The organism is Paraburkholderia sp. BR10937, assembly GCF_040965695.1.
Taxonomy (GTDB): Bacteria; Pseudomonadota; Gammaproteobacteria; order Burkholderiales; family Burkholderiaceae; genus Paraburkholderia.
In genome coordinates, this window is the sequence record NZ_JBFRCL010000001.1 from 169254 (window position 1) to 225037 (window position 55784).

55 protein-coding genes (2 of these 55 cut by a window edge) are annotated in these 55784 nt (G+C 67.2%); 27 read left to right on the forward strand and 28 right to left on the reverse strand.

Annotation, left to right across the window (positions count from 1 at the left end; genetic code table 11):
* From lipA to AB4Y44_RS00790, 3 genes are all read right to left on the reverse strand, one after another.
* Positions 1-173: the 5' portion of a lipoyl synthase gene (gene lipA, locus AB4Y44_RS00780; RefSeq protein ID WP_368698439.1), read on the reverse strand. The gene continues 829 nt to the left of window position 1, outside the view; 173 of the gene's 1002 nt are visible here — the first part of the coding sequence; it begins with the start codon at positions 171-173; the stop codon falls past the left edge of the window.
* Between the two features lie 13 nt (positions 174-186).
* Positions 187-1101 carry a lipoyl(octanoyl) transferase LipB gene (gene lipB / locus AB4Y44_RS00785; protein ID WP_368698440.1) on the reverse strand — a complete coding sequence of 305 codons (915 nt, stop codon included), beginning with the start codon at positions 1099-1101 and terminating at the stop codon, positions 187-189.
* A 110-nt stretch (positions 1102-1211) separates the two neighbouring features.
* Complete coding sequence (locus AB4Y44_RS00790; RefSeq protein ID WP_028201793.1) at positions 1212-1538, reverse strand: DUF2917 domain-containing protein; 327 nt, start codon at positions 1536-1538, stop codon at positions 1212-1214.
* A 101-nt stretch (positions 1539-1639) separates the two neighbouring features.
* Between AB4Y44_RS00790 and AB4Y44_RS00795 the strand changes: the two genes are divergently transcribed.
* On the forward strand, positions 1640-2617 hold the full coding sequence (locus AB4Y44_RS00795) for a transcriptional regulator GcvA (protein ID WP_342919500.1): 978 nt from the start codon (positions 1640-1642) through the stop codon (positions 2615-2617).
* Between the two features lie 72 nt (positions 2618-2689).
* Here AB4Y44_RS00795 and AB4Y44_RS00800 read toward each other — a convergent pair whose 3' ends face one another.
* The 10 genes from AB4Y44_RS00800 to AB4Y44_RS00845 all read right to left on the reverse strand — a co-directional run bounded on the left by AB4Y44_RS00800 (position 2690) and on the right by AB4Y44_RS00845 (position 12023).
* A complete protein-coding gene (locus AB4Y44_RS00800; protein WP_342919501.1) occupies positions 2690-2983 on the reverse strand; it encodes a DUF493 family protein in 294 nt (97 codons plus the stop codon).
* Positions 2980-3945 carry a D-amino acid aminotransferase gene (locus AB4Y44_RS00805; protein WP_342919502.1) on the reverse strand — a complete coding sequence of 322 codons (966 nt, stop codon included), beginning with the start codon at positions 3943-3945 and terminating at the stop codon, positions 2980-2982. Before AB4Y44_RS00805 ends, AB4Y44_RS00800 begins: the two co-directional genes overlap by 4 nt.
* Positions 3942-5246, reverse strand: coding sequence for a D-alanyl-D-alanine carboxypeptidase family protein (locus AB4Y44_RS00810; RefSeq protein ID WP_368698441.1), 1305 nt, complete (start codon positions 5244-5246; stop codon positions 3942-3944). The genes AB4Y44_RS00805 and AB4Y44_RS00810 overlap by 4 nt, the downstream gene beginning before the upstream one ends.
* Before the next feature lie 304 nt (positions 5247-5550).
* A complete protein-coding gene (locus AB4Y44_RS00815) occupies positions 5551-6183 on the reverse strand; it encodes an alpha/beta hydrolase (protein WP_368692520.1) in 633 nt (210 codons plus the stop codon).
* A gap of 46 nt (positions 6184-6229) precedes the next feature.
* A complete protein-coding gene (locus AB4Y44_RS00820) occupies positions 6230-6556 on the reverse strand; it encodes a ferredoxin (protein WP_069265095.1) in 327 nt (108 codons plus the stop codon).
* Between the two features lie 163 nt (positions 6557-6719).
* Entirely contained in the window at positions 6720-8084 is a 1365-nt protein-coding gene (locus AB4Y44_RS00825; protein ID WP_368698442.1) for a VanZ family protein, read from the reverse strand.
* A 69-nt stretch (positions 8085-8153) separates the two neighbouring features.
* Positions 8154-8831, reverse strand: a complete 678-nt coding sequence (locus tag AB4Y44_RS00830; RefSeq protein ID WP_342919506.1) for an ABC-type transport auxiliary lipoprotein family protein — start codon at positions 8829-8831, stop codon at positions 8154-8156.
* A gap of 87 nt (positions 8832-8918) precedes the next feature.
* Positions 8919-9884, reverse strand: a complete 966-nt coding sequence (locus AB4Y44_RS00835) for an MlaD family protein (protein WP_342919507.1) — start codon at positions 9882-9884, stop codon at positions 8919-8921.
* 73 nt (positions 9885-9957) lie between these two features.
* Positions 9958-10893 (reverse strand): ATP-binding cassette domain-containing protein, encoded by a 936-nt coding sequence (locus tag AB4Y44_RS00840; RefSeq protein WP_342919508.1) that lies wholly within the window; start codon positions 10891-10893, stop codon positions 9958-9960.
* Positions 10890-12023, reverse strand: a complete 1134-nt coding sequence (locus AB4Y44_RS00845; RefSeq protein WP_342919509.1) for an ABC transporter permease — start codon at positions 12021-12023, stop codon at positions 10890-10892. Before AB4Y44_RS00845 ends, AB4Y44_RS00840 begins: the two co-directional genes overlap by 4 nt.
* Positions 12024-12354: 331 nt before the next feature.
* Between AB4Y44_RS00845 and AB4Y44_RS00850 the strand changes: the two genes are divergently transcribed.
* From AB4Y44_RS00850 to AB4Y44_RS00860, 3 genes are all read left to right on the forward strand, one after another.
* Positions 12355-13266 (forward strand): biotin--[acetyl-CoA-carboxylase] ligase, encoded by a 912-nt coding sequence (locus AB4Y44_RS00850; RefSeq protein ID WP_342919510.1) that lies wholly within the window; start codon positions 12355-12357, stop codon positions 13264-13266.
* The gene (locus AB4Y44_RS00855) at positions 13263-14063 is read left to right on the forward strand and encodes a type III pantothenate kinase (protein ID WP_368698443.1); all 801 of its coding nucleotides are present in this window, start codon (positions 13263-13265) and stop codon (positions 14061-14063) included. Before AB4Y44_RS00850 ends, AB4Y44_RS00855 begins: the two co-directional genes overlap by 4 nt.
* Before the next feature lie 71 nt (positions 14064-14134).
* Positions 14135-14374, forward strand: coding sequence for a hypothetical protein (locus AB4Y44_RS00860; RefSeq protein ID WP_133185352.1), 240 nt, complete (start codon positions 14135-14137; stop codon positions 14372-14374).
* A 118-nt stretch (positions 14375-14492) separates the two neighbouring features.
* On the opposite strand, the gene rfaE2 is transcribed toward AB4Y44_RS00860, so the two are convergent.
* The 7 genes from rfaE2 to AB4Y44_RS00895 form a co-directional block, all read right to left on the reverse strand.
* Positions 14493-14984 carry a D-glycero-beta-D-manno-heptose 1-phosphate adenylyltransferase gene (rfaE2, locus tag AB4Y44_RS00865; protein ID WP_368698444.1) on the reverse strand — a complete coding sequence of 164 codons (492 nt, stop codon included), beginning with the start codon at positions 14982-14984 and terminating at the stop codon, positions 14493-14495.
* A gap of 180 nt (positions 14985-15164) precedes the next feature.
* Complete coding sequence (locus AB4Y44_RS00870; protein WP_254340923.1) at positions 15165-16034, reverse strand: ferritin-like domain-containing protein; 870 nt, start codon at positions 16032-16034, stop codon at positions 15165-15167.
* A 485-nt stretch (positions 16035-16519) separates the two neighbouring features.
* Entirely contained in the window at positions 16520-17725 is a 1206-nt protein-coding gene (locus AB4Y44_RS00875; protein ID WP_368698445.1) for a patatin-like phospholipase family protein, read from the reverse strand.
* Between the two features lie 108 nt (positions 17726-17833).
* Entirely contained in the window at positions 17834-18604 is a 771-nt protein-coding gene (locus AB4Y44_RS00880) for a PhaM family polyhydroxyalkanoate granule multifunctional regulatory protein (protein ID WP_368698446.1), read from the reverse strand.
* A gap of 109 nt (positions 18605-18713) precedes the next feature.
* Positions 18714-19538 carry an enoyl-CoA hydratase/isomerase family protein gene (locus AB4Y44_RS00885; RefSeq protein WP_342919515.1) on the reverse strand — a complete coding sequence of 275 codons (825 nt, stop codon included), beginning with the start codon at positions 19536-19538 and terminating at the stop codon, positions 18714-18716.
* A 59-nt stretch (positions 19539-19597) separates the two neighbouring features.
* Positions 19598-20728, reverse strand: coding sequence for an ABC transporter substrate-binding protein (locus AB4Y44_RS00890; RefSeq protein ID WP_368698549.1), 1131 nt, complete (start codon positions 20726-20728; stop codon positions 19598-19600).
* 190 nt (positions 20729-20918) lie between these two features.
* Complete coding sequence (locus AB4Y44_RS00895) at positions 20919-21911, reverse strand: fumarylacetoacetate hydrolase family protein (protein ID WP_342919516.1); 993 nt, start codon at positions 21909-21911, stop codon at positions 20919-20921.
* A 117-nt stretch (positions 21912-22028) separates the two neighbouring features.
* Between AB4Y44_RS00895 and AB4Y44_RS00900 the strand changes: the two genes are divergently transcribed.
* From AB4Y44_RS00900 to AB4Y44_RS00930, 7 genes are all read left to right on the forward strand, one after another.
* Positions 22029-22934 (forward strand): IclR family transcriptional regulator, encoded by a 906-nt coding sequence (locus tag AB4Y44_RS00900; RefSeq protein WP_342919517.1) that lies wholly within the window; start codon positions 22029-22031, stop codon positions 22932-22934.
* Positions 22935-23118: 184 nt separating this feature from the next.
* The gene (locus AB4Y44_RS00905; protein WP_368698550.1) at positions 23119-24474 is read left to right on the forward strand and encodes a DUF3108 domain-containing protein; all 1356 of its coding nucleotides are present in this window, start codon (positions 23119-23121) and stop codon (positions 24472-24474) included.
* Between the two features lie 420 nt (positions 24475-24894).
* Complete coding sequence (gene pcaD / locus AB4Y44_RS00910; RefSeq protein ID WP_342919518.1) at positions 24895-25683, forward strand: 3-oxoadipate enol-lactonase; 789 nt, start codon at positions 24895-24897, stop codon at positions 25681-25683.
* A 175-nt stretch (positions 25684-25858) separates the two neighbouring features.
* Complete coding sequence (locus tag AB4Y44_RS00915; protein ID WP_028201771.1) at positions 25859-26116, forward strand: DUF3567 domain-containing protein; 258 nt, start codon at positions 25859-25861, stop codon at positions 26114-26116.
* Between the two features lie 202 nt (positions 26117-26318).
* Positions 26319-27389 carry a homocysteine S-methyltransferase family protein gene (locus tag AB4Y44_RS00920; RefSeq protein WP_342919519.1) on the forward strand — a complete coding sequence of 357 codons (1071 nt, stop codon included), beginning with the start codon at positions 26319-26321 and terminating at the stop codon, positions 27387-27389.
* 61 nt (positions 27390-27450) lie between these two features.
* On the forward strand, positions 27451-30168 hold the full coding sequence (gene metH, locus AB4Y44_RS00925) for a methionine synthase (RefSeq protein WP_368698447.1): 2718 nt from the start codon (positions 27451-27453) through the stop codon (positions 30166-30168).
* 247 nt (positions 30169-30415) lie between these two features.
* Positions 30416-30616, forward strand: a complete 201-nt coding sequence (locus AB4Y44_RS00930; RefSeq protein WP_342919521.1) for an acid-shock protein — start codon at positions 30416-30418, stop codon at positions 30614-30616.
* Between the two features lie 153 nt (positions 30617-30769).
* Here AB4Y44_RS00930 and AB4Y44_RS00935 read toward each other — a convergent pair whose 3' ends face one another.
* Complete coding sequence (locus tag AB4Y44_RS00935; protein ID WP_342919522.1) at positions 30770-31096, reverse strand: DUF1840 domain-containing protein; 327 nt, start codon at positions 31094-31096, stop codon at positions 30770-30772.
* A 358-nt stretch (positions 31097-31454) separates the two neighbouring features.
* Between AB4Y44_RS00935 and argS the strand changes: the two genes are divergently transcribed.
* The 6 genes from argS to AB4Y44_RS00965 all read left to right on the forward strand — a co-directional run bounded on the left by argS (position 31455) and on the right by AB4Y44_RS00965 (position 38154).
* On the forward strand, positions 31455-33239 hold the full coding sequence (gene argS, locus AB4Y44_RS00940; RefSeq protein ID WP_342919523.1) for an arginine--tRNA ligase: 1785 nt from the start codon (positions 31455-31457) through the stop codon (positions 33237-33239).
* 79 nt (positions 33240-33318) lie between these two features.
* Positions 33319-34161: an SPOR domain-containing protein gene (locus AB4Y44_RS00945; RefSeq protein WP_342919524.1), complete on the forward strand. Its 843-nt coding sequence runs from the start codon at positions 33319-33321 to the stop codon at positions 34159-34161.
* A 204-nt stretch (positions 34162-34365) separates the two neighbouring features.
* A complete protein-coding gene (locus AB4Y44_RS00950; protein ID WP_254314667.1) occupies positions 34366-35019 on the forward strand; it encodes a thiol:disulfide interchange protein DsbA/DsbL in 654 nt (217 codons plus the stop codon).
* Positions 35020-35030: 11 nt separating this feature from the next.
* Entirely contained in the window at positions 35031-35807 is a 777-nt protein-coding gene (locus AB4Y44_RS00955; protein WP_342919525.1) for an SDR family oxidoreductase, read from the forward strand.
* A 171-nt stretch (positions 35808-35978) separates the two neighbouring features.
* Positions 35979-37601, forward strand: a complete 1623-nt coding sequence (locus AB4Y44_RS00960) for an ABC transporter substrate-binding protein (RefSeq protein WP_368698448.1) — start codon at positions 35979-35981, stop codon at positions 37599-37601.
* A gap of 247 nt (positions 37602-37848) precedes the next feature.
* On the forward strand, positions 37849-38154 hold the full coding sequence (locus AB4Y44_RS00965) for a hypothetical protein (protein WP_368698449.1): 306 nt from the start codon (positions 37849-37851) through the stop codon (positions 38152-38154).
* Between the two features lie 80 nt (positions 38155-38234).
* Here AB4Y44_RS00965 and AB4Y44_RS00970 read toward each other — a convergent pair whose 3' ends face one another.
* The 3 genes from AB4Y44_RS00970 to AB4Y44_RS00980 form a co-directional block, all read right to left on the reverse strand.
* Positions 38235-39245, reverse strand: coding sequence for a sulfate ABC transporter substrate-binding protein (locus tag AB4Y44_RS00970; RefSeq protein ID WP_368698450.1), 1011 nt, complete (start codon positions 39243-39245; stop codon positions 38235-38237).
* Between the two features lie 133 nt (positions 39246-39378).
* Positions 39379-40158 (reverse strand): enoyl-ACP reductase FabI, encoded by a 780-nt coding sequence (gene fabI / locus AB4Y44_RS00975; RefSeq protein WP_342919529.1) that lies wholly within the window; start codon positions 40156-40158, stop codon positions 39379-39381.
* A gap of 140 nt (positions 40159-40298) precedes the next feature.
* Positions 40299-43052: a DUF3141 domain-containing protein gene (locus AB4Y44_RS00980; protein WP_342919530.1), complete on the reverse strand. Its 2754-nt coding sequence runs from the start codon at positions 43050-43052 to the stop codon at positions 40299-40301.
* 496 nt (positions 43053-43548) lie between these two features.
* Between AB4Y44_RS00980 and AB4Y44_RS00985 the strand changes: the two genes are divergently transcribed.
* Positions 43549-44490, forward strand: coding sequence for a bifunctional enoyl-CoA hydratase/phosphate acetyltransferase (locus AB4Y44_RS00985; RefSeq protein WP_342919531.1), 942 nt, complete (start codon positions 43549-43551; stop codon positions 44488-44490).
* Positions 44487-45743: an acetate/propionate family kinase gene (locus tag AB4Y44_RS00990; protein ID WP_368698451.1), complete on the forward strand. Its 1257-nt coding sequence runs from the start codon at positions 44487-44489 to the stop codon at positions 45741-45743. The genes AB4Y44_RS00985 and AB4Y44_RS00990 overlap by 4 nt, the downstream gene beginning before the upstream one ends.
* A 61-nt stretch (positions 45744-45804) precedes the next feature.
* Here AB4Y44_RS00990 and AB4Y44_RS00995 read toward each other — a convergent pair whose 3' ends face one another.
* Entirely contained in the window at positions 45805-46416 is a 612-nt protein-coding gene (locus AB4Y44_RS00995) for an alpha/beta hydrolase (protein WP_342919533.1), read from the reverse strand.
* 270 nt (positions 46417-46686) lie between these two features.
* On the opposite strand from AB4Y44_RS00995, the gene AB4Y44_RS01000 reads away from it, so the two are divergent.
* The 6 genes from AB4Y44_RS01000 to AB4Y44_RS01025 are packed head-to-tail and all read left to right on the forward strand — an operon-like array spanning position 46687 to position 50779.
* Positions 46687-47634 carry a 2-hydroxyacid dehydrogenase gene (locus tag AB4Y44_RS01000; protein ID WP_368698452.1) on the forward strand — a complete coding sequence of 316 codons (948 nt, stop codon included), beginning with the start codon at positions 46687-46689 and terminating at the stop codon, positions 47632-47634.
* A gap of 54 nt (positions 47635-47688) precedes the next feature.
* Positions 47689-48612, forward strand: coding sequence for a hydroxymethylglutaryl-CoA lyase (locus AB4Y44_RS01005; protein ID WP_342919535.1), 924 nt, complete (start codon positions 47689-47691; stop codon positions 48610-48612).
* A gap of 40 nt (positions 48613-48652) precedes the next feature.
* Positions 48653-49159, forward strand: coding sequence for a YbaK/EbsC family protein (locus tag AB4Y44_RS01010; RefSeq protein ID WP_342919536.1), 507 nt, complete (start codon positions 48653-48655; stop codon positions 49157-49159).
* Between the two features lie 2 nt (positions 49160-49161).
* Positions 49162-49392: a DUF1289 domain-containing protein gene (locus tag AB4Y44_RS01015; RefSeq protein WP_342919537.1), complete on the forward strand. Its 231-nt coding sequence runs from the start codon at positions 49162-49164 to the stop codon at positions 49390-49392.
* Positions 49389-49850 (forward strand): MaoC family dehydratase, encoded by a 462-nt coding sequence (locus AB4Y44_RS01020; RefSeq protein ID WP_368698453.1) that lies wholly within the window; start codon positions 49389-49391, stop codon positions 49848-49850. The genes AB4Y44_RS01015 and AB4Y44_RS01020 overlap by 4 nt, the downstream gene beginning before the upstream one ends.
* Complete coding sequence (locus AB4Y44_RS01025) at positions 49847-50779, forward strand: MBL fold metallo-hydrolase (protein WP_368698454.1); 933 nt, start codon at positions 49847-49849, stop codon at positions 50777-50779. The genes AB4Y44_RS01020 and AB4Y44_RS01025 overlap by 4 nt, the downstream gene beginning before the upstream one ends.
* A gap of 233 nt (positions 50780-51012) precedes the next feature.
* Here the strand turns inward: AB4Y44_RS01025 and AB4Y44_RS01030 are convergent, their stop codons facing one another.
* Positions 51013-52317 carry a DUF445 domain-containing protein gene (locus AB4Y44_RS01030; protein WP_368698455.1) on the reverse strand — a complete coding sequence of 435 codons (1305 nt, stop codon included), beginning with the start codon at positions 52315-52317 and terminating at the stop codon, positions 51013-51015.
* 101 nt (positions 52318-52418) lie between these two features.
* Entirely contained in the window at positions 52419-53327 is a 909-nt protein-coding gene (locus AB4Y44_RS01035; protein WP_324160108.1) for a DMT family transporter, read from the reverse strand.
* Positions 53328-53486: 159 nt separating this feature from the next.
* Between AB4Y44_RS01035 and AB4Y44_RS01040 the strand changes: the two genes are divergently transcribed.
* The gene (locus AB4Y44_RS01040) at positions 53487-53960 is read left to right on the forward strand and encodes an Lrp/AsnC family transcriptional regulator (RefSeq protein WP_069265154.1); all 474 of its coding nucleotides are present in this window, start codon (positions 53487-53489) and stop codon (positions 53958-53960) included.
* 21 nt (positions 53961-53981) lie between these two features.
* On the opposite strand, the gene AB4Y44_RS01045 is transcribed toward AB4Y44_RS01040, so the two are convergent.
* On the reverse strand, positions 53982-54875 hold the full coding sequence (locus tag AB4Y44_RS01045) for an alpha/beta hydrolase (protein WP_342919542.1): 894 nt from the start codon (positions 54873-54875) through the stop codon (positions 53982-53984).
* 217 nt (positions 54876-55092) lie between these two features.
* Between AB4Y44_RS01045 and AB4Y44_RS01050 the strand changes: the two genes are divergently transcribed.
* Positions 55093-55784: the 5' portion of an NAD(P)H-dependent flavin oxidoreductase gene (locus AB4Y44_RS01050; RefSeq protein ID WP_368698456.1), read on the forward strand. 274 nt of this gene lie beyond the right edge of the window; 692 of the gene's 966 nt are visible here — the first part of the coding sequence; its start codon is at positions 55093-55095; its stop codon lies beyond the right edge, outside the window.

Below are 55784 nucleotides of genomic sequence, written 5' to 3' on the forward strand. Positions count from 1 at the left end.
GCCGCCTTCACGCGGATCCACTCGGGCTTCTTGAGCTTCTCGATGGGGATGACCTTGATCGGAATGCGCGAGGTCTTGGCCTGCGCCTTCTGTTTTGCGGTGGCGTCGTAGGCACCGGCGTCGGCGCTCGTGCCAGCGGAGTTTGCGGCGGGGTTCGCGGTTACGTCAGTCATGCTTTCGATCCAGTCAGGCCGCCGGTGCGACGTCAGCCTGCGGTTGCGGCGGTTGCCCGCCTGATATGGCCGCTTCGGCCGGGTCCATCGCGGCCGCGTAAGCGGCCGCTTCCTTTTCAGCCGCCTGTGCAGCCGGGTTCATCCCGGCCGCTTCGGCTGAAGGGTCTGTGGCAGCCGCTTCGGCTACCGTCGGAAGTATTGCTGCGTGCGCCGAGAGATTCGCGTCGAGCCGGGCCGCCAGCGTGCCGGCTACATCGCGCCAGTCCGCCTGAACGCCGAGCGTCGCCATGTCGACGGTTTCGAGACCTGCGTATCCACACGGATTGATCGCGAGAAATGGGCTCAGATCCATCGACACGTTCAGGCTCACGCCGTGATAGCTGCAGCCGTTGCGGATCTTCAGGCCGAGCGCGGCGACCTTGGCGCCCACATGCAAAGCGCTCGCGCCGCTGGCGCCTTCTGGCACGTAAATGCCCGGCGCGCCGGCCTTGCGCTCGCCCGCGAGATTATACGCCGCCAGTGTTTCGATCACGGCGTCTTCGATGAGCGTGACGAGCTCGCGCACCATCAGCTTGCGGCGCCGAAGATCGAGCAGCAGGTAGGCCACCACCTGCCCCGGCCCGTGATACGTGATCTGCCCGCCGCGATCGATCTGTACGAGCGGGATGCCGCTGTTCGCCACCAGCAGATGCTCGGGCTTACCGGCCTGGCCGAGCGTGAACACGGGAGGATGCTCGACGAGCCAGATTTCGTCAGGCGTGTGGGCGTCACGGGCGGCCGTGAACTCGCGCATGGCGTCGAAGCTTGCTTGATAAGCCTCGTTGCCGCGCCAGCGCACGACGATGGGCGAACTTGCCGTTTGGGACGCGACCGCGGCTGCGCCGGGGTCGGATGGAGTTTGCGAGGGTGAAACCGGGGTGGCGCACATGATTTCGGCAGTTTACCGAATTCGGGACAAGCGCGCCGGGCATGCTGCGGATAACGACGGCGATGGGTGGCATTCCCATCGTCGCCGCTTTTGAGCTGCCAGGCGTCAGGTCAAACCGTGCGCCAGCCGTCGCCGATATGAACACCTGCGCGCTGTGCGGCGCGCGCGGCCAGGTCGACCACGCGCTCACTCAGGCGCGCCGGCGCCGCGAATCCCACCCACGCGGGTGCACCGCCTTCCGCGCCGATCCACAGGCGCTCGCCGCGCCGCAGCCGCAGCGTGTGGCCGGGTTCGAGCCAGTAGTCGGCGGTGTCGTCGCTGCGCGTGACCCAGACGGTGCCACACTTGACGGTCAGCCGCGTGCTGCGCGTGACGCGCACCGAGGCCGTTTGGTCGGCCGCCACTTCAAACGTGATATCCGAAGAAATTTCTCTCATTTTCGACTCCGAATGACCTGCTCCGATAGCTACAATCGTAGACACCATAAGGGATCGAGCAAAACGATCAATTTTCACGCCTATGTGAGAAAAAATACGATATGGATCTGCGCCAGCTACCCGCGCTGAATGCGCTCAAGGCCTTCGAAGCCGCCGCCCGCCACGAAAGCTTCTCGCGCGCCGCCGACGAACTCTTCGTCACGCACGGCGCCGTGAGCCACCAGATCCGCGCGCTCGAAGCGGAGCTGGGCGTGGCGCTCTTCGCCCGCGACGGCAAACGCGTGCGCGTGACCGACACCGGCCGCCGCTATGCCGGCCAGGTGCGCGACGCGCTCAGCCAGCTCGCGCACGCCACCCAGGAAATCCGCGCCGGCGACCGCGACCGGCGGCTCGTCGTTTCGATGCTGTCGTCGTTCGCGGCGCGCTGGGTCACGCCGCGCATCGGCCGCTTCATCGAGGCGCATCCGCAGTGGGACGTCGAGCTGCAATCGACGAATTCGCTCACCGACTTCGCGCGCGACGACGTCGATGTCGCCATCCGCTTCGGCTACGGGCACTATCCGGGGCTGCACGCCGAGCTGCTGCTCGACGAGATCTTCTTTCCCGCCTGCTCGCCCGATTTCAACGGCGGCAACCTGCCCACCGACCCGCGCGAACTAGCGAAGCTGCCGCTGCTGCGCTCGGACGACGAACTCTGGCGGCCGTGGTTCGACGCTGCGGGCCTGCAGGACCTGCCCGAACCGAAGCGCGGCGTGCTCTACCAGGATTCGTCGAACCTTTTGCAGGCGGCCATGGACGGCCAGGGCATCGCGCTCGTGCGCCGCTCGCTCGCCATGCACGAGATCACGCTCGGGCGCCTCGTGCGCCTTTTCAAGGACATCGACGGCCCGAGCCCGTGGCGCTACTACTTCATCTGCCCGCCGCAACGCATGCAGACCGAGCGCGTGCAGGCGTTCCGCGACTGGGTGTTCGACGAGGTCGCGCGCTTTCGGCGGCTCTACGAGGACGCGTGCGAAGCCGGCCCGCTGATGACGGCCGCCGCCGCGGCGCAACGCGCGCGCGTGGGCGACATGCCTTGATGATCCACTGGGCGCCGGATGCAAAAAGGGCCGCAGATTGCGGCCCTTTTCGTTCGAACGTCTTCTGCCCGCTTAGAGCACGATCTTCACCATCGGATGCCCGGTGAGGGCGCGATAGATGTCGTCGAGATGCGCCTGGCTCGTGGCGCGCACCGTCACGGTGAGGCCCGTGTAGTTGCCGCCGCTCGACGGACGAGTCTCGATGGTCGTGGCGTCGAAGCCGCCGTCGAATTCGCGCAGCACCGTCACGATGGTGTCCTGGAATTCCGGATGCGTCTTGCCCATCACCTTGATCGGGAAGTCGCAGGGGAAATCGATCAGCGATTCTTTCGCTGCGGGGTGGTTTGCCTGTTGTGTCACGTTCATTTCTCCACTTCCTGTAGCTCGGCGGCCGCTGCGCGCCACGTCTGCGCCTCGCGCTGCTTCGCGCGCTGGTACGCCGCGTGAAGCGCCGCGTAGACCGGGCCCGGCTTGCCGCCGCCTACCGGCTTGCCGTCGAGCGCGACGACCGCCAGCACTTCCTTGGTTGCCGAGGTCACGAGTATCTCGTCCGCCTCGCGCAGCTCGGCTTCGGCGATCTCGCGCGCTTCGAAGCGCACGCCGCATTCCCCGGCCAGCTCCTCGATCAGGCCGTAGCGAATGCCTTCGAGAATGCGGTTGCTGCGCGGCGGCGCAAAGAGCGCGCCGCCCTTCACGACCCACACGTTCGACGACGACGCTTCGGTGAGCCAGCCGTCGCGCAGCTGGATCGTTTCGAACGCGTCGTTTTCCGCCGCGTGCTGCGCCATCAGCACGTTGCCGAGCAGCGAGGTCGACTTGATGTCGCAATTCAGCCAGCGCTTGTCTTCGGCGGTCACACAGCGCACGCCGTGCTCGCGCTGTGCAGCGCCCGGCAGCTTGAGCGGATTGACCATTGCGAACACGGTGGGCGTGGCCGCCGCCGGGAAGGCGTGGCCGCGCGGCGCCACGCCGCGCGTCACCTGCACGTAGAAGTTGGCGTGCGCATCGCGCGCGAGCGCGCCCGCCGCTTCGTTCGCCTCGATCAGACGCGCGACGAGTGCGCGCCAGCCCGCTTCGTCGAACGGGTTCGCAATGCCGACCTTCTCGAGCGAGCGCTTCAGACGCGCCAGATGCTGCGCGATGCGAAACGGCACGCGCACCGTGCCTTCATCATCGGCGAGCGCATAGACGGGCACGACTTCGTAGATGCCGTCGCCGAAGATAAAGCCGCGATCGAGCACGGGAATGCGTGCTTCGGCAAGCGGCGTGATCTCGCCGTTGAGCCAGACGAGCGGCTCGCTCGCCTGGGTCGCTGAAGCAGACGTCATGACTTCTTCTTGTTGACCATGAGCATGAGCGAATCCCACACGCGGCCGACGACACCGGCCTGCGGCACGGCTTCGAGCGCGACGAGCGGAACCTGCGCGAGCACCTTGCCGTCCGCGCCCACGAACCTCGCGGAGCCGACCTGCTGGCCGACCGCGAGCGGCGCGATCAGCGGGCCGCTGAGTTCGACCTGCGGCTTGGCCTTGTCGGCGGCGCCCTTGGGCAGCGTGACGAACTGATCCTTCTGCACGCCGACCTTCACCGCGTCGAGCGTGCCCTTGTAGACGCGCGGCGTCGCCACGGCCTGGTTCGCCTGATAGATGCGCGTGGTGTCGTACGCGCTATAGCCGTAGTTCAGCATCTTCAGGCTGTCCTGCACGCGGTCGTGTTCCTTCGGCTCGCCCATCATCACCGAAACGAGACGACGGGAGGCGCCGCCCGCGATCGGACGCTTGGCCGATGCGATCAGGCAGTAACCCGCAGCTTCGGTGTGGCCGGTCTTCAGACCATCGACGGTCGGGTCGATCCACAGCAGGCGGTTGCGGTTCGGCTGCTTGATGTTGTTGTACTTGAATTCCTTGACCGAGAAGATTTCGTAGTACTCGGGATAGTCGCGGATCAGGCGCGCGGAGAGCCTGGCGAGGTCGCCGGCCGTCGTGTAGTGATTCGGGTCGGGCATGCCGTTCACGTCGGCGAAATGCGTGTGCGTCATGCCGAGCTTTTGCGCCTCGGCGTTCATCATGTTGGTGAAGTTCGCCTCGCTGCCGCCCACGAGTTCGGCGAGCGCGATGGCCGCGTCGTTGCCCGACTGCACGATCATGCCGTACACGAGGTCATGCACCGAGACCGGCTTGCTCGCTTCGATGAACATGCGCGACTCGTCGTTCTTCACGCGGCGCACGGCTTCGCTCGGCTCGATGATCTGGTCCATCGAGATCTTCTTCGTCTGCAGCGCCTCGAACACGAGGTACGCGGTCATGAGCTTCGTGAGCGATGCGGGCTCGACGCGCTCATCGGCGTTGCCGGAGGCGAGCACCTGGTTCGCCGTTGCATCGACGAGCACCCACGAGCGCGCGTTCACCGCGGGCGGCGGCAGGCCGCCAAGCACCTGGTCTGCGGCCGCGCCGGCAGACACCTGCGCCTGCGGCTGTGCCTGCACTTTCGCACCGGCGGGTGCGGGCGTGCGGGCAAACGCGCTCGCGCTCACGAGGAGCGTGGCGGGCAGCAGCGCGGCGAGCGTGGCATTGCGGACGACGGAGGAAGGAACGAAAGAAGACGGTTGGCCGGAGGAGAGAAAACGCATAGGTTCAGGTCGGGCTGAATTGGGACGGGATGAACGTAGCGCGCCATGCGGCGCACGGTCGGTGAAAGCCGGAATGCGGGTGCCGGGCATGCGCCGGTCGCGGCGCGGCAAGCACAAAATTGGCGAACATTATACGCGTCGCGTCGTGGCGAATTTTCGCTAAGTCACACGTTTGCGCATACCTGTCGTGCATTTTTCACGCATTTCGCCGGGCATACGCGGGGTGACGAACGGCTTGCATCGGGCCCCGAAACAGCGGAGCCGACTGCGGGGCCGACTGCGGGGCCAACCGCGGGCCGACGCTTCAGCGCCACGCTTCGACGATGATGCGCTTGAGGATATGCAATTTGCGGTGCAGGAAATGTTCTGCCCCCGGAATCACGACGATCGGCAATTCCTGCGGGCGCGCCCATTCGTACACCGAGAGAATCGGCACGGTGTCGTCGAGTTCGCCGTGGATCACGAGCGTGTCGTCGCGCACGGGCGCGACTTCCCAGCGGCTCGCGGCCGTGCCGACGAACACCATGCGCTCGATCGCGCCGCCCGCTTCGAGATAGCGCTTCGCGACGTGCGAGAGCACGAAGGTGCCGAACGAAAAGCCCGCGAGCACGAGCGGCACGTCGGCCTGGCCCGGTTGCGCGCGCATGTAGGCAATGAGTGCGAGCAGGTCGTCCTGTTCGCCGATGCCGTTGTCGTGCGTGCCCGCCGTTTCACCCACGCCGCGAAAGTTCGAGCGGTAGGTCGTGTAGCCGAGCTGCACCAGCGTGCGCGCGAGCGTTTGCGCAACCTTGTTGTCCATCGTGCCGCCAAAGAGCGGATGCGGATGCGCGACGAGCGCAATGCCGCGCGGCGTCGTGCCGGCGTCGGGCACGTCGAGCGCGCATTCGATCTTGCCGACGGGACCGTCGATCTGGAATTTTTGTGTCTGGGCGTTCATCGTGCGGCAGTCCTTACGGGTACTGTTGGGCCGTGCATTGGGGCAATCAGCGATCGATCTTCAGGCGCTCGACCACCTGGCCGTTCTGCAGATGCGAAACGACGATTTCGTCGATGTCGCTCTCGTCGATATACGTGTACCACGTGCCTTCCGGATACACGACGACGGCCGGGCCCTCCTCGCAGCGGTCGAGACAGCCCGCCTTGTTGATGCGCACCTGGCCCGGGCCCGCGAGGCCCAGCTGCTTCACGCGCTTCTTCGCGTATTCCTGCATGGCCTGTGCGTTGCAATTCGCGCAGCTCGGACGGTCCGCGCCGGGGTCGCGCTGGTTCAGGCAGAAAAAGACGTGGTACTTGTAGAACGAATCGGTCATGGCGTGAGGCACCGGTGAGTGTCGTGCAAGGAGCGCAGGCTTGCCGAAAGCGTGTGGCCCGCCTTGGCGGCAATAGATTGCGTGGCGCGCGAGCGTCGCTGCGCGGCGATCCGGTCGATTATAACGAGCGCGGCGTGAACGCTCAGGCCAGCGCCGCGCGCCCTCACCGGTCCTGGCGAGCGCGCTTCGCGGCGCGGCGCGCGCGCCGCACGAGCCACGCGCGTTCGAGCGAGAACGCCGTCCACGCGAGCGCGGCCCAGGGCCACGTCCAGGCGAGCCAGCGCGCGAGGCCGTTGAAGTGCAGGTAGCGGCCCTGCCGCCAGTCCGCGAGCACGACGTCGAAGTACGGGTTCACGGGCAGCACGTTCACGAACACGAGGGCCACCGCGAGCGCGAGCGTCGCCGCCGCGGCGCGCACGGCGCGCGGCAGGCGCAAGGCGAGCAACGCGAGCAGCGTGCCCCACACGAGGCCGGCGAGCGCCCCCGGCGTCGCCCAGTCGAAGATCAGCCCGCTTTGCGACTGCAGAAAGGTCGCGCCTACCTTGACGACGAGCGTCACCACGATCAGCGCGATGACGAGCCGCGCGCGCGGCGCCCGCGAGCGCATGGGGAGCGTCGCGAACGCCGCCGCGCCGAACAGGTTCAGCGTCGTGACGATCGCCTCCCAGCCGCTATCGGGCAGGCGCGCGGCGAGCATGTCGGGCAGCGAGCGCAGATGCCAGGCGGCGGGCGTCCAGGCGAGCACCGCGTCCTGCATCGAGCCGTCGAGACGCTGCCAGAGCGCGCGCGCCCACTCGCCGAGGCCGAAGAGGCGCGGCGTGGGGTACATCGTCGCGAACGGCCAAAGCCCCGCGAGCACCATCAGCACGGCCGCGTCGCGCTCGAACCAGCGAAAGCGCAGGCGGCGCAGGAAGCCGCGCTCGAGCAGCGCGCCGGTGGCGGGCGCCGCCACGAGCGCGCCGAGCAAGGCACCGAGCGCATTCGAGGCGAGATCGAGGTTGGACGCGACGCGCGTAGGCAGCCAGGTCTGCACGGCTTCCATGACGCCCGAGAGCAGCGTGCCCGCGATGGCGGCGAGCAGCACCGCGAGCCAGCCGCGCCAGCGCGGCCACGCGGCGAGCACGACGAGCGCGCCGAACGGCATGTAGCCGAGCACGTTGGTGACGATGTCGAACACCGTCCAGTAGCGCGGCCACGGATCGCCGAGATAGGCGAAGGGACTGAGGCCGAGCGAGCGCCAGCCGGTGAACGGATACCACGAGCCGTAGACGATCAGCGCCGTGTAGAGCGCGAGCGCCTGGCGCGAGAGCGTCGAGGCCTGGCGCGGCAGCGACTCGCGCGCAGCGGCTGGCGCTGACGATGACGCTGATGACGCGGGCGCGGGCGTGTCGCTGCTGGCGATCGCACCGCGTTCGTCGCCAGCGCCCTGGCCACTGCTTTGGCCACCGCTTTGACCACCCTCGTCGCCGTCCATCCCGCGCCGCCCGCCGTGCGGGGCGCGCAGCCGGAGCCGTCCCGCTTCGATCATGCCGCTATCCCGCCCTTGCCCCCAATGTCACGCCGCGCATTGTGATTGCGCGACGCCTCTGCATACCCCTCAAGGCGTGCCCGCGAACGACTGCGTGCTCAGCCACGCGCCCAGCTGATTGGCGAAATCGTCGCTGGCCGCCTGCAGCGCACGCACGCCGCCCGCGGCGTCCGGTGTCGGCGCCGGCGCGCGCGTGGCGAACGAGCGCTGCGCCAGCACCCTGCCGCCCTGCATGAGCGTTGCGCGCGCAGCCAGCACGCCCGCGCTTTGCGTCGGGCTCTCGAACACCTGTTCGAACTCATAGAGTTCGACCTTGAGCATCGGCGCCTGCACGGCGTCGCCACCCGCGAGCACCGTCGCGTGCGCGCCGAGCGACGTGCGCAGGCGTTCCGTGAGCAGCCGCGCGGGCGACATCGTCCAGCGGCTGTTCGCGTAACGCGCCGTGCGCTGCGAGTCGAAATTCATCCGGTAGAGGATGCCGTCGTTATCGAGCGGCGGCGGCGCGCTCACAGCCAGCACCTTCAGGAGCGGCCGGGCACCCGGCGCGCCAGGCGCCGCGAGGGTGGCCGGCGCGCCTGGCGCTTCCTGCGACGACTGCAGGCCGAGGTCGTAGCGCGCCTCGTTGATCGAAGACGGACTGCCCGCGCAGGCGGCGAGCAGCGCACCGAGCGCGAGCGCCGCCAGCCAGGCCGAGCCGGCGGTTGCGGCGCGTTGCATCGATCGTGGCAAGCGTGATGTGCGTGACATTGCGTTTCCTTCTTTGGCGCGCGGCGCATACGCCGCGCGAAACTGCATCGAATGATGTCGCGTAAGGCCGTCAGGCAGCGGCGCGGCCTACTTCGTCCCTGCAGCCGACGGCCACGCGAAGCCCGGCTCGCCGGGCCCGGGCGCCGGCTGCGGCGCGCCGCCGAACAGCACGCTGCGCGGGCTCGTGCTGAAGGTGCCCGCCGCGCGGTCCACCGCGCGCATGGCCGAGCGCACGTCGTCGGTGAGCGAGTCGACGCGCGGCAGCGTGTCGTAGCCCACGCGCGCCGACAGGTCCTGGATCGAGACGTCGATCGAGGTGAGCGCCGCGCCCGCCTGGGCCGCCGCCGTGCCGGCCTTGTTGAGGTTGGTCTGGAACGGGCCGTCCGGGCGGTTCATGCTCGTGATGAGCGTATTGGTCGACTGCAGCGTGTGCTGGAGCTCCGTCACCGCGCCCGGCAGCTGCTTCGTGGCGGGCTGGAGCTGTTCGGCGAGCACGTTCACGCTGCTCGCGGCCTGCTGCAGGCTGTTCACGGCCTGCATCACCTGCTTGCGGTTGTCCTCGGAGAGCATTTCGTCGATGTCGCCGGCAATGTTGTCGAGCTTGCGCAGGAGCGCGTCGCCGCGGCGCTGGAGCTGGTCGAGCAAGCCAGGACGCAGCGGCAGCTCGGCCACGTGCGCATCCGACGAATGGAGCGGCGAGAGGTCCACGCCGTTGTCGTCGAGCTGCACGAACGCGATGCCCGTCACGCCCTGCAGCGCGAGCGAGCCGAAGGTGGAGCGCGTCATCGGCGCCTTCTGGTCGACGAGAATGCGAATGCGGATCTGGCCCGGATGCTGGGCATCGAACTTGATCGACTGCACCTTGCCCACGTCGATCCCGCGAAAACGCACCGCCGCATCCGGATAGAGGCCCGTCACGCTCGAGCGCGAAATGAGGTCGTACGGCACGCGCACGGCCCGATCGGCGCTGAAGAAGATGACGACGAGCGCGATCACGATCAGCAGCCCTATCGTGAACATGCCCGCCCAGAACGCATGCGGTTTGTTTTCCATCGTCAGATTCCTTCTTTGGCGGCCGCGGCGCGCCGGTTGAGCCGGTCAGGCCGGATAGAGGCGTGCGCAGGCCCTACCACGGCTTGTACCCCACGGCTGCGGGAGCGAGCGCCGCCGGCGGCAGCTTCGCGCGCCGCTCGGGCGGCAGCGCCTGGAGCGCGCGGCGACCGCGCATGCCCAGAAAGTACTCGCGGATGAACGGATGATCGACGCTCGCCGCCTCCTCCACGGGCGCCGCGACGAGCACCCGGCGCTCGGCCAGCACGGCCACGCGCGTGGAGAGCGCGACCATGGCGTCGAGGTCGTGCGTGACGAGCACGACGGTGAGCCCCAACGCCCGGTGCAGCGTGCTGATGAGCTCCACCACTTCATCGGAGGAGCGCGGGTCGAGCCCGGCCGTGGGCTCGTCGAGAAAGAGCAGCTCCGGCTCCAGCACGATCGCGCGCGCGAGACCCACGCGCTTGATCATGCCGCCCGACAGCGCGGCCGGCATTTTCGAGGCGTGCTTGCACGGCAGCCCGACCATTTCGAGCTTGAGCATCACGATGTCGCGCAGCAGGGCGGCCGGCACCTTGCCGAGTTCGCGCACCGGCTGGGCGATGTTATCGAACACCGTGAGCGACGAGAACAGCGCGCCTTGCTGGAACAGCATGCCGGTGCGCGTGCGCATGAGGCGGGCGCGCTCGGCGTCGATGGTCGTGATGTTCTCGCCGAACATCTTGATGGTGCCCGAGGTCGGCTTCTCGAGCCCGAGTATCTGGCGCACGAGGGTGGTCTTGCCCGAGCCCGAGCCGCCCACCAGCGTGACGATCTCGCCACGGCGAATTTCGAGGTTCAGATGCTGATGGACGATGTTGCGCCCATAGCGCTTCGAGAGATTGTGGACCTCGATCACCGGCTCGCCGATGGCCGGCAGCGGCAGATCCTGCGCGACCTCCTTGAGCGGCGTGGTGATCGTGCCGGTCGTTTTCGTCTCGATCGTCGTAACCGTCGTGCCAGTCGTGCTCATGAAAGCCCCACGTTCTGGAACAGGATCGCGAACACGGCGTCGGCGAGGATCACGATCGTGATCGACGTGACGACCGACGTGGTCGTGCCCTCGCCCAGGCTCTGCGAATTCGCCTTGATGCGAAAGCCGAAGTGACAGCCCACGATCGCCACCAGCATGCCGAACGCCACTCCTTTGCCGAGGCCGATCCACAGATTGGCGATCGGCACGACGCTGGGCATCGAGCGCATGAACCACGAAATGTCGATGCCCAGCACGATCTTCGCCGCGATCGCGCCGCCTAGCAACGCAATGATGTCGGTCCAGATCACGAGCAGCGGCATCGCAATGCCGAGCGCCACCACGCGCGGCAGGATCAGACGCAGGCCGTGCGAGATGCCCATCACGCGCATGGCGTCGAGTTCCTCGGTCACGCGCATCACGCCGATCTGCGCCGTGATGGCCGAGCCCGAGCGCCCCGCCACGAGAATCGCCGAGAGCACGGGCCCGAGTTCGCGGATCACCGCGAGGCCGAGGATATTGACGATGAACTGGTTCGCGCCGAACAGGCGCAATTGCTGCGCCGAGAGGTACGACAGCACGATGCCGATCAGAAACGCGACGAGTGCCGTGATCGGCAGCGCGCGCGCGCCGGCGTTGTAGATGTTCGCCGAAATCTCGATCCACGGCGTGACCTTGGGCTTGCGCAACACGAGCAGCAGATCGAGGATCACGCGCCCGAACATCGCGATGCCGCCATACAGGTGGTCGAAGAACGAGAAGATCGCGAGGCCGAGCTGCGTGACCGGATCGATGCGCACGATGCGCTCCGCCGGTTCGCGCACGGAGTCGAGCAGCGCGATGCGCTCGAAGATGTCGCGCTGCGTCTGCGTGAGGTCGACGAGGTCGGTGGGCAGCTTGTGGCCCCAGACGCGCCAGAGCGCCTGGCCGCCTACGTGGTCCATGCGCTCCACGCCCGAGAGGTCCCATTCGCCGATGCGCTCTTCGGCGAGCGCACGCAGACGGCGCGCGGCGCCGCCCTGATCGCGGTCGCGCGCGAGCGCGAGCGCTGTCCACTGGCCAGACAGGCGCACGGTCTTTCCGTGGGTGCCGGCCGAGACTTCAAGGCCGGGCGGCGTGTCTTGATTCAAGGGTAAGCACTCGACGGACGGGGTGAGCAAACATTGTAGCGAACGCGCCCCGTTTCGTCGGTCCGAAAGCGCACGGTTGGCTTTCAGACACGAGGCGAACTGTGGGCAACTCTCTGGATAACTTGTGGACCGCCTGTGGGCGGCCTGTGAATTGCCCAAAGATTAGGCAAATTGCAGGGGAACCGGCGGGGCGATTACCACCTTCGACCCTGTGGACGATTCCGTGGATAACCTGTGGGCTGCCTGTGGGTGGCATGTGGATTGCCCACATTTCGGGTCGAAACCAGCGTTGCGGGCTGCTACCCGCGCCCCAGCCACTACAATATGAGACATGAACGCGACGCCCCCCACCCCCGAGACTCCGAGCGCCGGCGACTGGCGCATCGACCGCAACCGCGCGATCACGTTGTTCGGCCCGGCCGCACACGACTGGCCCATCGAGATCGTCGAGGAAACCGGCTCGACCAACGCCGACCTCATGGCGCGCCTGAAGGCGCTGCCGCAACAGCGCGACGCGCTCGCACGCCCGATCGTGCGCGTGGCCTATCTGCAGACGGCCGGCCGCGGCCGGCGCGGCCGCACCTGGGTCGCGCAGCCCGGCGACGCGCTGCTGTTCTCGATCGGCTGCGTGCTGCCGCGCCCGATCGAAGGGCTCGCGGGCTTGAGCCTCGCAGTCGGCTCGGCGCTGGTGGACGGCCTGCGCACGCTGCCCGTGACCGCGCCCGGACAAATCGCGCTCAAGTGGCCCAATGACGTGCTGCTCGAAGGCGACAAGCTGGTGGGCATCCTCGTGGAAACCGCCTGGGCCACCGCCGACGCCACGGCGGTCGTGATCGGCATCGGTACGAACGTGCGCGGCGAAGATGCGCTCGCCGCCAGCGTCGAGGCGCTCAACGCCGCCGGCGGCAGCGCGGCGGTCGTGCCCGGCACGACGCCCACGGCGCTGTCGCGCGCGTGGCCGAACGCCAACCTCACCGACACGCTCGCCGCCGAACTCAACGCGCTCGAAGCCGCGCTGCAACGCTTCGGCACGGCGGGCTTTGCGCCCTTCCAGGCGCGCTGGAACGCGTGCCACGCGTATGCAGGCCGCGAGGTCGCCATCTACGAGCAAGGCAAGGAGCTGCTGCGCGGCACGGCGGCCGGCGTGGACGAGCGCGGCCAGTTGCTCCTCGATACGCCGAACGGGCGCGAGACCGTCACGGCCGGCGACGTGTCGCTGCGGCTCGCGGACAGCGGTGCATGAGCCGCGGCCCCTTCCTCCTGATCGACGCAGGCAACAGCCGGATCAAATGGGCGCTCGTCGCGCCAGACGGGTCGCGCCTGCACGCGGGAACGATGGATCACGTGCGCGACGACGATGCGCAATCCACCAAGGCCGCACGCCAAACCGGAAGCGAAGACTGGGCGACGCTGCCCCGGCCCAGCGGCGCGTGGATCTCGAACGTCGCGGGCGCGGCGGTCGGCGAACGCCTCGACGCGCTGGTGGAGGCGCACTGGCCCGGTCTCTCGCGCATCGTGGTGCGGGCCTGCGCGCAGCAGTGCGGCGTGACGAACAGCTATGCCACGCCCGACGCGCTCGGCAGCGACCGCTGGGCCGGCATGATCGGCGCGCACGCCGCGTATCCGGACGAGCCGCTCCTGATCGCGACATTCGGCACGGCCACCACGCTTGAAGCGCTGCGCGCCGACGGCACGTTCGTCGGCGGCATGATCGCGCCGGGTTTCACGCTCATGATGCGCTCGCTCGGCGAGCACACCGCGCAACTGCCCGTGGTCGCCGGCGGCATGGCGAATGCTGCTCACCCCGGCATCGCCTTCGCCACCGACACGCGAAGCTCGATCTCGGCGGGCTGTGCGCTCGCGCAGGCCGCGCTCATCGAGCGCGCCTGGGCCGATCTGCAGGATGCGTGGAGAATGCCGGTGCGGCTCGTGGTGAGCGGCGGCGCGGCGGCCGAAGTGACAGCGGCGCTCAAGGTGCCGCATACTCGCCACGATGCACTGGTGCTGTCGGGCCTCGCGCTCATCGCGGCACACTCCTGAGACGCGCGCCCCACGCGCCGCCCACATCTGGCCCTGAAACTGAACGAACGATTTCGAAGGAGCTTCACACGATGCTGCGCTGGCTGATCGCCATTCTGATTCTCGCCAACGGGCTGGCCTTTGCGGCCATTGGCGGCGTGTTCGGCCCGACGCCCTCGTCGGGTACGCGCGAAACCCAGCACCTGAATCGGCAGATCCACCCCGAGCGGCTGGTGGTGAAGGCGATCCGGCCGTCCGAATCGGCCGATGTGCCGACCGTCGGCGGCCCGGTGGCGGATCCGTCGGTGCAGGCGTCGACCCTCACGCAGTAAGCGGCGCTGCAAAAACGCAACCGGCCGGAGGCCGGGCACGCCCAAGCCTTGCGTTGGGCGGCCCGGCCTGCGGCCGGTTTTGCATCGTCCGCCGCACGGTGCGGACGGACGCCAGTACTTACTTCGATCCTTCCTGCGCGCGCACTTTCTGCAGCAGCTTCGTCGTGGAGCGGTCGTGCTCGAAGGCGATCGCGAGCGCCCGCCCGCCCCAGCCGCGCACCAACGCCGACTCCGGCAGCGCGTCCATGTCGTAGTCGCCGCCCTTCACGAGAATATCGGGGCGCAAGGCCCCGATCAGCTCGACGGGCGTCTGCTCGCCGAACTGCACGACCCAGTCCACGCTCTCCAGCGCCGCCAGCAGCACCATGCGGTCGTTCTCGTTGTTGATGGGGCGGTCGTCGCCCTTGCCGAGCATCTTCACCGAAGCGTCGCTATTCACGCCGACGATCAGCGTGGCGCCCAGCGCCTTCGCATCGGCGAGATAGGTGACGTGTCCGCGGTGCAGGATGTCGAAGACGCCATTGGTGAACACCACAGGGCCGGGCAGCGAGGCGCGCAGTTGCGCGAGCGCCTCGCGGGTCATGATCTTGCGTTCGAAGGTAGCGGGCATGGAATGAGGCTCGGATAAAAAATAGGCGCGGATCGCATCGGGCAAGCCGCATGGGTCAAACCGCATGGGGCAAGCCGTTCAGACGCGCGCCAATGAAAACGGCCCGTCACGCGAGAAGCGCTTCGGGCCGTCCCGGTCGCGGCGCGCCACCAAGGCACGCACGCGAGATGTCCCGGCGCGTCAGGCCGGCTGTTGCGTGCCTTGCTCGGCCTGCAGGCGCTGCACCACTTCCTTGCGATAGCGGTTCAGCTCCTGTGCCGTGGTGAACGTGCGCTCGAACAGGATCGACAGGTTGTGCAGAATGCGCTCGATCACCTTCTTTTCCCAGCCGTCGTCGAAGCGGATTTGCTCGTCGAGCCAGCGCTCGAGCCATTCCGGGTCGGGCAGGCGCGACTGCACGGTGTCGCGCGGGAACAGCGCCTGGTTCACGTGCAGGTTCGTGGGGTGCAGCGGCTTTTCGGTGCGGCGCGCCGAAGCCATCAGCACGCCGATCTTCGCGAACGCCGCGCGCGCGACGTCGCCGAAATTGTTGAGCGCCTTCTTCATGTAACGCAGATAAGCGCCGCCGTGGCGCGCTTCGTCGCGCGAAATCGTTTCGTAGATGGCCTTGATGACCGGCTCCGTGTGCCATTCGGCAGCACGGCGATACCAGTGGTTCAGGCGGATTTCGCCGCAGAAGTGCAGCATGAGCGTTTCGAGCGGCGGCGCCGGATCGAACTCGAAGCGCACGGCGTGCAGTTCTTCTTCGGACGGCACCATTTCCGGCTTGAAGCGGCGCAGGTATTCCATGAGCACGAGCGAATGCTTTTGCTCCTCGAAGAACCACACGCTCATGAACGCCGAAAAGTCGCTGTCGTGATGGTTGTCGCGCAGAAACATTTCCGTGGCCGGCAGCGCCGACCATTCGGTGATCGCGTTCATCTTGATGGTCGCGGCCTGCTCATCGGTAAGGAGCGACGCATCGAACTTGTCCCAGGGAATGTCCTTTTCCATGTCCCATCGGACCGATTCGAGCGATTTGTAAAGTTCCGGATAAAGCATCGTGTTCATAGTCCCGCCCCTGATCTGCGCAAAACGCGCGCATGACGAATTCGTAGCGTGCCGCGTGCCCGCATACAACGCGGCCGCGCAGGCAAAAAGCATTTAATTTTACGCGGTATCCGGCCCTCTGGACGCAATCGCAGACCGGCGAACGCAACACGCGTTGCCCCACGACAATCCAGCCAACCGGAATGAAGGCGCCGTCGTGGATTCTGGGTAGCTGCTCCGTTCCTCGAACCCGGCCGCCTGATACCGCTGATCACCACCGATACCCGCGAGGCGTGCAAGCCATCGCCGCGGGCCTATGCGACACAATGCCGCACTCTAGCACCCCACGTCGACGTCCTTTTGACACGCCTCGCTGGCTGATTTTTCAATGGGCAAACATCCCGCCCGTCAAGGCCGTGGAACCTGCGCGGCGAAGCGCCGCAACGCCGCCCGCAACTCCCACAAATAACCAGAAAAACCTTACACAATAATAGCATGCCGGTGTTTCAGTTCCGCCGCGCCCCAAAATCGTTGCTCGCGCCGTCTGTCGGAGCTTTGAGCCAAGTCAAAAGAACATCGCTTTGCGCGAGCGTGTCGCGGTAACCCAGCTCGATCAACTCACGCGTGAATTCACGCTCGAACAGCAGATAGCTCGCGAATGCCGCGCCCGAAGCGCGGTTGCCGCCCATCGCGCCCAGCAGCATGCGCACCGAGCGCGGCAACTGCTGCAAATGGCGCGCGGCGATCAGCTCGATGCGCTCGCTCGGCGCGATCGCGAGCACCTCGACATGGCGCCAGCCGCTTTCCGGCTCCACCGTGTGCGGCAGTTGCAGCACCATGCGATTCACGTGCTCGATGCGCTCGATATCGGCGCCAAGCGAGTCGAGGAACACGCTCGCGAGCACCTGCTGGCCGATCTGCGCGAGTGTCGGATAGCGGTCGATGTCGGGGCGCGCCGCGGGCACTTCCGGCGTGGGCGCCGCGGCGCCCAGCACGACGATGCGCTGCGCGCCGAAGTGGATGGCCGGCGAGAGCGGCGCGATCTGCCGCACCGAGCCGTCGCCGAAATATTCGTGACGGCCGTCGAGCTCGAGACGCACGGCCGGGAACACGAACGGAATCGCCGCCGAAGCGAGCAGATGCGCGGGCGTGAGTGCGACCATGCGCGCGGTGCGTTGCGCGCGCCGCCACGCGCTGATCGGCTCGCACGCCTGGTAGAACGTGACGTGCCGCCCCGACGAATAGCTGAGCGCCGTGACGGCGAGGGCGTAGAGCAGCCGCTCGTCGAGCATTTGCTCGATGCGATGGAAATTGAGCGCGTGCGGGAGCATCCGCGCGAGCGGCGTGCTGTCGAACAAGGTGCGCGGCGCGGCGTGCGCGCCCACGCTCGATGCAGCCCAGCCGAACGCGAGCGCGGCGAGCCAGCGCGCGCCCGCGGCCGCGACGCCGGGCCAGTCGGTGCGATAGATCTGGCTGGCGCGCATGTCCGACCAGACGTCGACGAGGCGCGCGGCGCCGTGCGCGAACTGGTCGGCGTGGCTCGCGATCGAGGTGGCATTGATCGCGCCCGCCGAGGTGCCGCAGATCACCGTGAAGGGCATGGCGCGGCGCGCCGGCTCGGTCTGGCTGGCCAGCTCCGCAAGCGCGCGCAAGGCGCCGGCCTGGTAGGCCGCGCGCGCGCCACCGCCCATCATCACGAGCGCAAGCCGCATGATGCCGACGCTCCCCGTTGTTGTTCAGCTTTTGTCCCGCGGTTGGCCTTCTGTTGCCTTGCTGTTGCGTCCCGCGGGACGGTTCTTCGTGACGTGACGCGGCGCGCCTTATTCCGGCTGCGCCGGCGCCTTCTTCGCGCCGCGCGGCGCGCTGCGGCCCGCGCCGCCGCCGCTGTTGCCATTGCCATTGCCATTGCCGTTGCTCGCGTTGCCGGTGTTGCTGCTCCGCTTGGCGGTGCTGCTGCGTTTGGCCGTGGCGGCTTCGGTCTTCGCCTGCGCCTCGTTCACCGCTTCGGCGGCCGCTTGCGCGGCCTGCGCCGCGGCCGCGGGCTGCGCCATCGCGAATTGCGCGAGCTGGTTGAACTGCGCCTGCACGAGATTCCACCACGAACCGGCGTCAAAACCCGGCGGCGCGGCAGCCGCACCCTCGGACGCAGCGCCTGCGTTCGCGGCCTCCGGCTCGGCGGCCCGCTCGCGTGCGGCGCCCGCTCTCGGCGCTTCGGATTCGGCGTGCGTCGGGGTCATCTGCGCCTGCGCGAACGCGCCGAACGCACGCAGCGTGGTGAGCGTGGCGCGCTGTACCTCGAGCGCCTGGATGGCGGACTGCAACATGCCGAGATTGAGCTTGAGCCACTGCTCGACGGCGCGCAGATCGGTAATGCGCTTGTCGAGCTCCTCGATGCTGGTGAGCGGCGTCATCATGTCTGTCATCATCGAAAGCGGCGGGCCAAAGGCTTGCGCCACGCCCGGTTCGCCGCCCGGAAACGCGCCGCCGAACGGCGTGAGGCGCATCATCCCCCACATCTGGTCGAGCATTTCGGCGGGCGGAAAGCCTGGAAAACCCGGGAAAGGCGGCATGGTGCCTGCTGAGTCGGTCATGCGGTACTCCCTCGCATAGATAGGTGGTCAAATGCGCGCGCGTGGGCGGCACGAAACGATCTCTTCGATGATAGCGCGCGTAAAAGCAGAAATCGGCACAAAGCGCGCGTCAGAATGGATCGCCGCCCGGAAACTCCGGCGCGCGCCGCTCGCGCAGCGACTGCACGCCTTCGCGCACGTCGGGCCCCGCGAAGCCCATGAATTCGAGCGCGAGCGACGTGTCGAAGTTCGGCCCCGCCATGCGCAGCCAGTTGTTGAGCGCGTACTTGGTCCAGCGCAACGCGGTTTGCGAACCGTTGGCGAGGCGCTTGGCCACTTCGAACGCCTTCGGCAGCAAGTCGTTCTCGTCCACGGCGAGCGAGACGAGGCCGATGCGCTCCGCCTCCTCGCCGCTCACCGGCTCGCACAGCAGCAGGTAGTACTTCGCCTTCGCCATGCCGCACAACAGCGGCCACACGATCGCCGCGTGGTCCCCCGCCGCGACGCCCAGGCGCGTATGGCCATCGATGATGCGTGCCGTTTTGGTGGCAATGGAAATGTCGGCCAGCAGTCCCGCGACGAGCCCCGCGCCCACCGCCGGACCGTGCATGGCCGAGACGATCGGCTTGCCGCAGTTGATCACGTTGTAGACGAGGTCGCGCGCCTCGCGCCACACGCGTGCGCGCACGTCGAAATGCGTGGCCATGTCCTCGACGAGCTGCAGGTCGCCGCCCGCCGAAAAGCCCTTGCCCTCGCCGCGAATTACCGCGACGCGCGCGTCGGGATCGCGGTCCACGTCGCGCCAGATCTCGGCGAGTTCGCGGTGCATGTTGGCGTCGGCGGTCGCGAGACTGCTCTTGTTCGTGCCCTCGCCGCTCATCACGATCTCGACGATGCCGTGCTCGTGCCGCCGCACGCGCAGCGCGTGATAGCGGGCGTAAAAAGGATCGTTCATGGGCGGACCTCCTTTGCTTCGGATTGCTGATTACGTAAATACGCTGGCAGTGCGGCTCGTCAATGCGGCTGGTATGCCCACTTGCCATCGCGGATCTCGACCATCACGCGTGCTCGCGCGTCGAGGCCGAGGTGATCGGTGGCGCTCATGTTGACGACGCCATTGGTGTCATGCTGGCCGTGCGTCGCTTCGAGTGCGTCGCGCAGCGCGTGGCGAAACGCGGGCGTGCCGGGCGCAGCCGACTTGAGCGCAACGGGTATCGCGTTCTGCAGCAGGAGTCCCGCGTCCCATGTATATGCGCCGAACGCCGACACGGTACCCGCGCCGTTGCGTGCTTCATAACGCGAAATATAGTCGAGCGCGTGGCGCCGGCCAGGCTGGTCCTCGGGCAGTTGCGCGGCCACGAGCACCGGGCTTGCGGGCAGGAAGGTGCCGTTGCAGTCGGCGCCGCACACGCGCAGGAAGTCGCGGTTGCCCACGCCGTGGTTGTGATAGACGACGCCCTTGTAGCCGCGCTCCCTGAGCGCCTTGGGCGGCAGCGCGGCGGGCGTGCCGGCCGCGCCCACCACGACGGCATCGGGGTGCGCCGCGACGATCTTGAGCACCTGCCCCGTCACGCCCGGATCGGTGCGATTGAAGCGCTCGTTCGCGACGAGCTTGATGTCGTGTTGCTGCGCGACCTTCGCGATCTCGGCATAGAAGGTCTCGCCGAGCGCGTCGGCCTGGCCGATATAGGCAAGCGTCTTCACGTTGTGCGCGGCTGCGTGATCCATGATCGCGCCGGCCATCATCGCGTCGGTTTGCGGCGTCTTGAACATCCAGTGGCGCTTGTCGTCGACGGGCTCGATGATCTTCGCCGACGATGCGAGCGAGATCGTGGGCGTCTCGCCTTGCGCGATCACGTCGAGCATCGCGAGCGAATTGGGTGTGATCGACGAGCCGATGATCGCGTCGACATGCTGCTCGTCGATGAGCTTCTTGGTGTCCTGCACGGCCTGGGTCGTGTCGGAGGCGTCGTCGAGCACGATGTACTGAACTTTCTGGCCCGCGATCTCGGTGGGGAACATCGCGGCGGTGTCGCGCGCGGGAATGCCGAGCGAGGCGGCTGGGCCCGTGAGCGAAAGCACGAGGCCGATCTTGACCTGCGCGAGCGCGAGCGTGGGCGCACAGACAGAAAGAAGCAGGGCGATGCGTACAGCAAGACGGCTGGGGCGAGAAGCGTTCACGGTGTCTCCTTTTCGTTTTGCGTTCGGATGCTGCGTGCTTCTACGGCTCGTACGTTGACTGGTCTGCCCGATGCGCTCGAAGAAAAAGGGCGTTCGCCAGTGTAGCCGCACGCGTGGCGCGCGGCATCCGGCGAAACCCTTCAGCGTTTGCGTGTCAATGCTCGCCGTGCAGCGACGCCACAGCCTGATCGATCGCGCCGAAAATCGACTTGCCCGCTTCGTCGAGCATCTCGATCTTCACGCTGTCGCCGAACTTCATGAACTCGGTGCTCGCCTGTCCGCTTTCGATCATTTCGAGGCAGCGCTTCTCGGCAATGCAGCAGTAGCCGCGCCTGGCGTCCTTGTTCGAGACCGTGCCCGAACCCACGATGGCGCCCGCGCGCAGATTGCGTGTTTTCGCGGCGTGCGCGATCAGCTGGCCGAAGTGGAACACCATGTCCGTGCCGGCATCGGGCTGGCCGACCTTCCTGCCGTTCCAGTGCACGATGAGCGGCAGGTGCACGCGCCCTTCGCGCCAGTGCTCGCCGAGCTCGTCAGGCGTGACCATCACTGGCGCGAATGCGCTGGCCGGCTTGCTCTGGAAAAAGCCGAAGCCCTTCGCGAGTTCCGCGGGAATGAGATTGCGCAGCGAGACGTCGTTGACGAGCGTGACAAGGCGCACGGCCCGCAGCGCTTCGTCGGGGCTCGCGCCCATCGGCACGTCGCCGGTCACGACGGCCACTTCGGCCTCGAAGTCGATGCCGAACGCCTCGGACGCGCACACGATGTCGTCGCACGGCCCGATGAAGTCGTCGCTGCCGCCCTGGTACATGAGCGGGTCGGTCCAGAATTCGGCGGGCATCTCGGCGCCGCGCGCGCGCCGCACGAGTTCGACGTGATTCACGTACGACGAGCCATCCGCCCATTGGTACGCACGCGGCAGCGGCGCCATGCAGTCGCGCGCGTCGAAGCTGAACGCGTTGCGCGCGCGCCCGTAGTTGAGCGCGTCGTACAGCTCGGCGAGCTGCGGCGCGTAGAAGCGCCAGTCGTCGAGCACGCGCTGCAGCGTGGGTGCGATCGCGTCGGCGATGGCGGCGCTGCGCAGGTCGCGGGAAACGACGATCAGCTGGCCGTCGCGGGTGCCGTCCTTCAGCGTGGCAAGTTTCATGGAATCAGACGTGAGTGACGATAAGGGAAATGTATTCTACGATGGTGAATCGGCGGGCCCCAAGCGGGCGCGCCACATGCCCTCAGTCGCCGTACGTTTGAACACCACAACGCAGCCATGCCGCCAACCGTCCGATCCGCTTCGCCGCGCGCGAGCGCCCCTGACGCCACAAACGCCGACGATCTCGCCGACACCCTCGACACCGCCGAAGCCGTGGAAGGCGCCGAAGCCGGCGAAGAAAAACTGCGCTCGGGCATCCAGTCGATCGAAGTGGGTTTTCGCCTGCTCGAAGTGCTCACCAGCGAGCCGCGCGCGATGATGCTGCGCGACCTCGCGCAGCGCGCGGGCATGAGCCCGGCGAAGGCGCACCGCTATCTCGTGAGCTTCATGCGCCTCGGCGTGGTCGCGCAGGACCCGCTCTCGGGGCGCTACGAACTGGGCGGCTTCGCGTTGCAGCTCGGACTCGCGCGCCTCGCGCGCGTGGACGGCGTCAAGCTCGCGCGCCTCGCGCTCACCGAATTGCGCGACGCGCTCGACATCACCGTGGGCATCGCCGTATGGGGCAACCAGGGGCCGACCGTCGTGCACTGGCTCGAGTCGAGCCACCCCGCGAAAGCGTCGCTCAAGCTCGGCGACGTCATGCCGATGCTCAGTTCCGCCACGGGCCTGCTGTTCGCCGCCTACCTGCCGCGCAGCAAGACCGCCCCGATGATCGAGCGCGAACTCGCGGGCGCGCAGCACTACTCGTATGGCTCGACGCCGCGTACGGCCGAGGCGCTCGAACTGGCGCTCGCAGAAGTTCGCGAGCATGGTGCAGCCCGCGTGGAGGGCATGTTGCTGCCGACCATCCACGCGTTCTGCACGCCTGTCTTCGACGCGAGCGGCGAACTCGCGCTCGGGCTCATCGCGCTCGGTCACGAAGGCGCGTTCGATATCGCCTGGAACGGCGCCGTGGACACCGCGCTGCGCGCATGCGCCGAAAAACTGTCGTACGAATTAGGGTACAGTCCAACGCCGCGCTGAGGGCTGTATGTCTGGGCCGGCACACATGTGACCCCGCTCGCGCGCGTCTGCGTTTCTGCAGGCACCCGGCGGGTTGTGTCACATTAACGTACGAGCGATACCGACCCACGAACCGCCGATGTCCACTCCCGCCGCCCCGCGCGAGGCACGCCGCCTCGACACCGACTCACGCACGCCGCAGCGCATGCGCGCGTGGCGCTGGGTCGGCGTGTTCGTCGCGGTCACGGCGCTGCATTGGCTCGCGGCTGAATGGTTCGAGCGGCATCACGGCGCGCCGCCGCCTGTCGTGCACGTGCGCGTGCCGGTGCAAGTGGCGCTGCTCAAACCCGAGCGCATCGAGCGCGAGGCCAAGCCCGCGGGCCCCGCGGCGGCGCCCGCGCATACCGCGCCCAAACCGGCGCCCAAGCCCGCCGAGCCGCATACGCTGCACGCGGTGACGCCGCCCAAACCGCACCCCAAAGCGCCGGCCTCGCCGCCGGATACGCAGGCGGCGTCCGCGCCCGCAGCCGCATCGCCAGCCAGCGTGAGCGCCGCCGGCACCAGCGGGACAGCAAGCACTGCGCCGGGCAACGGCAAGCAGCCTGCGGCACCCGCCACGCAGGCCTCGCATGGGCTGAAGTTTTCGGTGCCGCCATCGGGCGAACTGCAGTACGACACCTTCTATAACGGCGTGCGCAATCAGCCCGGCACGATCCACTGGTCGAGCGACGGGCAACGCTACGAGATGGTCGTGCGTGTGCCCCTGCCCTTCGTCGGCGAGTTCAGCTGGACGAGCAAGGGCCGCGTGGACGCCTTCGGCCTCGCGCCCGATCAGTACATCGAAAAGCGCGGCCATCGTCCTTCGGACGTGACGGTTTTCAACCGCACCGACAAGCAGATCGTCTTCACGCGCACGCCCAATTCGCTTGCGCTGCCCGATGGCTCGCAGGACCGCTTCAGCATGGTGATGCAGCTCTCGAGCCTCGTGCGCGGCGACCCCGATGCGTACAAGCCCGGCGTCACGCGCGAGTTCTATGTCGCGGACAACGACAGCGGCGAGACCTGGCCCATCACCACGATCGGCGACGAAACCGTGAGCACGGATCATGGCTATGTCACGGCGCGCCACTTCATGCGTCTGCCGCGCCGCGAGGGCGACAAGCGGCGCATCGACGTGTGGCTCGCGCAGTCGCTCGGCTGGTTGCCCGTGCGCCTCGTGCAAACCGAACCGAATGGCAACCAGTTCGAACTGGTGTGGCGTGGCGCGCTCACGGTGCCGGACGCATCGAACGCGCCCGCGCCGGCGCCCGACTCCGCAGCGGCCGCGACCGCCACGACGCCCGGCGCCGCATCCGACACAACCTCGGCACAATCCGCAACGCCGGAAGCGGCGCCGGCTTCTGCGCCCGTTACGTCGCAACCGGAACCGCAACCGTCGGCGCAGCCGGCGCCTCCCGCCAATATGCAGACAGAAACGCCAGCCGAAGCACCGCCGCCACCGTCCACCGGCGACGCACAACCCTCGCCCGCTTCGCCGGGCCCGGCGCCCGAGCATCCCTGAGCGCGCGAGCGCACGCAGCGCGCGATCCGGACAGCCCGCTTCGCAACACAAATTCGCGGAATAGCGCATACTGGACTCGAGCCATGCGTCAAGGATCGCAAGGCATCGCGCGCAACACGAAGGGCCAAAGAACAAGCAGACGAAACACGGCAGCACGACACGGCGCGCAGACAACGGACCAGCGAACGGACCAACAAACGGACCAGCACGAACAAACCGATTCAACGCTGCACAAGACGGACAAGATCGGCACGACACAATAAACAGCGCAGCAAACAGGGACGCGACACACAAGCTAACGAACATCGCATCGCGCATCGTCTGCGCGCTCCAGGCGCGCGGATTGCTCTACCAGCATCGCGTGCATGCAGTACCTCGCAATCGGCTTGACTCCCAGCCTGGAAGGCGAAGGAGGAACCCATGCAAGTGACTGTCAACGGCATCGATACGCACTATGTCTTCGACGACAGGAGCGGCGGGCCCGCGCTGGCGTTCATTCACCAACTGGGCGGCGACCTTGGCGTGTGGGACACGCTCGCCGGACATTTCCGCCATCGCCACAGCGTGCTGCGCTATGACGTGCGCGGCCACGGCGCGAGCGCCGTCGCGAGCGAGCCCTTCGGCTTCGCAGATCTCGCCGCCGACCTCGATGCGCTTTTCGACGCCACTGGCATCGAGCATGCGCATCTCGTCGGTATGTCGATGGGCGGCATGATCGCGCAGCAGTTCGCGCTCGATTATCCGGAACGCGTGACGACGCTCACGCTTTGCGACACGGCGAGCCATACGCCGCCACAAGCACGCGAAACATGGAACGATCGCGCCGCCACAGTACGCAGCGAGGGTCTCGGGGCGCTCGTCGACGCGACGATGGCACGCTGGTTCACCGCCGACTTCCGGCACGCGCATGCGCCGACTGTCGAGCGCATTTGTGACGTTTTATTACGGACCCCTTCAGAAGGCTATGCGATGGCCTGCGAGGCGCTACGCGATTTCGACGTGCACAAGAGGCTCGCGCAACTGCGCGTGCCGACGCTCGCAGTCGCGGGCCGCCACGACAGCGGCACGCCGATGGCCATGACGCAGGCCCTTGCAAGAGCGATAGAAGGGTCGCATTTCGTGGTGCTCGATGCCGCACATCTGGCCCCGGTAGAGGAGTCGCACCGTTTCACCGCTTTGCTAGAAACGTTTCTCAAGCAGTTGGTCTAAGTAGTTCGAAGTAAAAGCATCATGGCAGTGGCAGCAGACGCAGTTGAGAAGTGAAGTAAAAAAGGGAGAGCAGTCCACATAAGAGGTGATGCGGGACCCACCCCTTGAATTCCAGAACGAACGCTCCATGTATTGACCGAGAAGGTCAGGGAGCACAGGAAAAAGGAGTGTCGCCATGCAAATGATCTACAACAGTCCCAACTATTGCGTCGTCGAGTTCCCACCGCAGGACGGCCACAGTGCCATGCGCGCAGGCGGCTACGAGATCGTCGACAAAAACGCACGCCGCGAGATCTTCATCGACGGCGTGATGGCGGCACGTTTTCGCGAAGACGTGCAAAAGCTGATGGACGAAGACCAGTCGCTCGACGAAGTCGACGAATTCCTCGGACAGTTCGACAGCCTCATGCAGCAACCCGTCGTGCTTCACTGACGCTAGCGCACCCCGCGGCACTCAACGCGCAGCGTCCTTCACACGAAACCCCGTTCGGCTTGCCGGGCGGGGTTTTCTTTTGGCCGTCCGGCGCGCGCCGCAGCGGTTGCCGGCACGCGACGCCGCCCGCAGCGGCGGGTTGCCGCAGCGGCTACAATGTGGGGTTTCCCAGTTCAACCGGCACCACGCCCGCCCGCGATCCATGAACCAGCCCGCAGCCCTTGCCTCGCGCCCCGCCGGGGACGCCAAATACACGCGCGGCGCAGCGCTTCCCGCGCTGCTCGCCTCGCGCATCGTGATCCTCGACGGCGCGATGGGCACGATGATCCAGCGCTACAAGCTCGACGAAGCCGCCTACCGCGGCGAACGCTTCAAGGACTACCCGCGCGATATCAAGGGCAACAACGAACTGCTCTCGCTCACGCAGCCGCAGATCATCAGCGAGATTCACGAGCAGTATCTCGCGGCGGGCGCGGACATCATCGAGACCAACACGTTCGGCGCGACCACGGTGGCCCAGGACGACTACGGCATGGGCGATCTCGCCATCGAGATGAACGTCGAGTCGGCAAAGCTCGCGCGCGCCGCATGCGAAAGGTATTCCACGCCGGACAAGCCGCGCTTCGCCGCGGGCGCGATCGGGCCGACGCCGAAAACGGCGAGCATCTCGCCCGACGTGAACGATCCGGGCGCGCGCAACGTGACGTTCGAAGAGCTGCGCCATGCGTACTACGAGCAGGCGAAGGCGCTCATGGACGGCGGCTGCGACCTCTTCCTGGTCGAGACGATCTTCGACACGCTCAACGCCAAGGCCGCGCTGTTCGCGCTCGACCAACTCTTCGAAGACACGGGCGAGAATCTGCCGATCATGATCTCGGGCACCGTCACCGACGCCTCGGGCCGCATTCTCTCGGGCCAGACCGTCGAAGCGTTCTGGAACTCGCTGCGCCACGCGAAGCCGCTCACGTTCGGCCTGAACTGCGCGCTGGGCGCGGCGCTCATGCGCCCGTACATCGCCGAGCTCGCGAAGCTCTGCGACACCTACGTCTCGTGCTACCCGAACGCGGGCCTGCCCAACCCGATGAGCGACACGGGCTTCGACGAAACGCCCGCCGACACCTCGGCACTGCTCAAGGAATTCGCGAGCGCCGGCCTCGTGAACGTGGCGGGCGGCTGCTGCGGCACGACGCCCGAGCACATCGCGGCCATCGCCAAGGCACTCGCCGAGATCAAGCCGCGCCGCTGGCCCGGCCAGTATCGCGACGCCGCCTGACGCCACATTCGATCGCCGCTTCCGAGTCCCGCTCCCACACCCTACGATCCGGTCCCACGCCATGACTGACCATACCCTGCGCCTTTCCGGCCTCGAGCCCTTCAACGTGACCGAAGGCACGCTGTTCATCAACGTGGGCGAGCGCACCAACGTGACCGGCTCGAAGGCATTCGCGCGGATGATTCTCAACGGCCAGTTCGACGAGGCGCTCGCGGTGGCGCGCCAGCAGGTCGAAAACGGCGCGCAGGTCATCGACGTCAACATGGACGAAGCCATGCTCGACTCGAAGGCGGCGATGGTGCGCTTCATGAACCTCATCGCCTCCGAGCCCGACATCGCGCGCGTGCCGATCATGATCGACTCGTCGAAGTGGGACGTGATCGAGGCGGGCCTGCAGTGCGTGCAGGGCAAGGCCATCGTCAACTCGATCTCGCTCAAGGAAGGCAAGGAGCAGTTCGTGCATCACGCCAAGTTGATTCGCCGCTACGGCGCGGCGAGCGTGGTGATGGCGTTCGACGAGCAGGGCCAGGCCGATACGTTCCAGCGCAAGACAGAGATCTGCAAGCGCTCATACGACATCCTCGTGAACGAAGTGGGCTTCCCGCCCGAGGACATCATCTTCGACCCGAACATCTTCGCGGTGGCCACGGGCATCGAGGAACACAACAACTACGCGGTGGACTTCATCGAAGCCACGCGCTGGATCAAGCAGAACCTGCCCTACGCGAAGATCAGCGGCGGCGTGTCGAACGTGTCGTTCTCGTTCCGCGGCAATGACCCGGTGCGCGAGGCGATCCACACCGTGTTCCTCTACCACGCCATTCAGGCGGGCATGGACATGGGCATCGTCAACGCGGGCCAGCTCGGCGTGTACGCCGACCTCGACGCCGAGCTGCGCGAGCGCGTGGAAGACGTGGTGCTCAACCGCCGCGCCGACGGCACCGACCGTCTGCTCGAAATCGCCGACAAGTTCAAGACCGGCGCCGCGAAGAAGGAAGAGAACCTCGAGTGGCGCAACCAGGCCGTGGAAAAGCGTCTTGCGCATGCACTCGTGCACGGCATCACGAATTTCATTGTCGAGGACACCGAAGAAGCGCGCGAGAAGATCATGGGCGGCGGCGGCCGGCCGATCAACGTGATCGAAGGCCCGCTCATGGACGGCATGAACATCGTCGGCGACCTGTTCGGCCAGGGCAAGATGTTCCTGCCGCAGGTGGTGAAATCGGCGCGCGTGATGAAGCAGGCCGTGGCGCACCTGATTCCGTTCATCGAGGAAGAAAAGCGTTTGCTCGCCGAGTCGGGCGCCGATGTGCGCGCGAAGGGCAAGATCGTCATCGCGACGGTGAAGGGCGACGTGCACGATATCGGCAAGAACATCGTGTCGGTGGTGCTCCAGTGCAATAACTTCGAAGTGGTCAACATGGGCGTGATGGTCCCGTGCAACGAGATCCTCGCGAAGGCCAAGGTCGAAGGCGCGGATATCGTCGGCCTCTCAGGGCTCATTACGCCGTCGCTCGAGGAAATGGCTTACGTCGCGAGCGAAATGCAGCGCGACGACTACTTCCGCATCAAGAAGATTCCGCTCTTGATCGGCGGCGCGACCACCTCGCGTGTGCATACGGCCGTGAAGATCGCGCCGCACTACGAAGGTCCGGTCGTCTACGTGCCGGACGCGTCGCGTTCGGTTTCGGTGGCGTCGAGCCTGCTTTCCGATGAAGGCGCAGCGAAGTACCTCGACGAACTCGAGGCCGACTACGAGCGCATTCGCGACCAGCACGCCAACAAGAAGGCCACGCCGCTCGTGACGCTCGAAGAAGCGCGCGCGAACAAGACGAAGATCGACTGGGCGAACTTCCAGCCCGTGAAGCCGAAGTTCATCGGCCGCCGCGTGTTCAAGAACTTCGACTTGAACGAACTCGCGCATTACATCGACTGGGGCCCGTTCTTCCAGACGTGGGATCTCGCCGGCCCCTATCCGCAGATCCTCAACGACGAGATCGTGGGCGAGTCGGCGCGCCGCGTGTTTTCCGACGCGAAGTCGATGCTCGCGCGCGTGATTCAGGGCCGCTGGCTGCAGGCCAACGGCGTGATCGCGCTGCTGCCCGCGAACACGGTGAACGACGACGACATCGAGATCTACACCGACGATTCGCGCAGCGAAGTCGCGCTCACGTGGCGCAACCTGCGCCAGCAGTCGGTGCGTCCGGTGGTGGACGGCGTGATGCGGCCGAACCGGTCGCTCGCCGACTTCATCGCGCCGAAGGACTCGGGCGTGGCCGACTATATCGGCATGTTCGCGGTGACGGCGGGCATTGGCGTGGACGTCAAGGAAGCGCAGTTCGAGAAGGACCACGACGACTACAGCGCGATCATGCTCAAGGCGCTCGCGGACCGCTTCGCGGAAGCGTTCGCCGAAGCGCTGCACGCACGCGTGCGCCGCGACCTGTGGGGCTATGCGGCTAGCGAAGCGCTCGACAACGACGCACTGATCGCCGAAAAGTACGCCGGCATTCGCCCCGCTCCTGGCTACCCGGCCTGCCCCGATCACCTCGTGAAGCGCGACATGTTCGAGTTCCTGCAGGCGGGCGAGGTGGGCATGAGCGTGACGGAATCGCTCGCCATGCTGCCGGCCGCGAGCGTGTCGGGCTTCTATCTCGCGCACCCGGACAGCACCTATTTCTCGGTGGGCAAGATCGGCCAGGACCAGCTCGCCGACTATGCAAAGCGTATGTCGCTCTCCGACGAAGACGCCCGCCGCGCGCTCGCGCCGCAGCTCTAGGCCGCACGGCGCGCCGCCGCGGGCGGCGCGCTTTCCCTCATCGCGCTACCCCTGTTGTCGCCGCCCGACATACGCCATCCGGCAAGGTGAAGATTACGCGCGCGCGATTTTTCGGCTTTGTAAGATGGCCCGGCAAGACCCGGTATCAACTGCATGACACCCGGCCCCATGCGGCAACGCCGCGCCGGCTCGATCATCAGCAAATCCTTAAAACGCAAAATCGAAGCAACCTCGACGGAGAAATCGTATGAAGAAGCTGATGTTGATGTTGACCGCCTTCGGCGTCGCGGCGCTTGCGCAGCCGTCGTTCGCCCAGCCGGCCGCGCCGGAGCAGGCGAGCCCGGCGACGTCGTATTCGGCGCCCACCGAAAAGCACGTGAAGAAGCCGAAGAAAAAGAAGATGAAGCCGGAGGCTTCCGCTGCCGAACCGGCGGCCGCCAGCCAGTAAGGTGAGCCGACGGTGAACAAAAGCAAAGAGCCCGCGATATTGCGGGCTCTTTGCTTTTGGAACGTCGAATCGGCGGGCAGCCGGGCACGATCCCGCGCTCGCCGCCCGGTCACGTCACGCAAGGCCGTCAAACACTGGCCTCAAGCACGGACCTCAAATGCCCCACAGAACGTCGTTGTCTTCCTTCTTCGCGGCGCGCAGCATATCGAGGAACGGAAAAGCGCGTTGCGCGAGGCCGACCGGCAGTTCGTGATGCAAGTGGCCGTCCTCGCCTTCGTGATAGTGACCCTCCTGCTCGTGGCGCTCTTTCTTGTCCGTGACGATGGCCGCTTCGAGCTTGGCTATGGCGGCGTCGAGTTCGTCGTGGGTAATCACGCCGTGCGGGCCGAGCCGCTTGCCGATGATGCCGAGAAGGTATTGCGCGAGGTTCTCCAGCATCATGACATCAGGCGCCGCATGGCATTTAAAAGTAACCAGCATGTCTGTTCCCTTTATGATTTTTTGGATTTGCGCGTGACGTTCCGGCCTGCGAAGCCAGATGGGCCAAGGCGGTCCCTGTCGCGCTACCTCATTTCACATATTAGCACCTGCTAAAATCCGTCAGGACGGAATTACCCGCAGGGCGCGGCGCCCGGTCGTTCTGGCGTCAGGTACGCCGCCACGCCGCCTGCCGCAACGAGGCCCCCCGTGCATTGGCGCATGGCAGGTGGCCCGCCGCGAGGCTGGCGCCCTCACCCGTATCCGGCGGTCGGCGCCGGCAAACCAGGGGCCATGCCCCCGGTGACGCCCCCAGGCGCCGGCCCCGCATCCCATTACCCGCACAGGACTTGCAACCAGCATGCTGCCCGCACAGAAACACACCCTGGAGACCCTGCTCGCGCAAGCCGTAGCCCAGGTGGCGAAGGCCACCGAAGGCGCGAGCGAAGCCGCACTCGTCGTGCCCGCGATCACGCTCGAGCGCCCGAAGGTCGCCGCCCACGGCGACGTCGCCTGCAACGTCGCGATGCAGCTCGCCAAGCCCATGCGCGCGAATCCGCGCCAGCTCGCCCAGCAGATCGTCGACGCCGTGCTCGCCCAGCCCGAGGCCGCAGGTCTCGTCGAGGCGGCCGAAGTGGCCGGCCCCGGCTTCATCAACCTGCGTCTGACCGCCAGCGCCAAGCGTGCCGTGATCGGCGCCGTGTTCGAGCAGGGCGAGGCATTCGGCCGCTCGCAGCGCGAAGCCGGCAAACGCGTGCTCGTCGAGTTCGTCTCGGCCAACCCCACGGGCCCGCTGCACGTGGGCCACGGCCGCCAGGCCGCGCTCGGCGACGCCATCTCGAACGTGCTCGGCTCGCAGGGCTATGACGTGCACCGCGAGTTCTACTACAACGACGCGGGCGTCCAGATCGGCAACCTCGCCGTCTCCACCCAGGCGCGCGCGCGCGGCTTCAAGCCCGGCGACGCCGAATGGCCCGAGGCGGCCTACAACGGCGAATACATCGCCGACATCGCGCGCGACTACCTCGCGGGCGAAACGGTCGCGGCCAAGGACGGCGAGCCCGTCACGGGCGAGAAGGACCCCGAGAACCTCGAAGCGATCCGCCGCTTCGCCGTGGCCTATCTGCGCCACGAGCAGGATCTCGACCTGCAGGCGTTCGGCGTGAAGTTCGACCGCTACTACCTCGAGTCGTCGCTGTACACCGAAGGCCGCGTCGAGAAGACCGTCGAGGCGCTGGTCGCGTCGGGCCAGACCTACGAGCAGGAAGGCGCGCTGTGGCTCAAGACCACCGACTACGGCGACGACAAGGACCGCGTGATGCGCAAGTCCGACGGCACCTACACCTACTTCCTGCCCGACGTGGCCTACCACGTCACCAAGTGGGAGCGCGGCTTCACGAAGGTCATCAACATCCAGGGCTCCGATCACCACGGCACCATCGCGCGCGTGCGCGCGGGCCTGCAGGCGCTCGGCATCGGCATTCCGAAGGGCTATCCCGACTACGTGCTGCACAAGATGGTCACGGTGATGCGTGACGGCCAGGAGGTGAAGATCTCCAAGCGCGCGGGCAGCTACGTGACGGTGCGCGACCTGATCGAATGGTCGGGCGGCGCGAACCCGGGCAGCGAAGTCTCGCCCGACCTGCTCGACGAGGCGACCATCCGCCGCGGCCGCGACGCCGTGCGCTTTTTCCTCATCTCGCGCAAGGCCGACACCGAATTCGTGTTCGACATCGACCTCGCGCTGAAGGAAAACGACGAGAACCCGGTGTACTACGTGCAGTACGCGCATGCGCGCATCTCGTCGATTCTCGGCGACTGGCAGGGCAAATTCGGCGGCGATCCGGCCGCGCTGCCCAAGGTCGATCTCGCGCCGCTTGCGAGCGAGCGCGCGCTCGCGCTCATCGCGAAACTCGGCGAATTCCCCGACATGCTCACGCATGCGGCCAGCGAACTCGCGCCGCACGCGGTGGCGTTCTACCTGCGCGAACTCGCCGCTGAGTTTCACTCGTTCTACAATGCCGAACGCGTTCTCGTCGATGACGTCGCCGAACGCGACGCCCGCGTCGCCCTCCTCGCGGCCACGCGCCGGGTGCTCGCGAACGGCCTCGCCGTGATCGGCGTGTCCGCGCCGGAGCGCATGTAACGAGACGCGCGAGACCCGCGCGCAGCAGCTTGTTTGGGGCCGCCGCCTCGCGCGGACGGCCATTCCAGGATTCTCTTGTTTGCAGGTGATTCAGACGATGGCAAAACCGCGCCGCACTACAAAACAGCAGTCGAAGCAGTCCGGGGGAACCTTTCTCGGCATCGTGCTGGGCCTGATCGTCGGCCTTGCGATCGCGGTGGTGGTGGCGCTGTACATCACGCGCGCGCCCACGCCGTTCGTCTCGAAGGTCGCGCCGCCGGCCGCGTCCGACGTCGGCCAGAACAACGAGCAGGTCGACCCGAACCGCGCGCTGCAGGGCAAGTCGCCGGGCCAGCCGGTGCCGCAGGCCGCCCAAAGCACGCCGCCCAACACGGCGCCGGGCCAGACCACGAACCAGTCGCAGTCCTCGGGCATGCTCGAAGAGCCGCAGATCGTGGAAGTGCCGCCCTCGGGTTCGAACAGCAACGCCGCCAACAACGGCGTGGCGGTCGCGCCGCAGCCGTCGACGGGTGAAAACGTCACGAGCGGTACGGCGATCGCGAAGAAGCCGCAGTCGGCCAGCAACTCCACGAGCAACCCGGCGCAGATCCTCGCGAACAACCAGCCGCAGAAGCCCGCCAACGCGGTGCCGACGCCCCCGGGCGCCAAGCCCGGCAGCGCCGCGCCCGCCCCGGGCGACGCCAACACCGGCTATTTCCTGCAGGTGGGCGCGTACAAGACGTCGGGCGACGCCGAGCAGCAGCGTGCGCGCCTCGCGTTCCAGGGCTTCGAGTCGAAGGTGACGCAGCGCGACGCCGGCGGCGTGACGTACTACCGCGTGCGCATCGGTCCGTTCACGAAGTTCGACGATATGAACTCGACGCGTCAGCGCCTGTCCGACGCCGGTATCGATACGGCCGTCATCCGCTTCACGAAGCAGTAATCGCCGTCCGCGCCGCGCACCGCGCGCCCGCCCGCCGAAGCCGCAGCAGCGCGGCGTTCGCGTGAGGCCTGGCCGCGGCGCGCGGCGCGGCGTCCATCAACAAGCAATACCCGCGCAGCACCCGCACGCGCCTGGTTCGCGCCAACGGCGTCCTGCGGCAGACAACCGGCCGCCGCCGGTCCAAGAACAGTGGATTCCAACGCCATGAAACGACTTCTCGGTACGCTTTTTCTCTCGCTTTCGCTGATCGCCGGCGTGGCCCACGCCTCGGCCGCGGCACCCGTGGCCGGCAAGGACTACACGGTCCTGAAGGCTCCCCAGGCGCTCGACGTGCCCGCAGGCAAGATCGAAGTGATCGAGTTCTTCTGGTACGGCTGCCCGCACTGCAACGCGTTCGACCCGTATCTCGAAGCGTGGATCAAGAAGCAGGGCCCGGACGTCGTGTTCAAGCGCGTGCCGGTGGCGTTCCGCGACGATTTCATCCCGCACTCGAAGATGTACTACGCGCTCGACGCGCTCGGCCTCGCGCAGAAGCTCACGCCGGTCGTGTTCCACGAAATCCACGTAAACAAGAACTACCTGCTCACGCCGGAGGACCAGGCGAAGTTCCTCGCCACGCAAGGCGTGGACGCGAAGAAGTACATGGAAGCGTACAACTCGTTCTCGACGCAGAGCGCGCTGCAGCGCGACAAGGCCCTGCTCGATGCCTACAAGATCGACGGCGTGCCGACCATTGCGATCCAGGGCAAGTACGAGACCGGCCCGGCCATGGTCCAGGGTCCGGAAGACAAGGCACTGCCGGGCACGGCCCAGGTGATGGACTACATCATCTCGCAGATCCGCGCGAAGAAGATGTGAGGAACAGCGCCATGCAAGACGCGCCACAGAAGGTCTTCATCACCGGCGCGTCGAGCGGCATTGGCGCCGCGCTCGCAGCCGAATACGCGCGGCAGGGCGCCATCCTCGGGCTCGTCGCGCGCCGCGGCGAGGCCCTTGCCGGCTTCCGGCAGTCGCACCCCGGTCACCCCGTCTCCATCTATCCCGCCGATGTGCGCGACGCCGATGCGCTCGCCGCCGCCGCGCGCGACTTCATCGCCCAGTACGGCATGCCCGACATCGTGATCGCCAATGCGGGCGTAAGCCGCGGCGTGCTGACGGGCGAAGGCGATCTCGCCACGTTCCGCGACGTGATGGACACCAACTACTTCGGCATGGTCGCCACCTTCGAGCCGTTCGCCTCGGCCATGGCGCAGGCCAGACGCGGCACGCTCGTGGGTATCGCGAGCGTGGCCGGCGTGCGCGGGCTGCCGGGCTCGGGCGCCTACAGCGCCTCGAAGGCCGCAGCGCTCGCCTATCTCGAAGCGCTGCGCGTGGAAATGCGTCCGTTCGGCGTGCCCGTGGTCACCATCGCGCCCGGCTACATCCGCACGCCGATGACGGCGAAGAACCCCTACCGCATGCCCTTCCTGATGGACGCGGACCAGTTCGCCGCGAAGACCGCGCAAGCGATCGCGCGCGGCACGTCGTTCGCGGTATTCCCCTGGCCGATGCGCGTGGCCGCCACGATGCTGCGCGCGCTGCCGCGCTGGGTCTACGATCGCGTGTTCGAAAAGGCGCCGCGCAAGCCGCGCACGGCGAGCCACTGAGCCGCTGCGGCTCGCCGCCCCCATGCCATATGGGTATGTGGATTAAATTGTTGTCTCGGCAATTTCCCTTCGATAAGCTTGGCTCGTCCGGGCGCCCTTCTGAGCCTTCTCGCCTCTCCTGAATCGAACAAAACGGGGCGCCGCCCGCCACCGAAGAACCACGGAGATCCCATGCGCTTCACCCCGCCCTCCGCGCGCACGCTTGCGCCTGCTCTCGTGCTCGCGACCGCGCTTGGCGCCGCGTTCGCGGCCACGCCCGCGCTCGCCAAACCGCTGACGGTCTGTACAGAATCGAGCCCCGACGGTTTCGACGTCGTGCAGTTCAACTCGCTCGTCACGACCAACGCGTCCGCCGACGTCATCTTCAATTCGCTCGCGGCCTATGACGAAGCACAGAAGAAGGTCGTGCCCGCGCTCGCGGACAAGTGGGAAGTGAGCGCCGACGGCCTGACCTATACGTTCTATCTGCGGCCCGACGTGGCGTTCCAGACCACCGAATGGTTCAAGCCCACGCGTACGCTCAACGCCGACGACGTGGTCTTCACATTCGATCGCATGCTCGACGCGAACAATCCGTGGCACAAGGTGGCCGGCGCGAGCGGCTTCCCGCACGCACAGTCGATGGGCCTCGTGAAGCTCGTGAAGGCGGTCACGAAGGTCGACGCGAACACGGTGAAGTTCGAGCTCAACGAGCCGAACGCCACGTTCCTCTCGATCCTCACGATGGGCTTCGCGTCGATCTACTCCGCCGAGTACGCCGACCAGCTGCTCAAGGCCGGCAAGCAGGTCGATCTGAACGCGAAGCCGGTGGGCACGGGCCCGTTCGTGCTCAAGAGCTACACGAAGGACGCGGTGATCCGCTACGACGTGAATCCGACCTACTGGGGGCCGAAGCCGAAGGTGGACCGCCTGATCTACGCGATCACGCCCGACGCCGCCGTGCGCGCGCAGAAGGTGAAGGCCGGCGAATGCCAGATCGCGCTCTCGCCCAAGCCGCAGGACGTGGCCGCGGCGAAGGACGACAAATCGCTCAAGGTGGTGGAGACGCCCGCGTTCATGACGGCGTTCGTCGCGCTCAACACGCAGAAGAAACCGCTCGACAACCAGAAGGTGCGCCAGGCGCTGAACATGGCGTTCGACCGCACGACGTACCTGAAGGCGATTTTCGACAACACCGCCACGCCCGCGACCAACCCCTGGCCGCCCATCACCTGGGGCTACGACAAGTCGATCCAGCCGTATCCGTATGACCCGGCGAAGGCAAAGCAGCTGCTCGCCGACGCGGGCTTCCCCAACGGCTTCGCGACGACGATCTGGGTGCGTCCGAACGGCAGCGTGCTGAACCCGAACCCGCGCGCGGGTGCGCAGCTGTTGCAGGCCGATTTCGCGAAGGTCGGCGTGAAGGCCGACATCAAGGTGATCGAGTGGGGCGAGCTGATCAAGCAGGCGAAGCAAGGCCAGCACGACACGCTCTTCATGGGCTGGGCCGGCGACAACGGCGACCCCGACAACTATCTCTCGCCGCTCTTCAGCTGCAATGCGGTGCAGTCGGGCATCAACTTCGCGCGCTTTTGCGATCCACAGCTCGACAAGCTGATCGCCGAAGGCAAGGCCACCGCCGACCAGGCGAAGCGCGTGAAGCTCTACGAAGCCGCCCAGCAGATCATCCACGACCAGGCGCTGTGGATTCCGCTTGGCTACCCGACCGCCTCCGCCATCACGCGCACAACCGTGAGCGGCTATCAGGTGAGCCCGTTCGGACGCCAGAACTTCGCGAGCGTCGCGGTGCAGTAACCGCTGGAACCGCGCCGGGCTTCCGCGCCCGGCGCGCCGTTCGTTTACAGGCCTGCCCTCACGATCACGAAATGAAACAGGGTCGCCTGCGCCAAACACGCGGGAAGCCCGCCACAGGCTGGCGAGCGCCCTTTCCTCGCATTACCGCCCGTAAAATTCGCGCGCAGTTTGTTGCAGTTTGGTAACTCAAGCCGGCGAGCGCCTGGCTACATTGAAGCCATCGAATCTTCAACCGCAGGGGCTCAAAATGAAAACCAAACTCTTTGCCGCGCTGGGTGCCGGAGCGCTCGTCCTGGCCGCCTCGCAAACCGCGATGGCCGGTGTGGTGGTCGGCCTGAACGTCGGCGTGCCCGCTCCGGTTTATGTGGCACCCGCGCCGGTGTATGTCGCGCCGCAGCCTGTTTATGTCGCGCCGCGCCCGGTCTACGTCGCGCCGCCCGTGCGCGTGGCCTATGCGCCGGCTGTCGTGGTCGGCTGGCACGGCGACCGCTACTGGGACGGCCACCGCTGGTACGGCCGCAACGAATGGCATGGCCGTCGCGGCTGGTACTAAACCCATCGCCCGAAAGGCAAAGCGCCTCGCGAATCGCGAGGCGCTTTTGTTTTACGCGCTGTCCTTACATGCCGCCCGGATCACTTGCGGTCCGCGACGATCTGGTCGAACGTGCCGCCATCGGCGAAGTGCGTTGCCTGCGCGTTCTGCCAGCTGCCGAACACCTGCTCGACCGTGAAGGTCTTGATCGGCTTGAACTCGCTTGCGTGCTTCGCGAGCACCGCGGCATCGCGCGGACGCAGATGGTGTTGCGCGATGATCTCCTGCGCGGCGGGCGAATACAGATAGTCGAGATACGCCTGCGCGCTCTTGCGCGTGCCGCGCTTGTCCACGACCTTGTCGACGATCGTCACCGGCGGCTCCGCCAGCAGACTCACCGAGGGATAGACGGCTTCGAAGTCCTTCGCCCCCACGCCCGTATCGATGAGCGCCACTTCGTTTTCGAAGGTCACGAGCACGTCGCCGATGCCGCGCTGCGTGAAGGTCGTCGTGGCGCCCCGGCCACCCGCGTCCAGCACCGGCACGTTCTTCAGCAGCGCACGCTCGAAGTCGAGCGCCTGGGCGTCGCTCGCGCCCTGCTGCTTGCGGTAGCCCCATGCGGCCAGATACGCGTAGCGTCCGTTGCCCGACGTCTTCGGATTGGCAATCACGACCTGCACGCCAGGTTTGGCGAGATCGTCCCAGTCCTTGATGTGTTTAGGGTTGCCCTTGCGCACGAGGAACACCATCGTCGTCGTGTAGGGCGTGCTCGCGTCGGGCAGGCGCGTGCGCCAGTTGGCGGGCACGAGATGACCTTGCTGCGCGAGCAGGTCGATGTCGTTGGGCTGGTTCATCGTTACGACATCGGCTTGCAGGCCTTGCAGCACCGAGAGCGCCTGCGCGCTCGACGCGCCGTGCGACTGCTTGATCGACAGGGCCTCGCCGGTCTTCTTCTGGTAGTCGGCGATGAAGCTCGCGTTGATGTCCTTGTACAACTCGCGCGTCACGTCGTACGAGACGTTCAGCAGCGACGTTTCTGCATGCGCCGCCGCCGCGCTCAATGCGATGATGCCCGCGCCGAACCAGCGCGCCGTGCGTCCCAACCCTGCCATGGTGATCCCCGTCTGTCGTTGAAAGGCGTTTCGGCCTGCCTGCATGATTTTCGTAAGCAGACCGAACGCTCGATTCTAGCGAGCCGGGGCGCACGGCTTATACCAATGCGAGCTTTGCTTTGCGGCTTTTGTGCTAAGCCATGATGTGCGCGCCACCGTCGATATACACGGTGTTGCCGCTCATACGGCGGGCGTAGCGCGTGGCGAGATACGCGGTGGCATAGCCGACGTCCATGATGTCGACGAGCTCGCCGAGCGGCGCACGCTCCACGGCTTCGGCAAGCATGCGGTCGAAGTCGGGCAGCCCCGAGGCCGCGCGCGTCTTGAGCGGCCCGGGCGAGATCGCGTGCACGCGGATGCCGATCGGCCCGAGTTCGTAAGCGAGATAACGGCACGACGCTTCGAGCGCCGCTTTTACCGGGCCCATCAGGTTGTAGTTGGGCACGACGCGGTTCGCGCCGTCGTAGCTCATCGCGAAGAGCGTGCCGCCGTGCGGCATGAGCGGCACGGCACGCTTCGCCATGCGGATGAACGAGTGGCACGACACGTCCATCGCATACGCGAAGCCCTGGGCCGACGAATCGACCAGGCCGCCCTGCAGATCCTCTTTCGGCGCATAGGCGATGGAGTGCAGCACGATGTCGAGCGATCCCCACGTATCGCGCACGGCATCGAACACGGCATCGAGCTGGCCGTCTTCCTCGACGTTCAACGGCAGCAGCAACTGCGCGCCCAGTTCGTTGGCGAGCGGCTCGACGTAGGGTTTGGCCTTGTCGTTGAGATAGGTGACGGCGAGCTGCGCACCGAGATCGGAGAACGCGCGGGCGCAGCCGTAAGCGATCGAATCGGCGTTCGCCACGCCGGTAACGAGTGCGCGCATGCCGGCAAGCGGCCGTTCGGGAGGAGTATGCATGGCTGACCTCGCAGTGGAAGTGGGGCCGGTGATGGCCGCGGATGCAGTTGCCGATCGGGCTGCCGGTGTGGCTAGCTCAAAGCGACGCGCCGCATCGGTGGGGATGCGGCGCGTGCGGAGTGACACGGGAACCGGCTTCGTTACTCGCCCGCGCTGCGCGTCGCGCGGCGGCGCGTGGCCGTCGTGCCCGCGGCCCGCGTGGAGGTGGGCGTCGATGCCGCGCGCGAGCGGCGCGCCGCCGTTTTTGCGGCCGCCGGCGCCTTCTTCGCTTCGGCCGGTTCCGCACTCTTCACCTTCACGCCGGCGCGCGCCGCACGCATGGGTTTTGCGGGCGCGGCGTGCTCGGACGCAACGGCGGCCTTCGCGCGGGAGGACTTCGCGGGAGCCGCGGGGGCTTCAGCTTCGGGTTCTGCAGCCTGTGCAGCGGAAGATGCCTTGACGCCCTGTTCGGCGCTGCCGTCGCCGGCCGTGCCGCCACCAGCGCCCGAAACACCGCCGCCGTCCGACGACGACCCGCCGCCGTCGAGCGGCGGCAGTCCTGTCTTCTCGCTGCCCGGCTCGACGCCCAGCGCACGCTGTACATGGCGATAGCGCTCGCGCCGCTCGCCTTCGAGCGGCCCGGACACCGTCGCGATGCGGTACACGGCCGCAAGCAGCGCGCGGCGCGTCTTCATGTCGGGCACGATCTCGGGCAACGCGTCAATCGCGGCCTGCGGGTCGAGCTGGACGATCGCGCCCTGGCGGCGCGCCGATTCCTTGAGCTCGGCGATGCTTGGCTGACGATCGCCGAGATACTCGCGCGCGAGTTCGCGCATGCGCTGGAACGGCCGGTACTGCACGGCATGCATTTCGTCGACGATGTAAGCGGCAATGCGCATGAACGCGTCGACGAGCGAACCCTTCGCGAGATGCGCGCGCGCCGCGCGCAGGCGGTACTGCGCCAGCTCCTTGCGCAGCGCCATGAGCGGCGGCGCGATCGGCTCGAGCGGCTGGTTGGGCGCCACGCCCACACAGGCCTGCACCCACGGCGCGGTGTACACGTTGTAGAAGGTGCTCTCGACCCACGCATCGCGCGCGTCGCGATACGCATCCAGCGTTGCCTCGATGGTCGCCGAAGCCTGCTTTTCGAGCAGCGTGAACGGATTGTCGGGCGCGGCCGGCTTGCGATGCGCGCGCACCGCTTCCGCCATGGCGGGCAGCACGCCCAGCGCAGGATTTGCGTCGCTCAGCACGCTGCGCTCCACGCGCGACGGATGCGACTCGCGCAGCGCATGTGCGCTGAACGCATTGCTCGACGCACGCACGAACGGCGAGACGAACAGGTCATACAGGCGCTGGTTGTTCTCCGCGAGACGGCGCACCACCTCGAAGGGCTGCTCGTCGTCGCGGCCGTCGTCGAGCGCGAGAATATCTTCGATGGTGCGCAGCTCGAAGCGGATCTCGTAGCGCCCTTCGAGCGCTTCGAGGCGGCCTGCTTCCGGCGTCGAGTCGGTGATCTTCGCTTCGTAGAGGCCCGGCGGCAGCACGTCGATCAGGTCGAGCGCCGAGAATAGTTCGGTGTGCTCCTTATTGGCCACGCTCGCCGAAACGAAGATGCCCAGGTGACCCACCTTGTCGTGCAGGCAGTACACGATCACCTGCTCGTTGGCGACGATCTCGTCGACGCTCGCGTAGAGGTCGGGAATCCAGTTGAGTGCCTGCTGCGGCGGCGTGATGTTGTCGCCCCAGGAGGCGAGCACGATGATCGGCGTGCGGATGTTGCGCAGGTCCACCGGCGAGCGCGCGTTCTTCGCGAACACCTCGTTGCGCGTGAGGTGGTTGCCCACGAACAGGTTCTGCACGATCCAGTCGATCTCGGCGCGGTTCAGCTGGAAATGGCCGCCCCACCAGCGCTCGAATTCGAGAAAGCGCTCGCGCTCGGAATCGACCTTCGAGTAGAGGTTGTAGAGCTTGCCCCAGTACGTGTTGGCCGGATTGAGGTATTCGAAATTCTGCACCAGATACGCGCCGTCGAAGCGCCCGTCGCCCAGGTCGGCCGCGAGCGAGGACATCCACGAGCCGCCCAGCATGCCGCCCGAATAGCGCATGGGGTTCTTGCCGCGCACGCCGGCCCAGTACGACAGCGGCGAGCCCGCGAGCATGAGCGGGCCGACCAGCGCGGGCGCGGAGGCCGCGAGCAGCGCCGCGGCCCAGCCGCCCTGGCAGTTGCCGATGATGAACGGCAGGCCGTCCGCGTCGGGATGCAGCTCGCGCACGCGTTGAATGAAGACGGCTTCGGCCTGCGCGACCGACTGGATCGTCTGCGTTTCGCAGGGCAGCGGGAAGAAAGTGACGAAGTAGCACGGGTGGCCCTTGCGCAACGCGATGCCGACTTCGCTGTCCATCTTGAAGCCGGCAATGCCGGGACCGTGGCCCGCACGCGGATCGATCACGACGAAGGGGCGCATGCGCGGATCGGTCGGCACGCCCTCTTCGGGCTTGATGCGCAGGAGTGCGTAATTGCAGGGATCGTCGAGTTCGCGGCCGTCGACGATCACTTCGTAGTCGAACGCGAGCACCGGCGGCATGCCCGCCTGCTCGTGCACATAAGTCTGGTTGCCGCGCTCGCGCAGCACGTCGAGGAACAGCACGCTGCGCTGCCAGGCGTCGTAGACGTAATCGTAGAGCGGCTGCGCAACCGTGGGCGCGGCCTGCGCCGTTTCGATGACCTGGTTGACGGCCGAGGACACGGCCGAAGCCGCGTCGGTCAGCGGCGTGTGGGGCGATGACTCCTCGTCGGATGCGCCCGCGAGGGGCCAGAACGGCGCAAAGGGCCAGAAAGACGTGCCCGATGCGAGCGTGGGCAGAAATGAAAACGGCGACGAAACGAGCGGCGAGGAGGTGGGAACTGCCACGAGACGAATCTCCTTTAAGGGGAGCGCCGGCTCGCCTCGCGGCAAGCAGGCGCCAGGCCGGCGCGGGCCGTGGATGCGCGCCTTCACGACGAATGACGCGCGGGGCCTGGCCGCTGCCCCTGTTCTGCCGCCCTCAGAGCGGCGGCATGGCGGGCAACGGGGCCGGCAAAAGAGTTTCGCGGCCGCGTGCGCGTTTCGTGCGCCTCGCGACCGCGACGTGAAAAGAGCCAGATCATGTTGCACTGCGGCATCTAAAAACTTAGGCGGCGGCCCCGCGAAAGTCAAGGTTCGGGGCGGGCCCCGGTGCCTCTGCGATGATCGCAACGCCCTGTGAACGAAGCATGACAGGCGCGACTGTCGGGCCTGACCGCCGCGCGTCACGATGCCGCGCGGGCCTCGCGTGCACCTAGCCGCCTGCCACCTTCGCGCTGGTCTACACTGTTACGGCTTTGCGCGCCGCAGCATGGTCCAGATGCATGTCCTAGTGGAGACCGCCATGACTTCATCGCCTGACAAGTATTCGGTTCTGCTCGCCCGTTGCGGCGGCCTCGCGCCCGTGCCCACCGCCGTGGCGCATCCCTGCGACGTGTCCTCGCTCACCGGGGCGCTCGACGCCGCGAACCTCGGCTTGATCGTGCCAATCCTCGTCGGCCCCGAAGCGAAGATCCGCGCGGTGGCCGAGGAGGCCGACCTGCGCCTCGACGGCATCACCCTCATCGACGCGCCGCACAGCCACGCCGCCGCCGAATTCGCCGTGCGCGCCGTGCGCGAGGGCCAGGCCGAACTGCTCATGAAGGGCAGCCTGCACAGCGACGAGCTGCTCCACGAGGTCGCGCTCGGCGCGAATGGCCTGCGCACCGAGCGGCGCCTCTCGCACGTGTTCGCGATGGACGTGCCCTCGTACCACAAGCCGCTCTTCATCACCGATGCGGCCGTCAACATCTTCCCCAAGCTCGCCGACAAGGCCGACATCGTGCGCAACGCGATCGACCTCGTGCAGTCGCTGGGCGTGGGCACACCGAAGGTCGCCATCCTCGGCGCCGTGGAAACGGTGTCCGAAAAGATGCCCTCCACCATCGACGCCGCCGCGCTCTGCAAGATGGCCGACCGCGGCCAGATCACGGGCGGCCTGCTCGACGGCCCGCTCGCCTTCGACAACGCGATCAGCGCCGAAGCCGCGCGCATCAAGGGCATTACGTCGCCCGTGGCAGGCGACCCCGACATCCTGCTCGTGCCCGACCTCGAAGCGGGCAACATGCTCGCCAAGCAGCTCACCTTCCTTGCCGGCGCGGAAGCGGCCGGCATCGTCCTCGGCGCACGCGTGCCGATCATCCTCACCAGCCGCGCCGACAGCGTGCGTTCGCGCATCGGCAGTTGCGCGATCGCCGTACTGCTCGCGCATGCGCGGCGCGCGCGCAAGGCAACGGAGATCCTGTGAGCAGCGTCCAAGCCCAGCCGGCCGGGGAAGGCCATGTCGTGCTCGTCGTGAATGCGGGCTCGTCGAGCATCAAGTGTTCGGTGTTTCGCGTGATCGAAGACGACCACGTGGAAGGCGGCGCGCGCGCGCTGCATGGCGCGGGCGGGCAGATCGAGGGCATCGGCGTCGCGCCGCGCGTGGTCGCGCATATGGCCGACGGGCGCCTGATCGTCGACGAGAAGTTTCCGGTGGCCCAGGTCGCCGATCACGACGCTGCGTTTCGCCTCCTGCGCCTCGTGCTCGCCGTGGGGCTGCGCGATACGCCGCCCGCCGCGATCGGTCACCGCGTGGTGCACGGCGGCGCGCGCTACGCCGACGCGGTGCTCATCGACGACGAAGTGATCCAGGCGCTCGACGCGCTCACGCCGCTCGCACCGCTGCATCAGCCGCACAACCTCGCCGCGATTCGTGCGGTGCGTCAGGCCGCGCCCGAGCTGCCACAGGTGGCGTGCTTCGACACCGCGTTCCACGCGGGCAACGACATCATGGCGCAGCTCTTTGCGCTGCCGTACAGCTATTACGGCGAGGGCGTGCGGCGCTACGGCTTTCACGGCCTCTCGTACGAATACATCGCCAGGCACCTGCATCAGGTCGCGCCCGACATTGCGCGCGGGCGCGTCGTCGTCGCGCATCTGGGCAACGGCGCGAGCCTGTGCGCGATGAAGGACGGCAAGAGTATCGAGACCACCATGGGCCTCACCGCGCTCGACGGCCTGCCCATGGGCACGCGCTGCGGCGCGCTCGACGCGGGCGCCGTGCTCTGGATGATGGCGAAGGGCATGGACTACCACGCCATCGAGAAGGTGCTGTATCAGGAGTCGGGCCTGAAGGGCCTGTCGGGCCTGAGCAGCGACATGCGCGAACTGCTCGCGAGCGGCAGCGACCGCGCCAGGCTCGCGATCGACTTCTATACGTATCGCATCGCGCAGGACGTCGGCAAGCTCGCCGTGGTGCTGGGCGGGCTCGACGCGCTCGTGTTCACGGCGGGCATCGGCGAGCATGCCGCGCCGATTCGCGCGCAGGTGTGCGAGCGACTCGCACCGGTGTTCGGCACCGTGCTCGACGCGCAGGTCAACGAGGTGGGCAGCAGCAACGGCAACGAGCGCGTGAGCACGGGCGAAAGCCGCGTTCCCGTTTTCGCGATCCGCACCGACGAAGAAGGGATGATCGCGCTCCATACGGCGCGGTTGTTGCGGGCGGCGCTCAGGCACTGAGCGGGCGCTGGAACGCTGAGCCGCAGCACGGCGCTGCGGCTCGCCGCCGCCTCACCTCACCTCAGGCGTACGCCGGACCACTCTGGTCGAATGCCGCGTCGCGCAAGCGCCCCGGCGCGGCGCCATGAACGAGCGTATCGACGAAATACTTCGCGCGCGGCCACGGCCCAAAGCCTGCCGCCGTGTTGATGTGACCCGCATCGCCGAGATTCACGAACGTGCTGCCCAGTTGCTGCGCGAGCGCGCGGGCTCCTTCGAGCGGCATCCACGGATCGGTTTCGCTGCCGATGAGGATGGACGGCACGGGCAGTTGCCGCGCCTCGAACGGTCCGGCAAAGCGGAATTTCTCGGGACTCGCAGGCGCGACGAACAGCACGCCGGCAACGTCGGCGCCGCTTTCCCCCAGCATGCCGGTGTGCAGCGCATGCGCCACCACGAGGCAGCCGAAGCTGTGCGCGGCCAGCAGGAACGGCCCGCGCTCGCCCGCCAGCCGCCGTGCGAGCCCCGCGCCCCAGACCGCGAGATCGGGCGCGTCCCAGTCGTCCTGCTCCGCGCGCAGCGAGCGCGCGAACTGGCGTTCGAGCCAGCTCTGCCAGTGAGCGCCGTCGCTACCGTGCAGGCCCGGCACGGTGACGAGGCGGGGCGGCCAACGCATTTGCGCGCACGAAAGCATGATTTTTTCCTCGCTGGAACACGGCGTGAATCGATTGTGGCCTGCGCGCCGCGCGCGCCGAACCAATTTTTTTTGCTTAGCTTTTCGGCGCCCCCGGCCTGGTCCGGCGCGAGACAGGCCGCGGGCAGGCGCGCCGCGATTTGCCCGGCGGCCGCGGGCCTGAAAAAGTAGAATGGTGCCGGTGCACGCGGCGCTCAAAGGCCGCACGCAATGCAACAGCGCGCGTAGGTTCGAGGCGCGCAGCCGTTACCAGGGACAGGTTCACCCATCATGAAGATCATTTTCTGGTTCCCGCAGACCGACGCCTCCACGTGGCTCCACGGCCTCGCGCGCGCCCTGCCCAATGCCGAGTTGCGCGAGTGGCAGCCCGGCGACACCGACCCCGCCGACTACGCGGTCGTCTGGCACCCGCCGCGCGAACTCTTCGGCGTGCCGGGACTTCGCGCCATCTTCAATCTGGGCGCAGGCGTCGACGCGATCCTCGCCCACGAGCGCGAGCGGCCGGGCACGCTGCCCGGCACCGCCATGCTCGTGCGGCTCGAAGACTCGGGCATGGGCCGGCAAATGAGCGAGTACGTGCAACATGCCGTGCTGCGCTACCTGCGCCGCTTCGACGAATACGCGCTCGCCCAGGCGCGCCGCGAATGGCACGTGCTCGCGCCGCATCCGCACGAGACCTTCACGGTGGGTGTGCTGGGTCTCGGCGTGCTGGGCGCGCAGGTCGCGCACGCCGTCGCCTCGCTCGGCGTGCCGGTGCGCGGCTTTTCGCGCAGCATGAAGACGATCGAGGGCATCGAAACGTATTCGGGCGAATTGCACGGCGAGCAGTTCGACGCCTTCCTCGACGGCGTGAAATTGCTCGTGAACCTGCTGCCCGCCACGCCCGACACCGAAAGCGTGCTCAATGCGCGCACCTTCGGCAAGCTCTCGCGCGGCGCGTATCTCGTGAACGTGGCCCGCGGCACGCATCTGGACGAACCGGACCTGCTCGACGCGCTGGCGAACGGCACGCTCGCGGCAGCAACGCTCGACGTGTTCCGCGAAGAACCGCTGCCGCCCGATCACCTGTTCTGGCGCGAGCCGCGCATCACGATCACGCCGCACAGCTCGGCGCTCACGTTGCGCGACGAGGCGATCTCGCAGGTCGCCGACAAGATCGGCGCGCTGGCTCGCGGCGAGACCGTGAGCGGCGTGGTGCACGTCGGGCGCGGTTACTGAACATCGCGGCGGCACATCGCGAAGCCTTTTCAAAATACTGTTGGAGACACGGCAATGGCATTACCCACCGCAGTCAAGATCGTCGAAGTCGGCCCGCGCGACGGCCTGCAGAACGAGAAGGAATTCGTTCCCACCACAACCAAGATCGAACTGATCAACCGGCTCTCGGCCGCGGGCTTTCCGAACATCGAGGCCGCCTCGTTCGTCTCGCCCAAATGGGTTCCGCAGATGGCCGACGGCGCAGAAGTCATGGCCGGCATCGAGCGCCGCAGCGGCGCGATCTATTCGGTCCTCACGCCGAATCTGCGCGGCTTCGAAGGCGCGCTCGCCGCGCGCGCGGACGAGATCGTGATCTTTGGCGCGGCGAGCGAGGCGTTCTCGCAGAAGAACATCAACTGCTCGATCGCGGAAAGCATCGAGCGCTTCGCGCCCGTGGCGCAAGCCGCGAAGGAGCATGGCGTGCGCATTCGCGGCAGCGTGTCGTGCGCGCTCGGCTGCCCGTATCAGGGCGAAGTGCCGGTCGCATCGGTCGTCGATGTCGCGGAACGCTTCGCCGCGCTCGGCTGCGACGAGATCGACATTGCGGACACCATCGGCGTGGGCACGGCGAAGCGCGTGCACGAAGTGTTCGAGGCGGTGACGAAGGTGTTCCCGCGCGAGCGCCTGTCGGGCCACTTCCACGACACCTACGGCCAGGCGCTCGCCAACATCTATGCGGCGCTCGAAGAAGGCATCGCCATTTTCCACGCCTCCGTGGCGGGCCTCGGCGGCTGTCCGTATGCGAAGGGCGCCACGGGCAACGTCGCGACCGAAGACGTGCTGTACCTCATGAACGGCCTGGGCATCCATACCGGCGTCGACCTGAACCAGGTCGTCGCGGCAGGCGACTTCATTTCGACCGCCATCGGCCGGGCCAACGTCTCGCGCGCGGGCAAGGCCCTGCTCGCGAAGGCCCGCAGCGAAGCCGCCTGCGCGTGACGCGCGACCCATCGAATCGCAGTACGAAGGAAATCAACTCATGACGGAAACCCTCGACAACCTCGACGCCCTGCCCGACTCCGCACGCCGTGTCGCCCTGATGCTGCGCGAGCGCGGCCACGCGAGGCCGGTCGTGATGCTGCCCGAGACCGGCAAGACTTCCGCCGAAGCCGCCGCGGGCCTTGGCTGCGAAGTCGCGCAGATCGCCAAGTCGATCCTGTTTCGCCGCCGCGCAGACGACGCGCCCGTGCTCGTGATCGCGAGCGGCGCGAACCGCGTGGACGAAAAGAAAGTGGCTGCGCACGTGGGCGAGATCGGCCGCGCCGACGCGAAGTTCGTGCGCGAGAAAACCGGCTATGCCATCGGCGGCGTGTGCCCGATCGGCCACGCCACGACGCCCGTCACGCTGATCGACGCCGATCTGTTCGCGCTCGAAAGCCTGTGGGCCGCCGCCGGCCATCCGCATGCGGTGTTCAACCTCTCGCCACAGGAACTCGAAGCGCTGACCGGCGCGCCCGTGGTGGACGTCGCGCTGCGCGACGCGTGAGCATGACCGCGAGTCACGACACCGTCACGCCGCCCTCGCCTTGCATCAACATCTGCCGCATGGATGAGCGCAGCGGCTTGTGCGAGGGATGCCTGCGCACCATCGACGAAATAGCCGGCTGGTCCACGTTCGACGACGAGGCGAAACGCGCCGTCTGGGATGCGATCGAGACGCGGCACGCCGAATGGGTCGCGCAGCGCTTCGCGTCGGCGTCGCAAGGAGAAAAACAATGAACGCGCCCGCCCGCGTGGTCACGGTCGGCGAGACGTTCCGCTCGACGCTTCAGCTCACGCCCGAATCGGTGAAATCGTTCGGACTGCTCGTGAACGACCTGAACCCGCTGCACCACGACGAAGCGTACGCGGCGCAAAGCCGCTTTGGCGGCCTGATCGCATCGGGCACGCAACCCACCGCGCATTTCATGGCGCTGCTCGCCACGCACTACTCGCAGTACGCGCAACCGCTCGGGCTCGAATTCGACATGAAGCTCAAGCGCGCCGCCCACGCGAACGACACGATCACGTTCGAGTGGCGCGTGGATGAAGCGTGGTGGAAGCCGAGCCTGAACGGCGATCTCGTGAAGCTCGTGGGCGAGGCCGTGAACCAGAAAGGCGAAACGCTCGTGGTCGGGCACGCGACGATCCTCGTCATGCCCAAGCCCGGGCACATACCGGCGCATGCACCGGCATGAGCGCCACGCCCGCACTGCCTGAATCGGTTCGCGTGTTCGAGCGCGGCTGGCTGTCGTCGAACAACGTGCTGCTCGTCGATGAGGCGCGCGCCGCACTCGTCGATACCGGCTACGCCACGCACGCCGAACAGACGCTCGCGCTCGTGCGCCACGCGCTCGGCCCGCGCGCGCTCGATCTCATCGTCAACACGCACCTGCACTCCGACCATTGCGGCGGCAACGCGCGGCTGCAGGCGCACTGGCCCTGCGCGACGCTGATCCCCGCGGCGAGCGCGCCGATCGTGCGCGACTGGGACGAAACGCGTTTGAGCTTTCTCGCCACCGGGCAGACCTGCGACCGATTCGCGTTCACAGGCACGCTCGCGGCGGGCGATCGGCTCGCGCTAGGCGGCTTCGAATGGGAAGTGATCGGCGCGCCGGGGCACGACCCCGACTCGGTGATGCTCTACGCAGCCGGGCCGCGCCTGCTCATCAGCGCCGATGCGCTTTGGGAGCACGGCTTCGGCGTGATCTTTCCCGAGCTCGAAGGCGAAAGCGGGTTCGCCGAGCAGCATGCGGTGCTCGAAGCCATCGCGAAGCTCGAGGTGCGGGTGGTGATTCCGGGCCACGGCAAGCCGTTCACCAACGTCGCGGCGGCGCTGGAGCGCGCGTTCTCGCGCCTCGCCTGGCTGCGCGCCGACCCGGCCCGCAACGCCAGGAACGCGCTCAAGGTGCTGATCGTCTTCAAGCTGCTGGAAGTGCGCACGATGACCTTCGACTCGCTACTGGCGATGCTGGAAAACGCCGCCTCCCTGCACGCCGCGGCGCAGCAACTCGCGCCGCGCGGCGCGTGGCCGGCGCTGCTGCGCGAACTGGCTGGGGAACTGGCGAAGAGCGGCGCGCTGGTCGTGGACGGCGAACGCCTCGAAGCCCCGGCGGCCGAGGTCTAGCCGGGCTGCAGCGAAAAAGCGGGAAAAGCGCGAAAAAAAACGCTCGTCCGTTTCCGGACGAGCGTTGGAATTAGCTCTGACGTGATCAAACTGTCGAGCCGATGATACTCGCGCCAGAATTCCCGAAGCATCGGTGATTTCCCTACAGATGACCTACGAGCGCAGGCCTGACGCATACTCACAGGGACTCACAGGGACTCACAGGACCCATTCATCTGGAATCCGAATCAATCTCACTGCCCGAGCTTGAGCCGCACCAGCTCGAACAGATGTGAACACAGGTAGAGTCCGAGCCCGATCGCGCCGCCGATCACCGTGCCGTTCACGCGGATCTTCTGCAGGTCCTTGCCGATTTTCAGTTCGATGAGCCGCGCCGTCTCGCGCGTGTCCCAGTTTTTCACGGTGTCGCGGATGTGATGCGTGAGGTAACGCGCGAAGTCGGGCGCCATGGCGCGCGCGGCGTCTTCGAGATGGCCGTTGAGCGAGGCGCGCAGGTCGGCATCGGCGGCGAGCGTCTCGCCGAGCCACTGGCCCGTTGCGGCGACCCTCGCGTGCAGCGCCGAGTCTTCGCGCTCCAGATCGTCGCGCAGCCACGCGCGCAGGCTGTCCCACAGCGCGCGCGTGTAATCGTTGAGCGCGCCGCCCTCGCGCAGGCTCGCCTTCAGTTCCTCGCCCTTGCGCAGGAACGCCGGATCGCTCTTCAGCTTCACGATCAGCTTTTCCACGACCTCATCGAACTTCTGGCGCAGATGATGCTCGCGATCCTCGCTCACCTGCAGCAGCAGCCGGTTCACGGCGCTTTCCACCACGCGCGCGCCGCTTTCGCCGATCCACTCACTGGGCAAAAACTTCTCGGTCGTCGGATAGTCGCTCTTGAGCCAGTCGACGATGGCCGATGCGACGAAGGCGCGCGTGCTGTCGTCGCGCAACACAATGGCGAGCTGCTCGAGCATCTGGTCGAGCAGCTCCTGGTGGCGGCCGTCCCGGGTGAGCGTGTCGAGAATCGCGCCCGCCGACTTCGAGAAGTCGACGCGCGCGAGCGCCGCGTGCAGGCTGTCGCGAATGAAGCTCTGGATGCGCGCGTCGTCGGTGAGGCCGAGCACGCCCGACATCATGCGCACCGCGTAGTCGCCCAGGCGCTGCGCATTCTGCGGCGCGGTGAGCCAGCTGGAAAGCCGCGCCACCGGATCGTGGCGCCGGATCAGCCCGACCAGCGAACCGACGTCGAGAAACTTGTCGCGCACGAAGGCGGCGAGTTCGTCGGCGATGCGCTCCTTGTTGCGCGGAATCACGCCCGTATGCGCCGCAACGAACGGAATCGGGACGCGCCGGAACAGCGCGACCACCGCAAACCAGTCGGCGAGGCCGCCGACCATGGCGGCTTCGCTCACCGACTTGACGCCGTCCGTCACGACGCCCGGCGGGAAAAAGAGTGCCGTGCCGGCGAACACGAGTGCTGCAGCCAGCAGAAACGCCAGCGCCTGGCGCTTGGCGCGCGCGAGTTCGGCTTCGTCCCGTGGGGCGTGCAAAGGCGTCATGAGGAGCAGGGAGTCGCGGATTCGAATCGCGACATTATGCTGCCCGCCTGCCAACCGCTGCACGCCGGGACGCCCCGTCAGTGCTGCACGCTCGCTACGCCTCAGGCCGAACGCGCGCTTCGGCGCTGCGGCACGATCCGCCAGCCGAGATTCACGCCCGCCGCCGCGACGAGGATGAGCGCGGCGCCCACCACCTGGATCCACGCGAGACGCTGGCCGAACGCGAACCAGTCCACGAGGATCGCGACCACGGGGTAGATGAACGAGAGCGCGCCCGTCATCGCCGTGGGCAGCTTCTGGATCGCGCCGTAGAGCAGCACGTACATGATGCCCGTGTGCACGATGCCGAGCGTGACGAGCTGCGCCCAGTGCAGCGGCGTGGCCGGCAGCGTGCCGTAGTGGATGAACGGCGCGAGCGCGAGCGCGCCGAACGCGAGCTGCACGAGCGCGATGAGGTGCGGCGGCGTGCCCTTGAGATGGCGCGTGATGATCGACGAGATCGCGTAGAGAAACGCCGCGCCCGCCGCGTAGGCCACGCCCTGCAGATACTCGCCGGGCACCGCGAGCACGGCGGGCTGCACCTCGACCACGCACACGAGGCCGAGGAAGGCCACCGCCAGCCAGGCCACCGTCGAAGCGCTCACGCGCTCGCGCAGAATGACCACGCCGAGACCGACCAGCATGAACGGCTGCGTGTTGTAGACGGCGGTGGCCATGGAGATCGACGCACGCGAATAGGCGGCGAACAGCAGCACCCAGTTCGCGACGATGGCCGCGCCGCCCAGCACGGCGAGCGCGAGCGTGCGCGGCGGCAGGTGCTTGCGGCGCAGCAGGCCGAGCGCGGCGCACACGAGCGTGAGCGTCACGCCACCCAGCACACAGCGCAAAAAGGCGATGTTGATCGGGGCCTGCCGCGACGCGACCACGAGCCAGCCGATGGTGCCGGACATCAGCATCGCGACGATCATCTCGGCGGCGCCGCGGCGAATTTCAGGAGTGGTGGAAGACATGAGCTTGCATCCTCGTTGTAGCGGACGAAGGGCGCGCGGCCCTTCGCATCTGCAAGCCAGTTTATCGGCTGCAAGGCGAGGAATACATGGCTAAACTTAGGCGAGAGGCAAGACTTGCCTTCGATTGAAAGGCCAACCTGGCGGAGCACCCGCGCAATCATGAACCGACGTCCGAACCCCACGCCCGCCGCGGCCCCGCTCGACGACATCGACCGCATGCTGCTCGCGGCGCTCGCCGAGGACGCCCGCGCGAGCGTCGCCGAACTCGCCAAGCATGTGGGGCTGTCGGCGCCGAGCACGTCCGAGCGGCTGCGCCGGCTCGAAGCGCAAGGCGTGATTGGCGGCTATACGGTGCAGATCGATCCGCGCGCGCTCGGCTACACCTTGCAGGCCATCGTGCGCGTAAAGCCGCTGCCCGGACAGTTGCATCTGGTGGAAGAGGTGCTGCGGCGCATTCCCGAATTCGTCGAGTGCGACAAGGTCACGGGCGACGACTGCTTCATCGCCCGGCTCTATCTGCATTCGATCGAACAGCTCGACGAGATCCTCGCGAAAGTCACTGAGCGCGCCGAAACCAGCACGGCCATCGTCAAGTCCACGCCGGTGCCGCGCCGCCTGCCGCCGCTGCGCTGAAGCCCGGGGGGCGGCAGCCCGTCAACGCTCCGTGGCCTCGAAGAACGCCAGCATCTCCTCGACCAGCGCCTCGCTCGCCTCCTCGGGAATGTAATGGCCGCAAGGCAGCGCGCGCCCGCTCACGTCGCGCGCCACCTTGCGCCATTCGGCGAGCGGGTCGAAGCAGCGCTCGATCACGCCTTGCGCGCCCCACAGCACGCGCAGCGGGCACGCCACCTTGTTGCCGCGTTCGAGATCGGCGCGGTCGTGCTCGAGGTCGATGGTCGCCGAGGCGCGGTAGTCCTCGCACATCGCGTGCACGGCGCCCGGCTGGCGCAGCGCCGCGCGGTAGGCGCCCAGCGCCTTCGGCGCGAAGGGTGCGAGACCCGCGTGACGGCTGCCCATGACGCGCTCGATATAGACGTCGGGGTTCGCTTCGATCAGCGTCTCCGGCAGCGGCGCGGGCTGGATCAGGAAGAACCAGTGGAAGTAGAGCGTGGCGAACTCGCGGTCGGTCTGCTCGTACATGGCGAGCGTGGGCGCGATATCGAGCAGCATGAGCCGCTCGACGGCGTCGGCGTGGTCGAGCGCCATGCGGTGCGCCACGCGCGCGCCTCGGTCGTGCGCACACACGAGAAAACGCTCGTGGCCGAAGTGGCGCATGACTTCGACCTGATCGGCCGCCATCGCGCGTTTCGAATAGGCGGCGTGCGTGTCGTCGCTTGCCGGTTTCGAGGAGGCGCCGTAGCCGCGCAGATCCGTCGCGATGACGGTGAAGTGCTGCGCGAGCGAGGTGGCGCACCGATGCCAGATCATATGCGTCTGCGGATGGCCGTGCAGCAGCAATAGCGGCGGTCCGTCGCCGCCCTTCACGCCGCAGATGTCTACGCCGCTCGCAGTGCGAACGGTGAAAGGCTGGAATCCGTCGAAGGGCATGGGGCTAGTCTCTTGTGTTTGTTGGTCTGCGGTCATTGTATGAGGCACGTGCGACTCGAAAATGTGCTTTTGGGCCCACAGCGGTAGAAACCGAGCACTCCCTCGAAAACCGCACGAGGGATCCGCATGCGCGATGCCCGATCGACCCCACGCCTATAATCGAACGGCCGATTTCGCGCCCCCGCCATCGATCGAAGCGCCGCAAGGAGACCTCTCCATGGCACTGCCCGCCGTCCTGCAAAACCTCTCGCTGCCCGTCGTGGGCTCGCCGATGTTCATCGTCAGCTACCCGGAGCTGGTGCTCGCGCAGTGCAAGGCGGGCATCGTCGGCTCGTTTCCGGCGCTCAACGCGCGCCCCGCCGAGGAGCTGGGCGTCTGGCTCACGCAGATCCGCGAGGAGCTCACCGCTTACCAGAGCGCGCACCCCGAAGCCGTCATCGGGCCGGTCGCCGTCAACCAGATCGTGCATCAGTCGAATGCGCGGCTCGAGCACGACGTGCGCGTGTGCGTCGAGCACCACGTGCCGATCTTCATCACGAGCCTGCGCGCGCCGCCGCGCGAACTGCTCGACGCGGTACACAGCTACGGCGGCATCGTGCTGCACGACGTCATCAACCTGCGCCACGCCGCCAAGGCGCTCGAAGCGGGCGTGGACGGCCTGATCCTCGTGGCCGCCGGCGCGGGCGGCCATGCGGGCACGACCTCGCCGTTCGCGCTGGTGGGCGAAGTGCGGCGCATCTTCGACGGCCCGATCGTGCTGTCGGGTGCAATCGCCAACGGCGGCTCGATCCTCGCCGCCCAGGCCATGGGTGCGGACCTCGCCTACATGGGCACGCGCTTCATCGCGACGAAAGAGGCGCACGCCGTGGACGACTACAAGCACGCCATTCTCGAAGCGAAGGCCGCGGA

Coding starts and splice junctions, on each gene's coding strand:
- AB4Y44_RS01030 (WP_368698455.1), bottom strand. CDS start 52,317: ATGACGCCTTTGCACGCCCCACGGGACGAAGCCGAACTCGCGCGCGCC.
- AB4Y44_RS01020 (WP_368698453.1), top strand. CDS start 49,389: ATGAACGCGCCCGCCCGCGTGGTCACGGTCGGCGAGACGTTCCGCTCG.
- AB4Y44_RS00900 (WP_342919517.1), top strand. CDS start 22,029: ATGCCGCCAACCGTCCGATCCGCTTCGCCGCGCGCGAGCGCCCCTGAC.
- AB4Y44_RS00885 (WP_342919515.1), bottom strand. CDS start 19,538: ATGAACGATCCTTTTTACGCCCGCTATCACGCGCTGCGCGTGCGGCGG.
- AB4Y44_RS01045 (WP_342919542.1), bottom strand. CDS start 54,875: ATGCCCTTCGACGGATTCCAGCCTTTCACCGTTCGCACTGCGAGCGGC.
- AB4Y44_RS01015 (WP_342919537.1), top strand. CDS start 49,162: ATGACCGCGAGTCACGACACCGTCACGCCGCCCTCGCCTTGCATCAAC.
- AB4Y44_RS00870 (WP_254340923.1), bottom strand. CDS start 16,034: ATGAACACGATGCTTTATCCGGAACTTTACAAATCGCTCGAATCGGTC.
- AB4Y44_RS00995 (WP_342919533.1), bottom strand. CDS start 46,416: ATGCTTTCGTGCGCGCAAATGCGTTGGCCGCCCCGCCTCGTCACCGTG.
- AB4Y44_RS00855 (WP_368698443.1), top strand. CDS start 13,263: ATGAGCCGCGGCCCCTTCCTCCTGATCGACGCAGGCAACAGCCGGATC.
- AB4Y44_RS01005 (WP_342919535.1), top strand. CDS start 47,689: ATGGCATTACCCACCGCAGTCAAGATCGTCGAAGTCGGCCCGCGCGAC.
- AB4Y44_RS00935 (WP_342919522.1), bottom strand. CDS start 31,096: ATGCTGGTTACTTTTAAATGCCATGCGGCGCCTGATGTCATGATGCTG.
- AB4Y44_RS00810 (WP_368698441.1), bottom strand. CDS start 5,246: ATGCGTTTTCTCTCCTCCGGCCAACCGTCTTCTTTCGTTCCTTCCTCC.
- AB4Y44_RS00970 (WP_368698450.1), bottom strand. CDS start 39,245: ATGGCAGGGTTGGGACGCACGGCGCGCTGGTTCGGCGCGGGCATCATC.
- AB4Y44_RS00840 (WP_342919508.1), bottom strand. CDS start 10,893: ATGAGCACGACTGGCACGACGGTTACGACGATCGAGACGAAAACGACC.
- AB4Y44_RS00950 (WP_254314667.1), top strand. CDS start 34,366: ATGAAACGACTTCTCGGTACGCTTTTTCTCTCGCTTTCGCTGATCGCC.
- AB4Y44_RS00905 (WP_368698550.1), top strand. CDS start 23,119: ATGCGCGCGTGGCGCTGGGTCGGCGTGTTCGTCGCGGTCACGGCGCTG.
- AB4Y44_RS00815 (WP_368692520.1), bottom strand. CDS start 6,183: ATGAACGCCCAGACACAAAAATTCCAGATCGACGGTCCCGTCGGCAAG.
- AB4Y44_RS01010 (WP_342919536.1), top strand. CDS start 48,653: ATGACGGAAACCCTCGACAACCTCGACGCCCTGCCCGACTCCGCACGC.
- argS (WP_342919523.1), top strand. CDS start 31,455: ATGCTGCCCGCACAGAAACACACCCTGGAGACCCTGCTCGCGCAAGCC.
- rfaE2 (WP_368698444.1), bottom strand. CDS start 14,984: ATGCCCGCTACCTTCGAACGCAAGATCATGACCCGCGAGGCGCTCGCG.
- AB4Y44_RS00825 (WP_368698442.1), bottom strand. CDS start 8,084: ATGATCGAAGCGGGACGGCTCCGGCTGCGCGCCCCGCACGGCGGGCGG.
- AB4Y44_RS01040 (WP_069265154.1), top strand. CDS start 53,487: ATGAACCGACGTCCGAACCCCACGCCCGCCGCGGCCCCGCTCGACGAC.
- AB4Y44_RS00790 (WP_028201793.1), bottom strand. CDS start 1,538: ATGAGAGAAATTTCTTCGGATATCACGTTTGAAGTGGCGGCCGACCAA.
- AB4Y44_RS00955 (WP_342919525.1), top strand. CDS start 35,031: ATGCAAGACGCGCCACAGAAGGTCTTCATCACCGGCGCGTCGAGCGGC.
- AB4Y44_RS00805 (WP_342919502.1), bottom strand. CDS start 3,945: ATGACGTCTGCTTCAGCGACCCAGGCGAGCGAGCCGCTCGTCTGGCTC.
- AB4Y44_RS00920 (WP_342919519.1), top strand. CDS start 26,319: ATGAACCAGCCCGCAGCCCTTGCCTCGCGCCCCGCCGGGGACGCCAAA.
- AB4Y44_RS00875 (WP_368698445.1), bottom strand. CDS start 17,725: ATGCGGCTTGCGCTCGTGATGATGGGCGGTGGCGCGCGCGCGGCCTAC.
- AB4Y44_RS00850 (WP_342919510.1), top strand. CDS start 12,355: ATGAACGCGACGCCCCCCACCCCCGAGACTCCGAGCGCCGGCGACTGG.
- fabI (WP_342919529.1), bottom strand. CDS start 40,158: ATGCATACTCCTCCCGAACGGCCGCTTGCCGGCATGCGCGCACTCGTT.
- AB4Y44_RS00795 (WP_342919500.1), top strand. CDS start 1,640: ATGGATCTGCGCCAGCTACCCGCGCTGAATGCGCTCAAGGCCTTCGAA.
- AB4Y44_RS00960 (WP_368698448.1), top strand. CDS start 35,979: ATGCGCTTCACCCCGCCCTCCGCGCGCACGCTTGCGCCTGCTCTCGTG.
- AB4Y44_RS00835 (WP_342919507.1), bottom strand. CDS start 9,884: ATGGAAAACAAACCGCATGCGTTCTGGGCGGGCATGTTCACGATAGGG.
- AB4Y44_RS00820 (WP_069265095.1), bottom strand. CDS start 6,556: ATGACCGATTCGTTCTACAAGTACCACGTCTTTTTCTGCCTGAACCAG.
- metH (WP_368698447.1), top strand. CDS start 27,451: ATGACTGACCATACCCTGCGCCTTTCCGGCCTCGAGCCCTTCAACGTG.
- AB4Y44_RS00965 (WP_368698449.1), top strand. CDS start 37,849: ATGAAAACCAAACTCTTTGCCGCGCTGGGTGCCGGAGCGCTCGTCCTG.
- lipB (WP_368698440.1), bottom strand. CDS start 1,101: ATGTGCGCCACCCCGGTTTCACCCTCGCAAACTCCATCCGACCCCGGC.
- AB4Y44_RS01035 (WP_324160108.1), bottom strand. CDS start 53,327: ATGTCTTCCACCACTCCTGAAATTCGCCGCGGCGCCGCCGAGATGATC.
- AB4Y44_RS00895 (WP_342919516.1), bottom strand. CDS start 21,911: ATGAAACTTGCCACGCTGAAGGACGGCACCCGCGACGGCCAGCTGATC.
- AB4Y44_RS00800 (WP_342919501.1), bottom strand. CDS start 2,983: ATGAACGTGACACAACAGGCAAACCACCCCGCAGCGAAAGAATCGCTG.
- AB4Y44_RS00985 (WP_342919531.1), top strand. CDS start 43,549: ATGACTTCATCGCCTGACAAGTATTCGGTTCTGCTCGCCCGTTGCGGC.
- AB4Y44_RS00915 (WP_028201771.1), top strand. CDS start 25,859: ATGCAAATGATCTACAACAGTCCCAACTATTGCGTCGTCGAGTTCCCA.
- AB4Y44_RS00860 (WP_133185352.1), top strand. CDS start 14,135: ATGCTGCGCTGGCTGATCGCCATTCTGATTCTCGCCAACGGGCTGGCC.
- AB4Y44_RS00830 (WP_342919506.1), bottom strand. CDS start 8,831: ATGTCACGCACATCACGCTTGCCACGATCGATGCAACGCGCCGCAACC.
- AB4Y44_RS01025 (WP_368698454.1), top strand. CDS start 49,847: ATGAGCGCCACGCCCGCACTGCCTGAATCGGTTCGCGTGTTCGAGCGC.
- pcaD (WP_342919518.1), top strand. CDS start 24,895: ATGCAAGTGACTGTCAACGGCATCGATACGCACTATGTCTTCGACGAC.
- AB4Y44_RS00880 (WP_368698446.1), bottom strand. CDS start 18,604: ATGACCGACTCAGCAGGCACCATGCCGCCTTTCCCGGGTTTTCCAGGC.
- AB4Y44_RS00930 (WP_342919521.1), top strand. CDS start 30,416: ATGAAGAAGCTGATGTTGATGTTGACCGCCTTCGGCGTCGCGGCGCTT.
- AB4Y44_RS01000 (WP_368698452.1), top strand. CDS start 46,687: ATGAAGATCATTTTCTGGTTCCCGCAGACCGACGCCTCCACGTGGCTC.